54 protein-coding genes (2 of these 54 running past the window's edge) are annotated in these 55022 nt (G+C 73.1%); 27 read left to right on the top strand and 27 right to left on the bottom strand.

Annotated elements, in window-relative coordinates; translation table 11 throughout:
• A protein-coding gene (locus tag ACZ7DY_RS15575; protein WP_471135094.1) for an LLM class flavin-dependent oxidoreductase crosses the window boundary here: on the bottom strand, window positions 1-7 show its 5' portion. Its footprint begins 1130 nt before the window's first position; only the first 7 of its 1137 coding nucleotides appear in the window; its start codon is at window positions 5-7; its stop codon lies off the left edge, out of view.
• A 406-nt stretch (window positions 8-413) separates the two neighbouring features.
• On the opposite strand from ACZ7DY_RS15575, the gene ACZ7DY_RS15570 reads away from it, so the two are divergent.
• Entirely contained in the window at window positions 414-1328 is a 915-nt protein-coding gene (locus ACZ7DY_RS15570; protein ID WP_471135092.1) for a GAF and ANTAR domain-containing protein, read from the top strand.
• Between the two features lie 12 nt (window positions 1329-1340).
• On the opposite strand, the gene ACZ7DY_RS15565 is transcribed toward ACZ7DY_RS15570, so the two are convergent.
• The 3 genes from ACZ7DY_RS15565 to ACZ7DY_RS15555 all read right to left on the bottom strand — a co-directional run bounded on the left by ACZ7DY_RS15565 (window position 1341) and on the right by ACZ7DY_RS15555 (window position 5394).
• Window positions 1341-2573, bottom strand: coding sequence for a GDSL-type esterase/lipase family protein (locus ACZ7DY_RS15565; protein WP_471135090.1), 1233 nt, complete (start codon window positions 2571-2573; stop codon window positions 1341-1343).
• 44 nt (window positions 2574-2617) lie between these two features.
• The gene (locus tag ACZ7DY_RS15560; protein ID WP_471135088.1) at window positions 2618-3193 is read right to left on the bottom strand and encodes a TetR/AcrR family transcriptional regulator; all 576 of its coding nucleotides are present in this window, start codon (window positions 3191-3193) and stop codon (window positions 2618-2620) included.
• A 488-nt stretch (window positions 3194-3681) separates the two neighbouring features.
• Window positions 3682-5394 (bottom strand): dihydroxyacetone kinase family protein, encoded by a 1713-nt coding sequence (locus tag ACZ7DY_RS15555; protein ID WP_471135086.1) that lies wholly within the window; start codon window positions 5392-5394, stop codon window positions 3682-3684.
• 375 nt (window positions 5395-5769) lie between these two features.
• Between ACZ7DY_RS15555 and ACZ7DY_RS15550 the strand changes: the two genes are divergently transcribed.
• Window positions 5770-6645, top strand: a complete 876-nt coding sequence (locus ACZ7DY_RS15550) for a helix-turn-helix domain-containing protein (protein ID WP_471135083.1) — start codon at window positions 5770-5772, stop codon at window positions 6643-6645.
• Window positions 6646-6690: 45 nt separating this feature from the next.
• Here the strand turns inward: ACZ7DY_RS15550 and ACZ7DY_RS15545 are convergent, their stop codons facing one another.
• The 4 genes from ACZ7DY_RS15545 to ACZ7DY_RS15530 form a co-directional block, all read right to left on the bottom strand.
• Window positions 6691-7125 carry a hypothetical protein gene (locus ACZ7DY_RS15545; RefSeq protein WP_471135081.1) on the bottom strand — a complete coding sequence of 145 codons (435 nt, stop codon included), beginning with the start codon at window positions 7123-7125 and terminating at the stop codon, window positions 6691-6693.
• Between the two features lie 55 nt (window positions 7126-7180).
• Window positions 7181-8221, bottom strand: coding sequence for an alpha/beta fold hydrolase (locus ACZ7DY_RS15540; RefSeq protein WP_471135078.1), 1041 nt, complete (start codon window positions 8219-8221; stop codon window positions 7181-7183).
• A gap of 145 nt (window positions 8222-8366) precedes the next feature.
• On the bottom strand, window positions 8367-9161 hold the full coding sequence (locus tag ACZ7DY_RS15535) for an SDR family NAD(P)-dependent oxidoreductase (RefSeq protein ID WP_471135075.1): 795 nt from the start codon (window positions 9159-9161) through the stop codon (window positions 8367-8369).
• Between the two features lie 102 nt (window positions 9162-9263).
• The gene (locus ACZ7DY_RS15530) at window positions 9264-9638 is read right to left on the bottom strand and encodes a DUF488 domain-containing protein (RefSeq protein ID WP_471135073.1); all 375 of its coding nucleotides are present in this window, start codon (window positions 9636-9638) and stop codon (window positions 9264-9266) included.
• A gap of 160 nt (window positions 9639-9798) precedes the next feature.
• Here ACZ7DY_RS15530 and ACZ7DY_RS15525 point away from each other — a divergent pair, with 160 nt between their 5' ends.
• The 3 genes from ACZ7DY_RS15525 to ACZ7DY_RS15515 all read left to right on the top strand — a co-directional run bounded on the left by ACZ7DY_RS15525 (window position 9799) and on the right by ACZ7DY_RS15515 (window position 13211).
• The gene (locus ACZ7DY_RS15525; protein WP_471135070.1) at window positions 9799-11352 is read left to right on the top strand and encodes a phosphatase PAP2 family protein; all 1554 of its coding nucleotides are present in this window, start codon (window positions 9799-9801) and stop codon (window positions 11350-11352) included.
• A 200-nt stretch (window positions 11353-11552) separates the two neighbouring features.
• Window positions 11553-12248, top strand: coding sequence for a PadR family transcriptional regulator (locus ACZ7DY_RS15520; RefSeq protein WP_471135067.1), 696 nt, complete (start codon window positions 11553-11555; stop codon window positions 12246-12248).
• A 279-nt stretch (window positions 12249-12527) separates the two neighbouring features.
• Window positions 12528-13211: a glycerophosphodiester phosphodiesterase gene (locus ACZ7DY_RS15515; protein WP_471135064.1), complete on the top strand. Its 684-nt coding sequence runs from the start codon at window positions 12528-12530 to the stop codon at window positions 13209-13211.
• A gap of 21 nt (window positions 13212-13232) precedes the next feature.
• On the opposite strand, the gene ACZ7DY_RS15510 is transcribed toward ACZ7DY_RS15515, so the two are convergent.
• Window positions 13233-13784 (bottom strand): GNAT family N-acetyltransferase, encoded by a 552-nt coding sequence (locus ACZ7DY_RS15510; protein ID WP_471135062.1) that lies wholly within the window; start codon window positions 13782-13784, stop codon window positions 13233-13235.
• An 81-nt stretch (window positions 13785-13865) separates the two neighbouring features.
• Between ACZ7DY_RS15510 and ACZ7DY_RS15505 the strand changes: the two genes are divergently transcribed.
• On the top strand, window positions 13866-14258 hold the full coding sequence (locus ACZ7DY_RS15505) for a VOC family protein (RefSeq protein ID WP_471135059.1): 393 nt from the start codon (window positions 13866-13868) through the stop codon (window positions 14256-14258).
• Window positions 14259-14261: 3 nt separating this feature from the next.
• Here the strand turns inward: ACZ7DY_RS15505 and ACZ7DY_RS15500 are convergent, their stop codons facing one another.
• On the bottom strand, window positions 14262-15806 hold the full coding sequence (locus ACZ7DY_RS15500; RefSeq protein ID WP_471135057.1) for a carboxylesterase/lipase family protein: 1545 nt from the start codon (window positions 15804-15806) through the stop codon (window positions 14262-14264).
• Between the two features lie 289 nt (window positions 15807-16095).
• Here ACZ7DY_RS15500 and ACZ7DY_RS15495 point away from each other — a divergent pair, with 289 nt between their 5' ends.
• Complete coding sequence (locus ACZ7DY_RS15495; RefSeq protein ID WP_471135054.1) at window positions 16096-17442, top strand: NAD(P)/FAD-dependent oxidoreductase; 1347 nt, start codon at window positions 16096-16098, stop codon at window positions 17440-17442.
• Between the two features lie 190 nt (window positions 17443-17632).
• Here the strand turns inward: ACZ7DY_RS15495 and ACZ7DY_RS15490 are convergent, their stop codons facing one another.
• A complete protein-coding gene (locus tag ACZ7DY_RS15490; RefSeq protein WP_471135051.1) occupies window positions 17633-18391 on the bottom strand; it encodes a GntR family transcriptional regulator in 759 nt (252 codons plus the stop codon).
• Between the two features lie 289 nt (window positions 18392-18680).
• Here ACZ7DY_RS15490 and ACZ7DY_RS15485 point away from each other — a divergent pair, with 289 nt between their 5' ends.
• Together ACZ7DY_RS15485 and ACZ7DY_RS15480 are read left to right on the top strand one after the other, a co-directional pair.
• Window positions 18681-19955, top strand: coding sequence for a PTS transporter subunit EIIC (locus ACZ7DY_RS15485; RefSeq protein WP_471135049.1), 1275 nt, complete (start codon window positions 18681-18683; stop codon window positions 19953-19955).
• Window positions 19956-19975: 20 nt separating this feature from the next.
• Window positions 19976-21031, top strand: coding sequence for a hypothetical protein (locus ACZ7DY_RS15480; RefSeq protein WP_471135047.1), 1056 nt, complete (start codon window positions 19976-19978; stop codon window positions 21029-21031).
• A gap of 21 nt (window positions 21032-21052) precedes the next feature.
• Here the strand turns inward: ACZ7DY_RS15480 and ACZ7DY_RS15475 are convergent, their stop codons facing one another.
• Window positions 21053-21589, bottom strand: a complete 537-nt coding sequence (locus ACZ7DY_RS15475; protein ID WP_471135045.1) for a MarR family winged helix-turn-helix transcriptional regulator — start codon at window positions 21587-21589, stop codon at window positions 21053-21055.
• Window positions 21586-23340 (bottom strand): FUSC family protein, encoded by a 1755-nt coding sequence (locus tag ACZ7DY_RS15470; protein WP_471135043.1) that lies wholly within the window; start codon window positions 23338-23340, stop codon window positions 21586-21588. Before ACZ7DY_RS15470 ends, ACZ7DY_RS15475 begins: the two co-directional genes overlap by 4 nt.
• A 223-nt stretch (window positions 23341-23563) precedes the next feature.
• Between ACZ7DY_RS15470 and ACZ7DY_RS15465 the strand changes: the two genes are divergently transcribed.
• Together ACZ7DY_RS15465 and ACZ7DY_RS15460 are read left to right on the top strand one after the other, a co-directional pair.
• On the top strand, window positions 23564-24118 hold the full coding sequence (locus ACZ7DY_RS15465) for a DUF5134 domain-containing protein (RefSeq protein ID WP_471135040.1): 555 nt from the start codon (window positions 23564-23566) through the stop codon (window positions 24116-24118).
• A 452-nt stretch (window positions 24119-24570) separates the two neighbouring features.
• Window positions 24571-25746: a cytochrome P450 gene (locus ACZ7DY_RS15460; RefSeq protein WP_471135038.1), complete on the top strand. Its 1176-nt coding sequence runs from the start codon at window positions 24571-24573 to the stop codon at window positions 25744-25746.
• Here the strand turns inward: ACZ7DY_RS15460 and ACZ7DY_RS15455 are convergent.
• Window positions 25736-27073 carry a salicylate synthase gene (locus ACZ7DY_RS15455; RefSeq protein ID WP_471135035.1) on the bottom strand — a complete coding sequence of 446 codons (1338 nt, stop codon included), beginning with the start codon at window positions 27071-27073 and terminating at the stop codon, window positions 25736-25738. The two genes, ACZ7DY_RS15460 and ACZ7DY_RS15455, sit on opposite strands and share 11 nt — an antisense overlap.
• Window positions 27074-27181: 108 nt before the next feature.
• Here ACZ7DY_RS15455 and ACZ7DY_RS15450 point away from each other — a divergent pair, with 108 nt between their 5' ends.
• Window positions 27182-27796 (top strand): DinB family protein, encoded by a 615-nt coding sequence (locus ACZ7DY_RS15450; RefSeq protein ID WP_471135033.1) that lies wholly within the window; start codon window positions 27182-27184, stop codon window positions 27794-27796.
• Here the strand turns inward: ACZ7DY_RS15450 and ACZ7DY_RS15445 are convergent.
• Complete coding sequence (locus tag ACZ7DY_RS15445) at window positions 27765-28406, bottom strand: HAD family hydrolase (protein WP_471135030.1); 642 nt, start codon at window positions 28404-28406, stop codon at window positions 27765-27767. The genes ACZ7DY_RS15450 and ACZ7DY_RS15445 overlap by 32 nt on opposite strands.
• Window positions 28407-28545: 139 nt before the next feature.
• Here ACZ7DY_RS15445 and ACZ7DY_RS15440 point away from each other — a divergent pair, with 139 nt between their 5' ends.
• The 3 genes from ACZ7DY_RS15440 (at window position 28546) to ACZ7DY_RS15430 (ending at window position 31023) form a co-directional block, all read left to right on the top strand.
• Entirely contained in the window at window positions 28546-29481 is a 936-nt protein-coding gene (locus ACZ7DY_RS15440; RefSeq protein WP_471135027.1) for a M56 family metallopeptidase, read from the top strand.
• A gap of 91 nt (window positions 29482-29572) precedes the next feature.
• Window positions 29573-30259, top strand: coding sequence for a phosphatase PAP2 family protein (locus tag ACZ7DY_RS15435; RefSeq protein ID WP_471135024.1), 687 nt, complete (start codon window positions 29573-29575; stop codon window positions 30257-30259).
• 68 nt (window positions 30260-30327) lie between these two features.
• Complete coding sequence (locus ACZ7DY_RS15430; RefSeq protein ID WP_471135022.1) at window positions 30328-31023, top strand: HAD family hydrolase; 696 nt, start codon at window positions 30328-30330, stop codon at window positions 31021-31023.
• A gap of 112 nt (window positions 31024-31135) precedes the next feature.
• Here the strand turns inward: ACZ7DY_RS15430 and ACZ7DY_RS15425 are convergent, their stop codons facing one another.
• Window positions 31136-31381 carry a DUF2630 family protein gene (locus ACZ7DY_RS15425; protein ID WP_471135020.1) on the bottom strand — a complete coding sequence of 82 codons (246 nt, stop codon included), beginning with the start codon at window positions 31379-31381 and terminating at the stop codon, window positions 31136-31138.
• A 236-nt stretch (window positions 31382-31617) separates the two neighbouring features.
• Here ACZ7DY_RS15425 and ACZ7DY_RS15420 point away from each other — a divergent pair, with 236 nt between their 5' ends.
• Window positions 31618-32331, top strand: coding sequence for a TetR/AcrR family transcriptional regulator (locus ACZ7DY_RS15420; RefSeq protein ID WP_471135018.1), 714 nt, complete (start codon window positions 31618-31620; stop codon window positions 32329-32331).
• On the opposite strand, the gene ACZ7DY_RS15415 is transcribed toward ACZ7DY_RS15420, so the two are convergent.
• Window positions 32319-33821 carry an LVIVD repeat-containing protein gene (locus ACZ7DY_RS15415; protein WP_471135015.1) on the bottom strand — a complete coding sequence of 501 codons (1503 nt, stop codon included), beginning with the start codon at window positions 33819-33821 and terminating at the stop codon, window positions 32319-32321. The genes ACZ7DY_RS15420 and ACZ7DY_RS15415 overlap by 13 nt on opposite strands.
• A 211-nt stretch (window positions 33822-34032) precedes the next feature.
• Here ACZ7DY_RS15415 and ACZ7DY_RS15410 point away from each other — a divergent pair, with 211 nt between their 5' ends.
• Entirely contained in the window at window positions 34033-34665 is a 633-nt protein-coding gene (locus tag ACZ7DY_RS15410) for a DUF305 domain-containing protein (protein WP_471136662.1), read from the top strand.
• Window positions 34666-34703: 38 nt separating this feature from the next.
• Here ACZ7DY_RS15410 and ACZ7DY_RS15405 read toward each other — a convergent pair whose 3' ends face one another.
• Window positions 34704-35183 carry a DUF6214 family protein gene (locus tag ACZ7DY_RS15405; RefSeq protein ID WP_471136660.1) on the bottom strand — a complete coding sequence of 160 codons (480 nt, stop codon included), beginning with the start codon at window positions 35181-35183 and terminating at the stop codon, window positions 34704-34706.
• 399 nt (window positions 35184-35582) lie between these two features.
• Here ACZ7DY_RS15405 and ACZ7DY_RS15400 point away from each other — a divergent pair, with 399 nt between their 5' ends.
• On the top strand, window positions 35583-36965 hold the full coding sequence (locus ACZ7DY_RS15400; RefSeq protein ID WP_471135012.1) for an FAD-dependent oxidoreductase: 1383 nt from the start codon (window positions 35583-35585) through the stop codon (window positions 36963-36965).
• Window positions 36966-37002: 37 nt separating this feature from the next.
• Here the strand turns inward: ACZ7DY_RS15400 and ACZ7DY_RS15395 are convergent, their stop codons facing one another.
• Window positions 37003-37377: an ArsR/SmtB family transcription factor gene (locus ACZ7DY_RS15395; RefSeq protein WP_471135009.1), complete on the bottom strand. Its 375-nt coding sequence runs from the start codon at window positions 37375-37377 to the stop codon at window positions 37003-37005.
• Window positions 37378-37526: 149 nt separating this feature from the next.
• Here ACZ7DY_RS15395 and ACZ7DY_RS15390 point away from each other — a divergent pair, with 149 nt between their 5' ends.
• The 3 genes from ACZ7DY_RS15390 to ACZ7DY_RS15380 all read left to right on the top strand — a co-directional run bounded on the left by ACZ7DY_RS15390 (window position 37527) and on the right by ACZ7DY_RS15380 (window position 39843).
• Window positions 37527-38606, top strand: coding sequence for an NADH:flavin oxidoreductase/NADH oxidase (locus ACZ7DY_RS15390; RefSeq protein WP_471135007.1), 1080 nt, complete (start codon window positions 37527-37529; stop codon window positions 38604-38606).
• A gap of 47 nt (window positions 38607-38653) precedes the next feature.
• Window positions 38654-39403: a dienelactone hydrolase family protein gene (locus ACZ7DY_RS15385; RefSeq protein WP_471136658.1), complete on the top strand. Its 750-nt coding sequence runs from the start codon at window positions 38654-38656 to the stop codon at window positions 39401-39403.
• A gap of 137 nt (window positions 39404-39540) precedes the next feature.
• The gene (locus ACZ7DY_RS15380; RefSeq protein WP_471135004.1) at window positions 39541-39843 is read left to right on the top strand and encodes a DUF3040 domain-containing protein; all 303 of its coding nucleotides are present in this window, start codon (window positions 39541-39543) and stop codon (window positions 39841-39843) included.
• Window positions 39844-39853: 10 nt separating this feature from the next.
• Here ACZ7DY_RS15380 and ACZ7DY_RS15375 read toward each other — a convergent pair whose 3' ends face one another.
• The 8 genes from ACZ7DY_RS15375 to ACZ7DY_RS15340 form a co-directional block, all read right to left on the bottom strand.
• Window positions 39854-40807 carry a transporter substrate-binding domain-containing protein gene (locus tag ACZ7DY_RS15375; protein ID WP_471135002.1) on the bottom strand — a complete coding sequence of 318 codons (954 nt, stop codon included), beginning with the start codon at window positions 40805-40807 and terminating at the stop codon, window positions 39854-39856.
• Between the two features lie 90 nt (window positions 40808-40897).
• The gene (locus ACZ7DY_RS15370; protein WP_471134999.1) at window positions 40898-41482 is read right to left on the bottom strand and encodes a hypothetical protein; all 585 of its coding nucleotides are present in this window, start codon (window positions 41480-41482) and stop codon (window positions 40898-40900) included.
• A 338-nt stretch (window positions 41483-41820) separates the two neighbouring features.
• A complete protein-coding gene (locus ACZ7DY_RS15365; protein ID WP_471134996.1) occupies window positions 41821-42204 on the bottom strand; it encodes a VOC family protein in 384 nt (127 codons plus the stop codon).
• Between the two features lie 79 nt (window positions 42205-42283).
• Complete coding sequence (locus ACZ7DY_RS15360) at window positions 42284-42643, bottom strand: DUF6479 family protein (protein ID WP_471134994.1); 360 nt, start codon at window positions 42641-42643, stop codon at window positions 42284-42286.
• An 87-nt stretch (window positions 42644-42730) separates the two neighbouring features.
• Window positions 42731-44041 carry a hypothetical protein gene (locus ACZ7DY_RS15355; protein WP_471134991.1) on the bottom strand — a complete coding sequence of 437 codons (1311 nt, stop codon included), beginning with the start codon at window positions 44039-44041 and terminating at the stop codon, window positions 42731-42733.
• A gap of 29 nt (window positions 44042-44070) precedes the next feature.
• Window positions 44071-44913, bottom strand: coding sequence for a transporter substrate-binding domain-containing protein (locus ACZ7DY_RS15350; RefSeq protein WP_471134989.1), 843 nt, complete (start codon window positions 44911-44913; stop codon window positions 44071-44073).
• Between the two features lie 65 nt (window positions 44914-44978).
• Window positions 44979-46553 (bottom strand): M81 family metallopeptidase, encoded by a 1575-nt coding sequence (locus tag ACZ7DY_RS15345; RefSeq protein ID WP_471134987.1) that lies wholly within the window; start codon window positions 46551-46553, stop codon window positions 44979-44981.
• Window positions 46550-47755 (bottom strand): ROK family protein, encoded by a 1206-nt coding sequence (locus ACZ7DY_RS15340; RefSeq protein ID WP_471134985.1) that lies wholly within the window; start codon window positions 47753-47755, stop codon window positions 46550-46552. The genes ACZ7DY_RS15345 and ACZ7DY_RS15340 overlap by 4 nt, the downstream gene beginning before the upstream one ends.
• A gap of 260 nt (window positions 47756-48015) precedes the next feature.
• Between ACZ7DY_RS15340 and ACZ7DY_RS15335 the strand changes: the two genes are divergently transcribed.
• The 6 genes from ACZ7DY_RS15335 to ACZ7DY_RS15310 all read left to right on the top strand — a co-directional run.
• Window positions 48016-49857, top strand: coding sequence for a peptide ABC transporter substrate-binding protein (locus ACZ7DY_RS15335; RefSeq protein WP_471134984.1), 1842 nt, complete (start codon window positions 48016-48018; stop codon window positions 49855-49857).
• Window positions 49854-50813, top strand: a complete 960-nt coding sequence (locus ACZ7DY_RS15330; protein ID WP_471134982.1) for an ABC transporter permease — start codon at window positions 49854-49856, stop codon at window positions 50811-50813. Before ACZ7DY_RS15335 ends, ACZ7DY_RS15330 begins: the two co-directional genes overlap by 4 nt.
• Window positions 50810-51715 carry an ABC transporter permease gene (locus ACZ7DY_RS15325; protein WP_471134980.1) on the top strand — a complete coding sequence of 302 codons (906 nt, stop codon included), beginning with the start codon at window positions 50810-50812 and terminating at the stop codon, window positions 51713-51715. The genes ACZ7DY_RS15330 and ACZ7DY_RS15325 overlap by 4 nt, the downstream gene beginning before the upstream one ends.
• Window positions 51716-51731: 16 nt before the next feature.
• On the top strand, window positions 51732-53834 hold the full coding sequence (locus tag ACZ7DY_RS15320; protein ID WP_471134975.1) for an ABC transporter ATP-binding protein: 2103 nt from the start codon (window positions 51732-51734) through the stop codon (window positions 53832-53834).
• The gene (gene mmuM, locus ACZ7DY_RS15315; RefSeq protein WP_471134973.1) at window positions 53831-54736 is read left to right on the top strand and encodes a homocysteine S-methyltransferase; all 906 of its coding nucleotides are present in this window, start codon (window positions 53831-53833) and stop codon (window positions 54734-54736) included. The genes ACZ7DY_RS15320 and mmuM overlap by 4 nt, the downstream gene beginning before the upstream one ends.
• Before the next feature lie 128 nt (window positions 54737-54864).
• On the top strand, window positions 54865-55022 hold the 5' end (the start) of the coding sequence (locus ACZ7DY_RS15310; RefSeq protein WP_471134970.1) for a WD40/YVTN/BNR-like repeat-containing protein. The gene runs 928 nt beyond the window's last position; 158 of the gene's 1086 nt are visible here — the first part of the coding sequence; its start codon is at window positions 54865-54867; the stop codon falls past the right edge of the window.

The following is a 55022-nucleotide window of genomic DNA, read 5'->3' as shown; positions in this document are numbered from 1 at the left end:
ACTTCACGTGCCCTCCAGGGTGATGTGCCCTCGGTGCCGGTGCGGCATGACCTGTGCGTGAACCTGTGCTCCTGCCGGTGTTTCGATTCGCCATATGACTAGTCGTCATATGCAGAACTCGCAAGGGATGCGGCACGGGTATTCCCGGTCGTCGGATCCCGGTCTGTGGGGAACGGCACATCGTCCGAGGTGACGGCGGTGCCCTTGTCCCGCGCGGGTACCGCCACGGCGGCCCGTCCGAGGGTGCGGGCCGGGCATGACATCGCGAGCCGGCCGGGTTAACGTCACGGACGTGTGAAGGAGCAGGCCCTTTCCGGTGGACGGATCGGGCACGGCGACCGCCGTCGCGCGGGGCCGCAGCTGCTCGTGGAACAACGAGGCGGCCGGAGCAGGGTGCCGCCGTGGGAGACAGCTTGACCATTTCGTCCGCACCCCAGCCCGAGAGAAAACCCTCCTCGCGGCAGGTGCCCGCCCCCAGGGACTCCGCCGGCCAGGAGCCACCCTCCCGCCGGGACGAGGTGGAGGAGCTGAGGGCGGCGGCCGAGCTGCTGCGGGACCAGGTGTCCGAACTGCGGGTCCAGTCGCGGGCGCGCGCCAGGGTCGCGCTGGCCGAGGGCATCCTCGTCGAGCGCTACCGGCTCACCGACCCGCAGGCCGCCTTCACGCTCCTGCGCCAGGCCTCGCAGCGGGCCAACATCAAGCTGCACCAGCTCGCCTCGGCGGTGGTCCGCACCCCGGGCCCGCCGCCGGGCTCCGAGGCCTGGCCGCTCCAGCGGATCGCGCAGCCGCTGCCCGACCTGGCGGCCCTCCACGCCGGTTCGCTCGACGCGAGGAACCAGGGCGAGGTCCTCGGTGCCGCGCTGCGCCACGTCATGACCGTCACCGGTACGGACATGGGGAACGTGCAGTTGGTCGAGGACGACGTCCTGCGCATGGCGAAGCACGCCGGGCTGCCCCGGCAGTTCACCGACTACTTCGCGTTCGTCGACGGGAACACCTCGTGCTCCCGGGCCGCCGCCTCGAGCCACCAGGTCACCGTCAAGGAGGTGGAGTCGTCGCCCGGTTTCGACGACGACACCCGGCGGGTGATCCTCTCCGCGGGCAGCCGCGCCTGTCACAGCATCCCGCTCGTCGACGACCAGAACACCGTCCGCGGAGTGATCTCGTCCCACCATGCCGACCCCCTGGCCGGTTTCACCCCCGCCCAGCTGCGGGCCCTGCACACCACGAGCCGCGCCATCGGCGGCTGGATCAAGTGGCACCGGCGCACCGTGCTCGTCGACGCGCTGCACGACCTGCACCGGCTCGCGCTGTCCTCCCGCAGGTAGTCCCCCGCCGCGTCACCCGCCGTGCGCGAAGGCGCCGCCCGCGGTGAAGACCCGCTCGGCGAAGCGCTCGCCCATGAGCCGGTGGGTGGCCGCGTCCGGGTGGAGCTGGTCGGGCAGCGGCAGTTCGGCGGCGTCCGCCGTGCCGTAGAGCTCGCGGCCGTCGAGGTAGTGCAGGTGCGGGTCGTCGGCCGCGCGCTCCGCCACGATCCGGGCCAGCTCGTCACGGATGACGTTGAGCGTCAGCTTTCCGGCGGCCTTCTCCGCCGGGTCGCCCATGGCCTTGAAGAGCAGCCGTCCCTCGCCGAGGTTGCTGAAGTCCGGTGCGCTGGGGCCCGGGGTGTCCTCGTGGATGGGGCAGAGGATCGGCGAGACGACGAGCAGCGGGGCGTCCGGGTGCCCCTCGCGGATGGTGTCGAGGAAGCCGTGCACCGCCGGGGTGAAGGCGCGCAGCCGCATCAGGTCGGAGTTGACCAGGTTGAGGCCGATCTTGACGCTGATCAGGTCCGCGGGGGTGTCCCGCAGGGCGCGGGCGGTGAACGGGTCGAGCAGGGCGCTGCCGGCCAGGCCCAGGTTGATCAGTTCCACGCCGCCGCGCGCCGCGGCGAGCGCGGGCCAGATCGTGGTGGGGCCCGCCGCGTCGGAGCCGTGGCTGATCGAACTGCCGTGGTGCAGCCAGACCTTGCGGCCCGGGTCCCGTGCGGGCTCGACGGGGGCGTCGGTGCGCAGGGTGAGCAGTTCGGTGGTCTCGTTGTGCGGCAGCCAGAGCTCGAGGTCCTTCATGCCGTCGGGCAGCTCGGCGAAGCGCACCGCGCAGGGCTCGCCCGCGGTGTGTGCGAAGGTCCCGGTGGACAGGTCGATGGTCAGGACGTTGCCGCCGTCGGCGGTTTCCCGGCCGGCCAGGCGGCCGTCGACGAGCAGTTCGTAGACGCCGTCCGGGCGGGGCGGGGCGCCCGTGTAGACGCGCTTGGTGGGCAGCGTCTCGAGTTCGACGGTGGTGGCGCGGGTACGGAAGGCCAGGCGTACGCCGGAGGGCTGGGACTCGGCCATGGCCAGCTGCCCGTCGGTGTTCTGCGCGCGGGCCCGGGCGGGGAGCCGGTGGGGCAGTACGCCGCGCTCGGTGCGCTCGACGTCCAGGGCGCCGCGCAGGAGTCCGGCGGTGACGGGCGTGGTGAACCCGTGCTGCCCGGCGCCGGGGGCCGGCTCGGGTGCCGTGTCGGTGGCCGCGTTCGATGCGTTGTCGTTCATTGCTTCAGCCTGTCGTTCGAAGTGGGGTGGGCCGGCGGGGGTCCTCAAGGGGTCGGGGCCGGCCAGTTGCGCAGGAGGGCGTCGAGGGCGTCGATGACGCGCGTCCAGGTCTCCTGTGAGTCGGGCGCGCTGTGGCTGAACCCGCCGCCGAGCTCCAGACTCACGTAGCCGTGGAAGACGCTGCCGAGGAGGCGGACCGCGTGGGTCTGGTCCGGTTCGGTCAGGTCGTATCCGCGCAGGATCGCGCGCGTCATCTCCGCGTGCCTGCCGCCGGCGCTGGCCGCGGCGGCCTCCGGGGTGAGCCGCAGCTGGGCGGCGGCGTAGCGGCCGGGGTGCTCGCGGGCGTAGTCGCGGTAGACGTTCGCCAGGGCGGCCAGGGCGTCCTTGCCCGCGCGGCCGGCCAGCGCGTCGGCGCCCCGGTCGGCGAGTTCCGCGAGCGCGAGCAGGGCGATGCCGGTCTTGAGGTCCTGCGAGTTCTTGACGTGCGAGTACAGGCTCGCGACCTTGACGTCGAAGCGCCGGGCGAGCGCCGAGACGGTCACCTGGTCGAAGCCTGCCTCGTCGGCGAGCTCGGCCCCCGCCCGGATCAGACGTTCCGTGGTCAGTCCCACGCGCACCATGGTGTTCCCCTCAGCGGATTCGGTGTCCTCCTACACTGAGTATGCATTTGCCTAAAGGGTTTAGGCAAATTGGTTCGTAGGTTAGGTGGAAGCCGAGGCCGCTCTGGCGACGAGGAACAGGCCGCTCGGGGGGCGCAGCCCGCCCGCGTCGGGCAGCAGGTGCCGGTCGGGAGCCGGTCGGCCTCGGCCGGGGCGGTTACGAGGCGGACGCGCCGCGCGTCGTTGAGCGGGGTGAGGAGGGCGCCGGCGAGTTCGTCGCTGGTGGTGTCGGGCAGGGGGCGCTCGGCACGGTCCGTCGCGGTCAGCCGGACCGTAGGGACCCGGCGGTCGCCGGGGTGCGGTTCGACGGGGGCGAGGCCGTCGGTCCCCGGCGGCCGCGCCTCGTCGAGGGGCCGGTCGCGGCCGGGACAGCGGTCGTGGAGCACGCCCGCGCGTTCCGTGGCGGTGCGGTTGAAGCGCCGGACCGGCCCCCCTCTGGCTTCGGCTGGTCAGGGCACCGTGATGTGGCCGGGGGCGGGGAGACGCGGGGCGGTGGCGGGCTCGTGGATGTCGGCCAGGGCCATGAAGAGCAGGGCCACGGCCAGCGCGCCGGGGTCCGGGACGCCGAGCGCGTGGTCCCCGACGTAGCTGGCCCGCCCGCGCCGGGGGCGCAGCGATGCGGTGGCCAGGGCGCCCCGGATGGCCGCCTGCGCGGCCTCGGTGAACGGCGCCTCGGCGGCGGCGTCCTGGGCGGCGGCCAGCGACTCGGCGGCGGGCGCGAGGGCGTCGACCAGCGTGCAGTCGCCGGGGACCGCGCCGCCCACGCGGTGGATGGCGTCGTGCCCGGCCGCGGCGGCCCGGGCGAGCGCGGCGACCGTCGGGGCGCCGCCGTCGGCCGTGGTCGCGGTGGCCAGGTGCTGGAAGAGGAGCCCGAAGAGCGGGCCGCTGGTGCCGCCGACGTCGTTGAGGAAGGCGTCGGCGAGCGCGGCGGTGCCGTCCATCCCGCTCTCGTCCGCCAGCTTCACCGCACGCCGTACGCCGCCGGCGAGGTTGTCGCCGAAGTCACCGTCGCCGACGAGCTGGTCGAGCTTGGTGAGGTTGTCGCGGACCTGCGTGACGGTGAGGGCGTACCGGTCGAGCAGGGCGCGGTCGCCGGCAGTTCGCGTTGCGCGCGTCGGGGTGTCGGTGGTCTCCGTGCGGGCCGGCGCGGGGGTGCCGGGGGCGAGTGAGGGGCGCGGCAGGACGAGCGGGGTGCGGGTGGGCGCGGTCCACAGATCCGCCCAGCCCTCTTCGAGCCGGGTGAGGGTGAGGGAGAAGCCGGCCATGTCCAGGGCCGCCGTGAAGGTGCCGGGGACGACCAGGACGGGCCGCAGGCCGCGCGCGGTGAGTTCGTCGCTCAGCAGCACCGCGATGGCGTTCAGCTCCAACTCGGTGGTGGCGCCGAGGCCGTTGACGAGGGCGAGCACCTCGTCGGGCCCCTCGGGCAGCGCGTCGAGCAGGTCGTCGGTCATGCGCCGGACGAGGTCGCCGATGGCGGGCCGCGCGATGGTGCGGGTGCCGCGTTCGCCGTGGATGCCGACGCCGTAGTCGAGGGTCCCGCGGTCCAGCGTGAAGGCGGGGTCCACCGTGGTGGGCGAGGTCTGGGCGCGGGCGGCGACCGCGATGCTGCGGGACCGGGCGACGATCCGCCGGCCCAGGTCGGCGAGCTCCTCCAGGGTGGCGCCCCGGTCGGCGGCGGCGCCGAGGAGCTTCTCGACGACGACGGTGGCGGCGGTGCCCCGGCGGCCGGTCGCGCTGTCCGCGCTGTCGGTGGCCAGGTCGTCGTCGACGAGGACCGTGGCGACGGGGATGCCGTCGTGGCGCAGGCGCTCCGCGGCGATCTGGAAGTTGATGACGTCGCCGGTGTAGTTCTTGACGATGTGCAGGACGCCGTCGCTCTTGGCGGCCGCCGCGCTCGCCTCGTAGATCTGGCGGTTGTGCGGGGAGGCGAAGATCTCGCCGGGGCAGACGGCGTCCAGGCCACCCCGGCCGAGGAGCCCGGTGTGCAGCGGCTCGTGCCCGGAGCCGCCGCCCGAGACCAGGGCGACGGTGCGGGCCGGATCGGCGTCACGCGCCCGCAGGTAGAGGGGGCTGCTGTTCACCTCGATCAGGCCGGAATGGGCCAGGGCCAGTCCCCGGGCGGCGGTCAGCACGGCGTCGGTCTCCGGCAGGAAGTGGCTCATCGTGATCTCCGTGGGTGGGCGCGGATCTGTGGGTGTGCGGATCTCGGGTGTTCGGATCTGCGGGTGTTCGGATCTGCGGGTGTGTGGATCTTTGGTTGTGCGGATCCGGGACGGGCGGGGCGGCCTCGGAGGCGCGCGGGGCGGACGACGGGCCGCCGACCGGTACCGAGCCGTTCCGGCGGTGCCGGGTGGTGGGGCGCTCACCCTCTCCGTACGTCTCGTCCCAAGGTCGGCACGCACACCTACCGGCACTCCTCCGTTCCGGTCCGCGCCTCGCGTGTGCGAGGCTGACACCGTGCCCCGGCCCGGCCGTGATCCGCGGCGGGCGCGCGGCACCCTCCGTACGACAGCCCCATCTTTGCGAGGTCTTTACCGTTGCCGGACGCACGACGCGAGGATCTGGGGCGGATGGTGCGCGCCTGGCGGATGGCGCGGGACCCCGGCAAGTTGCCCGGGCCCGTACCGTTCCGCGGCCACCGCAGCTACCTCACCCAGCTCGACATGGCCCTGCTGCTCGGCGTCTCCGAGCGCTGGTACCGCGCCCTGGAGCGGGGCGAGGACCGCGGCTACGCCCGCGAGATGATCGACGGTGTCGTACGGATCCTCGGCCTCTCCCCACGGCAGGCGACCGCCCTCTACCGCGGCACCGGCCACCAGCCGCCGAGACGCCCGGCCGGTGCCGCGCGGCCCGACGCGGCCATGCTCGACCTGCTGCACCAGCAGCGCCGGGTCAGCTGGCTCTGCGACCAGGCCTGGGACGTGGTCGCCGTCAACGCGGTGGCGGCCCGCCACTGCCCCTGGCTGGCCCGCCCGGACGCCAACGTCATGACCTGGGCGTTCTCCCCCGAGGCGCGGTATCAGCTGCGCGAGTGGGAGACCCGGTGGGCCGCTCCGCTGCTCGGCCGGCTGCGGCTGGCCTGGCAGCGGTGGCCGCGGAACGAGCGGCTGGACGAGGTGGTGCGGACCGTGCGCCGCGCCCCGGGCGTCGCCGAGCTCTGGGACCGCACGGCGGACCCGGACTCCGGGCTCTGGGGCCGTACGGCCGGGGGCCGGGGAGACGGCCCGCACGTCGGCCATGCCGACGACACCGATGACACCGACGGCGCCGGATCCGTGCCGCGTCCGATGTACTTCCCGCTGGTGGCGCCCGAACCCGTCGACGTGCGGGTCACGGAGTACGGCCGCTTCGGCGACACGTCGCTGCGCTGGCTGATCCTCACCCCGGCCGACCCCGCAGTCGTCTTTCCCTGAGGCGCCGCCGGGGGCCCCGGCGAGGGCCACTCAGTCCCGTGGCGCTCAGTCCCGGGCCGCGCGGGCCTGGTACCTGGCGCGCACCACCAGCAGTACGACGCCGAGGACGGCGCCCGCCCCCGCGTAGCCGATGACCATCTCCTGCTCGGCGGGCGACTCGCTGATGTGGGCGTCGCCCCGCCGGGACACCCAGACCCGGTCGCCGGTGATGTCGCTGGTGCCCTCCCCCTCCTCGTCCCAGACGCCGTCCTCGGGGACGCCCCGGATGGGGCCGCGCACGGTGCGGCCACCCGGGTCCCGCCACGCGAAGTCGTCGAGCTCGTCCCCGTCGGTGACCGTCGCCCAGTACCCGGACACGTAGGTGTGCGTGGCGAGGACGGCGTGGCGCAGCGGCAGGGCGAAGGCGACCAGGGCCACCGCCCACAGGACGATCGCGACCACCCGCCCGGCCGGGCGCCGGGCCCCCCGGGCACGCCGCACCTCGCCCACCCCTCGCCCCCCGCGTCTGCCGTCAAGCGATCAGGCCATCAAGCCGTCACCCTACGACGGATGGCCGGGCAGCCGGACCGTCGGATCCCTGCACGGTCGGCAGGTCGGCGAGCCAGTCGGTCAGGAGCCGGTTGACCTCGGCGGGGCGTTCCTGCTGGACCCAGTGGCCGCAGCCGTCGAGGATGTGCGAGGAGCGCAGGCCCGGGAGGGTGTGGGGGAACGCCTCGATCGCGGCGGCGAGCCAGGTGGTGGAGGCGTCCAGGGCGCCCCCGACGAACAGCGACGGCTGGGTGACCGGGGCGCCCGTGTACCCGGGCGTCAGGTCCTCCCAGTCCCGGTCCATGCTGCGGTAGCGGTTGAGGGCGCCGGTCAGGCCCGTCCGCTCGAACTCCCCCGCGTAGACGTCGAGGTCGTCCTCGCCGAGCCAGCCGGGCAGCCGGCCCTCGGGGAAGCGGTCGCGCAGCCGCCCGCCGCGGCTGACGAAGTGCGGGTCGGGTGCGTCCGGTCCCGGCATGGTGTCCGCGGAGAGCGCGGCGTAGAAGCCGGCGAGCCAGCCCCGGACGTCCGGCTCGATCTCGGCCTCGGCGCGGCCGGGCTCCTGGAAGTACGAGACGTAGAACTCCTCGTCGCCGCCCATCCCCGCGAACACCTCGCCGGGCCGCGGGCCGCCGGGCGGTGTGTACGGGACGCTCAGCAGGGCGACCGCACGGAAGACGTCCGGCCTGAGCAGCGAGGAGTGCGCGGCGATCGTCGCGCCCCAGTCGTGGCCCACGATCACCGCGCTCTCCTCGCCGAGCGCGCGCACCACGGCGGCGTTGTCCTCGACGAGTTCGAGCATCCGGTACGCGGCGCTCTCGCCTGGCGCCGACGAGCGGCCGTAGCCGCGCACGTCGATGGCGACCGCGCGGTAGCCGGCCGCCGCCAGGGCGGGCAGCTGGTGGCGCCAGGAGTACCAGGACTCGGGGAACCCGTGGACCAGCAGGACGAGGGGACCGGAGCCCTGCTCCACCAGGTGGATCCGGCCGGCGGGCGAGGCGACGATGCGGTGTGTGCGGTCCGCGGCGGACGAGGTCTGGGGCTGGGACATGGACCCTCCTGGGGCTCCGGCGACGGCTCGGACCACGATCATGCGGCGCGCGTGCGCGGTGCGGCGACGTTCGTTGCCGAACCGGCAAATCGCGCCCCGGCGCCGATCGTTGGAGGTGGCTACGAGAGGTGGCTATGGGAAGCGGCTACGGAACGATCGAGTCCACGTATCCCCCGTCGACCCGCACGGCGCCGCCGGTCGTCGCGGACGCCAGCGGTGAACTGAGGTAGACGACCATGTTCGCGATCTCCTCCGGCTCGATGAGCCGCTGGATCAGCGACTGGGGGCGGTGCTCGGTCATGAACGTCCGCTGCGCCTGCTCCCAGGGCACGGCACGGTCGACGAGTTGGTGGACGAAGTCCTCCACGCCGCCGGTGTGCGTCGGTCCCGCGAGCACGGAGTTGACGGTGACGCCGGAGCCCGCCGCCTCCTTCGCGAATCCCCGGGAGACCGCGAGCAGCGCGGTCTTCGACATGCCGTAGTGGATCATCTCGGCGGGCGTGACGAGCGCCGAGTCGCTGGCGATGTTCTGGATCCGCCCCCAGGAGCGCTCCTTCATGCCGGGCAGGTAATGGCGGATCATCCGTACCGCCGTCAGGACGTTGACCTCGAAGTAGCGGCGCCATTCGGCGTCGCTGATGTCGAGGGCGGGCTCGGCTCCGAAGACGCCGAGGTTGTTGACGAGGACGTCCGCGCGCGGCACGGCGTCGAAGACCTGCCCGGCGCCCTCTTCGGTCGAGATGTCCCCCGGCGCCGCGAGGAGCTCGGCACCGCCGCACTCGCCCCTGAGCCGGTCCACGGCGGCATCCACGGAGTCCCGTGACCGCCCGTTGACCGCGACGCGGGCGCCGGCCCGCGCCAGGCCGACGGCGATCGCCGCGCCGATTCCCTGGGTCGATCCGGTGACGAGCGCGGTCTTGCCGGAAAGGTCGATCAGCACGGTGCTTACCTCCTGGGGTGCGGGTTCTCGGGGCGCGAAGGTTTGGCTGTAGTACGGCGGGCGAGTCCATTGCGGGCCGTGTGGTGTGTTGTGGCCCGCGGCTCAGCGTCGGCGCTTCAGGGCCTCGACGAGCACGCGGACGTGCCCGTGCGGGAGGTCCTTCGTCGCGGTGAGCAGGGTCAGGCGGCCTTCGCGGGCGAGGCTCCGCAGGCGGTCGAGTTCCGCCGACCGGTCGGGGTCCGCGAGCTCGTGGCGGTACCGCTCGGCGAACTCCTCGTAGCGCTCGGGGTCGTGGTCGTACCAGCGGCGCAGCTCGTTCGACGGGGCCAGTTCCTTGTCCCAGGTGTCCAGCCGCGCCCGCTCCTTGGACACGCCGCGCGGCCAGAGCCTGTCGATCAGGACGCGGGTGCCGTCGTCCGGCGACGCCTCGTCGTAGACGCGTTTGACCTGTACGTCGAGGGAACGGCTCGGCGTCATCGTGTCCTCCGTCCGGTCGGGTCCACCCCCAGGCTGCGGGTGGTGCCGCGCCCCTGCCAACCGCCGTTCCCCGGCGCCGGACTCACGCCGGGTCCGCGGGTGTCCCCCGTTCGGACGTGCAGCGCGGGCCTTCGCCGTGCCGTCCTGATCGAGTGAGCCCATGACGGGACGCATCGGCAGCATCGACCGGCGGTGGTTCGAACGGGTGGCGTCGGCGCGGCTGCCCGGCGCGGAGCAGGTGCTGCCGCCGCTGACTTCGGCGGCCGACCACGGGCGGCTCTGGTTCGGTTCGGCGGCGGCGCTCGCGGCCCTGGGCGGTCCCGCGGCCCGGCGTGCCGCGCGGCGCGGGATCGGCGCTCTCGCGCTGGCCTCGCTGACGACGAACGTCGTGGCCAAGTACGCCGTGCGCCGCCGCAGGCCCGTGCTGCACGCGGTCCCCGCCGTGCGGCATCTGGGAAAGGCTCCGTGGACGTCGTCGTTCCCGTCCGGGCACTCCGCCTCCGCGGCGGCGTTCGCCGTGGGCGTGGGCCTGGAGACGCCCCGGTACGGCGCGCTGCTCGCGCCGGTCGCCGCGGCCGTGGCCTTCTCCCGCGTGTACGTGGGGGTCCACTACCCCGGTGACGTGCTCGCCGGCTGTGCGCTGGGCGCGGCCGCGGCGGCGGTCACCTGTTACTGGTGGCCGCCGCGACCCTCGCCCGCCCGGCACCGGCGGACCCGGGTGGCGGCGCCCGCGCTGCCGGACGGGGAGGGGCTGGTCGTGGTCCTCAACTCCGGTGCCGGCAAGGGCGTGCCGGGGCGGCTGCCCGCCCGCGAGCACCTGGGGCTGCTGCTGCCGAAGGCCGAGGTCCTGGCGGTCGGCCCGGGGGACGACCTCGACGAGATCCTGGACAAGGCCGTGGCGCGCGCCACCGGTGCGGGCGGCGTGCTCGGGGTCTGCGGCGGTGACGGCACGGTGAACGCGGCCGCGCGCCGGGCGGCGGCGGCCGGTCTGCCGCTGGCGGTCTTCCCCGGCGGCACCCTCAACCACTTCGCCCTGGACGCCGGCACGCCCACCTTCGAGGACACCGCCCACGCCGTACTGCGCGGCGAGGCCGTCCGCGTCGACCTGGCCCGGGTGCGCGACGGCGACGGCGCGGAGGTCGCCGGCTTCGTCAACACGTTCAGCATCGGGCTCTATCCGGAGCTGGTACGCAAGCGCGAGAAGCTGGAGGGCCGCCTCGGCAAGTGGCCCGCGGCGGCCGTCTCGTTCGTGGAGGTGCTGCGGACCGCGACCCCGCTGCGGATCCGCCTCGACGGCCACGACCGAGTCCTGTGGCTGCTCTTCGCGGGCAACGGACAGTACGTGCCGGACGGCCTCGCGCCCACGCACCGGCCCCGCATGGACGACGGTCTGCTCGACGTCCGCACGGTCGACGCGGAGGCGCCGCTGGCCCGTACCCGGGTCGCCCTCTCGGCCCTCGGCGGGGCGCTGCGCCGCTCCCGCGTCTTCCGCGCCGAGCGCGTCGAACGGCTCGGGCTCAGCGGTCTCGCGGACGTGGAGTCCCTCGCGTACGACGGTGAGACCGCGCCGGCGCCGGACGCCCTGGTCCTCGACAAGCGGCCCGCGGCGCTGACGGTCTACAGTCCGGCGGCCCAGCTGGACGAGATCGCGCAGCGGGCCCGCACGATGACCCTGGCAGCAAACCGCCACCCACGCCCCGGCTCTACGACCTGATCCGGCGGGGCGGCCCTCGCCTTGGCCCTCCGCCATGGCCATGCGACCTGCTCTCTCTCCCCCCCGGGCTCCTCTCCGACGGCCTGCGCGCCTGCCCGCCGCCGCTCCGGCCGCTCCGGCCGCGACGCCGCCTCGCCGCCCTAGACCCCGCCCCGCCCGGACCTTGCGCCAGGCCTAACCCGTTCACTTCAATGCCGCCTATGGCAGCCCGTCGTACGACCTCGCGCACCTCGTCGCCGCAGCAGGGCGGTTCCTCCGCGGACGAGTTGCCGCCGACCGCCTGGGCGGTGCTCGGGCTGCTCTCGTTCCCCGGGGAGCGGACCGGGTACGAGCTCAAGAAGTGGGCCGACGCCTCGCTCCGCTTCTTCTACTGGTCGCCCGCCATCAGCCAGATCTACGCCGAACTGCGCCGCCTGGAAGCGGCCGGCTATGCCACCTCGCGGCGTTCCGGCCCCGAAGAGCCCCGCGCGAAGCGGTCGTACGCCATCACCGAGGCGGGCCGGAGCGCGCTCGCGACGTGGGCCGGCGGCGGCCGGGACGCCGGGCCGCCCGTCCTGAAGCACCCGCTGCTGCTGCGGGTCTGGCTCGGCCACCTCACGGCACCGGACCACCTGCGGGCCCTCGTCGCCGAGCACATCGCGCGGACGGAGGGCGAGTTGAAGGAGGTGCGGGAGGCCCTCGCGCGGGCGGACGGCGCCGAGGCCTGGTCCCACCCGCAGGTCGCGCTGCGCTGGAGCGAGCGGCGTCTGGTCTCCGAGGTGGCGCAGGCCGAGGCGATGCTCGGGGACCTCGACGCGCTGGAGGCGGCCGGGGCGCGGGCGCCGGCCCACCCCCCCGGCCCGCGCGAGGCCCGCGCCCCCCGTCAACCCCCGGGGGACGCGCCCACCCCCGGGTGAAGCGGCTCGCACCGGCGGCTCTCCTGCCGGTAGGACGGGCGGGGTCACCGTCCCCCGTCCCAGAAAGCAGCGCACCCGTGAGCACCCGCGCCGTCCTTGTCGCCGCCCTGATCACCGGAGTGCTTCTCGGCATCGCCGGAACCAGGGCGGACAGCTCCACTCACCCCCGACCGGGCGGTTCCCTCACCGTGTCGGGCCATTAGGCTGCGACATTGCCGCGCGGTTCTTCCGTCCTCGCCGCGCGGTCGCCGAGCCTCCGTCGACGGAAGCGAGTGGATCTTGAACTTCCTCACCATCGGTCATCGCGGGGTCATGGGCGTCGAGCCCGAGAACACCCTCCGCTCCTTCATCGCCGCCCAAGCCGCGGGCCTCGACCTCATCGAGCTGGATCTGCATCTGAGCAAGGACGGCGCCCTGGTCGTCATGCACGACGCCGACGTGGCCCGTACGACCGACGGCAAGGGGCCGATCGCCGAGAAGACCCTCGCCGAACTGCGGGAGCTCGACGCGGGCCGCGGTGAGCGCGTCCCCACCTTCGAAGAGGTCCTGGACGCCGTGAAGGCCCCGCTGCAGGCCGAGATCAAGGACGTCGCGGCCGCGCGCGCCCTCGCCGAGGTCATGCTCAGCCGCGACCTGGTCGCCCGCGTGGAGGTGATCTCCTTCCACGACGAGGCGATCGCCGAGATCTCCCGCCTGGTCCCCGGGGTCCGCACCGCGCTGGTCGCCAGCCGCTACGGCACGGACGTCGTGGAGCGCGCCACGGCCGTCGGCGCGACCACCCTCGTCCTCAACATCCGGCGGCTCACCCTGGAGATCGTCGAGCGCGCCAGGAAGGCCGACCTGCGGATCATCGGCTGGGTCGTGAACACGCAGGACGACCTGCGCCTGGTGCGGGCGCTGCAGCTGGACGGGGCGACCACCGACTACCCCGAGATCAAGCGGACGGGCCGCTTCACGGCGTAGGCGGCACTGCGCGGCCCGGGCTCAGCCGAGCTCCTTGACGAGCAGCTCGAACTGCAGGTCGTCGCGTTGCGGGATGCCGAAGCGCTCGTCGCCGTACGGGAAAGGCGTCATCTTTCCCGTACGGCGGTATCCGCGCCGCTCGTACCAGGCGATGAGGTCCTCGCGGGCGTTGATCACCGTCATGTGCATCTCGCGCACGCCCCACGTCTCGCGGGCGAGCCGCTCGGCCTCGGCGATGATCACCTTGCCGAGTCCCGCGCCCTGGAGGGCCGGGCTCACCGCGAACATCCCGAAGTAGGCGTGGTCGCCGCGGTGTTCGAGCTGACAGCAGGCGACGATCCGGCCGTCCCTCTCGACGGTGAGGAGCCGGCTCGCGGGCGACTCGATGACCGCGGCGACACCCTTCGGGTCGGTGCGCTGCCCTTCCAGGAGATCAGCCTCGGTGGTCCACCCGGCCCGGCTCGCGTCCCCGCGGTACGCCGACTCGACCAGCGCGACGAGCGCGTCGACGTCGGCCGCGGCGGCGTCCCGGTAGGTGAGCTCGCCGGAAGTGGGGCGCGGGGCGGTGTCCATGGAGCTGACTCTCCGATTCTTGGCGCGGACGGTGACTTCGCCGAGCCTAACCCGCCGCCGGGACCGCTAAGGTGCGGCCGCATGGTGCATGTACTGAGCGGCAGGACCCTGTTGCGCCCGACCGACCCGGAGCGCTCCCGCGCCTTCTACGGCGAGGCGCTCGGCCTCGCCGTCTACCGCGAGTTCGGCACAGGGCCGGAACGCGGCACCGTCTACTTCCTCGGCGGCGGCTTCCTCGAGCTCTCCGGGCGCTCCGAGGCGCCGCCCTCACCGGGGATGCAGCTGTGGCTCCAGGTCGCGGACGTCCGCGCGGCCCACGAGGAGATGCTGGCGAACGGCGTCGAGGTGCTGCGGCCGCCGGTGCGGGAACCGTGGGGCCTCGTGGAGATGTGGATCGCGGATCCGGACGGCGTCAGGATCGTTCTCGTCGAGGTCCCGCACGACCACCCGATCCGCTACCGTCCCGGCATCTGACGCCTAACCGCCGGCCGGCGCCAGCACCCCGAAGGTGTGGTCCCGCCAGATCAGGCGGGACGGCTCCTGCGGGTAGGCGGTGACGGTGGACGGGACGTCGAAGACGCGTGCCAGGCGCCGATCGGTGTCGTACGGGGGCCAGCCGGGGTCGCCGTGGGCGGCGAACGACGTCCACGCGGCGCGCATGAGCGCGGAGAGTTCCTCCGCCTCGGCCACCGCCGCGGGTGCCGAACCGATCAGGGCGGCGGGCTGACCGCGGTCCACGGTGCCGAAGACGAGGGGGACGTCGAGGCCGTGGCAGGCGCCGAGCGCGCCCTCCATGCCCGGGGCGGGCCAGCTCAGCTCGTAGACGTGGGCGCGGCCGCCCGCGGCGGTCTGGGCCTCGGCGAGGTGGAGGGTCGGCATGCGGAACAGCCAGTCGGACAGGACCAGTTCATGCAGCTCGTCCGGGCCGGCGGCCGGGAAGGCGGCGCGGTAGCGGCGCGGGCCGTCCGGGGGCGGGGCGAAGACGCGCAGGGCGATCGTGGCCTGTTCCTCGTCGATCTGGCCGAGCCGCCCGTCCAGGGCGGTGAGCAGCCGCTGTTCGTGGCGGGTGTGGCCGACGAGGAGTTCGACGTGCCGGCCCGCGCCGTCGGCCAGTGCCTGCCAGGGCGTGGTGGCCAGGGCCTCGCCGTCGACGACCGGCGAGAAGATGACCGAGCGGTGCGCGGGCGCTCCCCACCGGTCGGCCCAGCGGGCCGCCCCGGCACCGACCGCGTCCCCCGCCGCGGCCAGCCGGTGCGGCCCGATGTCGCGGAGGGCGGCCGCCGTGGGCCGTACGCCCATTTCCGCCGCGCACGCGGCGGCGATGTCGGCGGCGAGCTCCGGCGCGAAGAACGTGCCCTGTGCGCTCTGCGCGACGGCCCGGCGGAAGAGCCCGGCCGCGCCGTCCATGGCCAGCAGCGCGGCGACGGATCCGCCGCCCGCCGACTGGCCGAAGAGTGTGACGCGCCCCGGGTCGCCGCCGAAGGCGCGGATGCCGTCCCGCACCCACTGAAGGGCGGCGATCTGGTCGAGGAGTCCGCGGTTGGCGGGCGCGCCCTCCAACTGGCCGAACCCCTCGAGTCCGACGCGGTAGTTGAACGTCACCACGACGACCCGGCCGTCCCGCGCCAGGCGGCCGCCGTCGTACTCGGGAAGGCCGGACATGCCGATGGTGTAGGCGCCGCCCTGGATCCACACCATCACCGGCAGCCCGGCGTCCGGCACGGGCTCCGGGGACCAGACGTTGACCGTCAGCCAGTCGTCGCCCGCCGTCTCCCGGGCCAGCGCGTCCATGCCGAAGTGGCCGCCCTGAGGGGGCGGGGGCCCGTAGGCGGTGGCCTCCCGCACCCCGGTCCACCCCCGTACCGGCCGCGGGGCGGCGAAGCGCAGCGCGCCGACCGGGGGCTCGGCGAACGGGATGCCGCGGAAGACCGCGACCCCCGCCTCGTGGCGGCCGCGCACCACCCCCGCGGGCGTGCGGACCTCGGGGCGGGGACCGGGGTCCTGGGACTCGGCAGCGGCCATCACAACTCCCCCACTCGGCAGGCGGAACGCGGACCCGTGGACCCGCGCGGGCCCGGACACCACGGAGCATCCCGCCGCGCCCGCGGCCCGCGCCAGCCATTTACGGGCGGGCGCGCGGGGCGGCGGACCCGCCTCCCACCGGCTCGCCGCTGTGAACCACGTCACACGAGCAATCCATCCGGGATGCAGGGGTACAAGGCCACGGGTACGGTCCGCAGAAGATCATCCACAGCCCCGAAAGACCTGACGGCCCTGAAGTCGATCTCCCAGAGCTCAGGAGAGACATCCCATGGCAGCTCCCCGGATCCTCATCGTCGGCGGCGGTTTCGCCGGCATGGAGTGCGCGCACAAGCTGGAGAAGAAGCTATCGCCCCATGAGGCGGAGCTGCGGCTGATCAGCCCACAGGATCATCAGCTCTACCTGCCCCTGCTGCCCCATGTCGCCTCCGGGGTGCTCACCCCGCAGTCGGTGGCGGTGCCGCTGCGCCGGATGCTGCGGCGCACCTCGATCGTGCCGGGCGGCGCCGTGGGCATCGATCCCAAGGCCAAGGCCGTGGTCGTACGGAAGATCAACGGCGAGGAGGTCGTGGAGCGCTACGACTACCTGGTCCTGACGCCGGGCAGCGTCACGCGGCAGTTCGACATCCCCGGCGTCGCCGAACACGCGGTGGGCGTCAAGACGCTTGCCGAGGCCGCCTGGATCCGCGACCACGTCATCTCCCAGCTGGACCTGGCCGCGGCGACGTCCAGCCGCGAGGAGCGGGAGCAGCGGCTGCAGTTCGTGGTGGTCGGTGGCGGTTACGCGGGCGTGGAGACGGCCGCGTACCTCCAGCGCCTGACCTGCGCCGCCGTCAAGCGCTACCCGGGTCTCGACGTGTCGCAGATCAAGTGGCACGTGGTGGACGTCGCCCCGAAGCTGATGCCCGAACTGGGCGAGCGGCTCGGCGAGAAGGCGATGGAGATCATGCAGCGCCGCGGCGTGAACGTCTCGCTCGGGGTCTCCGTCGCCAAGGCGACCGAGGACACGGTCACGCTCACCGACGACCGGGTCCTGCCCTGCCGCACGCTGATCTGGACCGCGGGCGTCGCGCCGAGTCCGCTGATCGCGACGCTGAACGCCGAGACGAACAAGGGGCGGCTGGTCGTCAGGCCCGATCTGACGGTCCCCGGTCTCGACGGCGTCTTCGCGCTGGGCGACGCGGCGGCCGTGCCGGACGTGGTCAAGGGCGGCGACGCGATCTGCCCGCCGACCGCGCAGCACGCCATGCGCCAGGGCTGGGCGGCGGCGAGGAACGTCCTGGCGGCGCTGCGCGGCTTCCCGCTCACCGACTACCGGCACAAGGACATGGGACTCGTCGTCGACCTCGGCGGCATCCAGGCGGTGTCGAAGCCGATGGGCGTGCAGCTGACGGGGCTGCCCGCGCAGGTGGTGGCGCGCGGCTACCACCTGGGGGCGCTGCGCACGGTCACCGCCCGTTTCCGCACGGCGGCCAACTGGGGCCTCAACGCGCTCGCGGGCGACGACTACGTGCGCACCGGGTTCCAGGCCCAACGTCCCGCCACGCTCGCGGACTTCGAGAAGACCGACGCGTACCTGTCGCAGGAGCAGATCGAGAAGCACGTCGCTGCGGCGTGAGGAGGAGCGGGCGCTCGCCCGCCCACTCAGGAGGACGACGAGGGCCCGGGCGGGTGACGCCCGGGCCCTCGGCCGTGACCGCGCGGGTCCATCGCCCCGCGCCCGGGTGACGTACGCCGGGCCCGTACGGGGCGCGGCGGGCGGACCATGGATCTGCGCGGAGACGGTACGGCCCTGACGGGGGGGGCCGTCAGCTCGGCTGGAAGGTGGTGCGCAGGCGGTAGCGCTCGCCGCTGTACTCGACGGTGGAGAGCAGCAGGGGCCGCTGTTCGCGCGTGTAGATGGTCTGATCCAGGGCGAGTACGGGTGAGCCGACCGGAATGTGGAGATGCCCGGCGAGTTCGGGCCCCGCGGTGCGGGCCTCGATGGTCGCCTCGGAGCGGTCCAACTCGACGCCGCGGGCGCGCAGTTCCTCGAAGAGAGAGGCGTAGGTGAAGTCGGCCTCCTCGATGCCGGGGACGAGGCGCGCGGCGACGAGGGTGCGGTCGACGGCGACCCGGACGTCGTCGAGGAGGCGGACCCGGTCGAGCCGCAGCAGGGCGGTGCCCGCGGGCACGTCGAGCCGGTCGGCGTCGTCCAGGGAGGCCACGACGGTCTCGTGGCGCAGCACGAGGGAGCCGGGCGTCATGTGCTTGCGGCGGGCGGTGGCGGTGAACGACTCCAGGTCGTTGGGCCACTCCCGGGCGGGGGCGGGCTCGGCGACGAACCAGCCGCGCCCGTGCGAGGCGGTGAGCAGCCCCTGGTCGACGAGGTGCAGCAGGGCTTTGCGCAGGGTGACGCGGGAGATGTCGAAGCGGACGCACAGGTCGCGTTCGGACGGCAGCCGTGCCCCGGCGCCGAGTCCGCGCCCGGTGATCTCCTCGCGGATCAGGTCGGCCGCCTGCGCCCACAGGGGCGCGACCCCGCTGGCACGCCGGGGCGCGCGGTCCGAGGGGGCGTGCTCCGGCATGCGGGAACCTCCAGGTCGGCGAGGGGCAACGATACCACTCCGGACCACTGACGGACCTCCCGCCCGGACCGTACACCCCTGCACATCAAGGACCTACGACCTGCCAGCCCTCCCCCCAAGACCCGAATCCCGGCCCGAGATGAATACCACTGTTGACCAGTTGCAGACCACTGCTTACCTTGTGAGGGCAGCGAGCGGGCACCTCCCGCGCTGACCCCCGGTGTTCTCGCCCCCACGGCCTTCGGTCGTGCGACGGCACCGGCCCCCCGGGCCCCATGGAGGAAGACGGATGAGTACGGCCACCGCGAAGAAGCGAGCCGGCAGCGGCGTCATGGCAGTCCTGCAGCGCATCGGCCGCAGCCTGATGCTGCCCGTGGCCGTGCTGCCCGCCGCCGCTCTCCTGCTGCGCCTGGGCAAGGACGACCTGCTGAGCCGCCCGGAGTTCCCCGAGATCATCCGGAAGTCCGGCATGATCCTCTCCTCCGGCGGCCAGGCCGTCTTCGACAATCTGCCGCTGCTCTTCGCGATAGGCGTGGCCATCGGCTTCGCCAAGAAGGCGGACGGCTCGACCGCCCTCTCCGCCGCGGTCGGCTACCTGGTCTTCAAGAGCGTCCTGGCCGGCCCCGCCTTCCCCAAGGGCGTCGACGGCCAGCCGCTGGACGCCAAGGTCCTGGGCGGCATCGTGATGGGCCTGGTCTGCGCCCTCCTCTACCAGCGCTTCAGCCGCACCAAGCTCCCCGACTGGCTGGGCTTCTTCGGGGGACGCCGCCTTGTGCCGATCCTCAGTGCCTTCGCGGGCGTCGTCATGGGCACGGCCTTCGGTTTCATCTGGCCGGCCGTCGGCGGCTGGTTCTTCCACTTCGGCGAGTGGCTGGTGGGCACCGGCGCCTGGGGCGCGGGCCTCTTCGGCGTGGTCGTGCGCGCCCTCATCCCGGTCGGGATGCACCACTTCTTCTCGTTCTTCCCCTGGTTCGAGGCCGGCAGCTACACCAATCCGCAGACGGGCGCCGAGGTCCACGGCGACATCGCCCGCTTCCTCGCCGGGGACCCGAGCGCCGGACAGTTCATGACCGGCGGCTTCCCGATCTACATGTTCGCGCTGCCCGCGGCCGCCCTCGCCATCGCGCATACCGCGCGTCCGGAGAACCGCAAGGCCGTCAAGGGCATGATGCTCTCCGTCGCGCTGACCTCCTTCGTCACCGGCGTGACCGAGCCGATCGAGTTCAGCTTCATGTTCGTGGCGCCGGTCCTCTACGCGATCCACACGGTGCTGTTCGGCATCTCGATGGCCGTCTGCTACGCCCTCGGCATCCGGGACGGCTTCGGCTTCTCCTCCGGCGCGATCGACTACGTCGTCAACTTCGGCATCGCCACGAAGCCCTGGCTGCTCATCCCGATCGGGCTGGTCTTCGCCGCGCTCTACTACGCGATCTTCCGGTTCGCCATCGTGCGGTTCGACCTGCCCACGCCGGGCCGCGAGCCGGTCGACGACGCGGCCGACGAGCCCACCGTCACCGACGACGCCCCCGCCGCCACCGGCTCCGTCACGCCTCCCACCACCTGACGCCCCCGAAAGGAACCCGCATGTCCGGATCCCGCATCACCTTCCAGGCCGGCCAGGACGGCCAGCCCGAGGCACTGGAGCGCATCGCCGCCCACGTCCGCGCCCAGCTCGCCGCCGCGGAGCTCGACACGCTGCGCGGTGTGCGGCGCCCTCTGTTCGCCGGGATCGGCGCCTCGTACGCGGCGCTCGCCGTCCCCGTCCACGTGCTGCGCTCCCACGGCGTCGCGGCCCAGCGCGTCCAGTCCGACGAGGTGGAGGCCGGACTGACGGGCTTCGACACGGACCTGCTGCTCGGGATCTCGCAGGGCGGCCGCAGCTCGGAGACGCTCGCGGCCTTCGGGGCGGCTGGCGACACACCGACCCTGGCCCTGCTGAACGTCACCCCGTCCCCGCTCGGCGACCTCGCGGACCGCACCGTCGACCTGGGCAATGAGCCCGACTCGTACGCCTCCACGGTGGGTTTCACCGGCACGGTCGTCGCCCTCGACCTGCTCGCCGGGGCCATCGCGGGCCGCGGCGACGACCCCTGGCACGGCATCGCCGCCCAGCTGCGGACGGTGCGCGAACGCGCCGCCGCGGCCATCGCGCCGATCGGCCCCCGGGCCGGGCGCTGCGTCGCCGCCGACTGTGTCGCGGCCGGCGCCTCGCGCGCGGCGGCGGAGGAGGCGGCGCTGCTGCTGCGCGAGGTGCCGCGGATGCCCGCCGCGGCCTCGGCCACCCGCACCTATCTCCACGGCGAGATGGAGTCGGCGGGCGACACCCTGCACGTCATCCTCGGCGACGGCCGCGAGATCGATCTGGCCCGCACCCTCTCCGCGGCCGGGCACCTCACGCTCCTGGTCACCACCGAGGACATCGCCGCCACCGGCGACCTCGCGGTGGTCCGCCTCCCGGAGACCGCCGCCGCCCCGCGCGTCGTCCTCGAAACAGTGGTCGCCCAGGAGCTGGTCCGCACGCTGAGCGCCGAGCGCGACGTGCCGATCGAGTCGTTCGTCTTCGCCAACGACGACACCAAGGAAGGCGGCGTGGACCCGGGCGACTTCGCCATCGGCTCCCCGGAGCTGACCCACGCCTGACATGGCCGCTTGGCCGGCTCCTCAGCCCCGCGGCACCCCGGGGCGGCCCTCCAGCTGTGCGAGCAACTCCCCGAGGAGGGCGCTCAGTCGGCCCTGGCCCGCGCCGTCGAGGACGGAGAGCACGACCGTCTCGTAGGCGAGCTGCTCCGGCAGGATCGCGTCGACGAGCTCGCGGCCCGCGTCGGTGAGCCCCACGTGTGCGACCCGCCGGTCGCGGGCGTCGGCGCGCCGCTCGACCAGCGCCCGCTCCGTGAGAACCTTGAGCCGTTTGGTGACGGCCGCCCCGGAGGAGAAGGTCTCCCGGGCCAGCTCGCCGGGGGTCAGTTCGTGCCCGGTGCGGCGCAACGCGCCGAGCAGGTCGAATTCGGCGCGGGTCAGGCCCGCCCGGCGCAGCGGGGCGTCCTCGGCCTGCTGGAGGAGGGCCGCGCAGCGGTTGATGCGGCCGATCACCTCCATGGGCCCGGTGTCGATGTCGGGTCGCACCGCCTGCCACTGCCGTACCACCGCGGCCACGGTGTCCTTGGCGGGGCCGGCCACCGGGCCGTTCTCCGTCGTCATGCTCGTGCGCCCTCCCAGGCGTCGGCGGCGCTCGCGCAGGGCCGCGTCACCTGACTGTTCTCACCGCTTCGGCCGTTCGGCCTGCGGACCGTCGCCGCGAGCGTACGGTGTCCGGCGCGTTCGGCGGCGAGCACCCGCTGCTCGGGCAGGGCGCGCTGCCACCACTCCCCGGCCGCGGCGTCGGCGGCGGCGCGCAGTTCCACGAGGGCGGCGGTGAGCCTGCGCCCGGCGGATCCGGCCTCGCCCGACCCCACGAGGGCGGCCTCGGCCTGCTCCCGCGCGCGGTCGGTGGCCTCGATGGCGCGCTCGATGTGGTCGGCGGCGCGCCGGTTGGTGACGAGGACCGCGGCCGCGACGCCGAGGACGGCACCGACGAGGGTGTCCACGACCCGGTCGAGGATCAGTTCGCCGGGCTGCTGGAGCCGGGCGAACTCGGTGACGAGCAGCGCCATCGGCGTCACGCAGACGGTGCCGAGCCAGTAGTTGCGGGTGATCAGCGCCTCCGCCCCGAAGGCGAGGGCCAGACAGCTCACGATCAGCTCGGCGTGGCCGAGGTGCGCGAACGGCGCGATGGCGGCGAAGGCGAGCACCCCGACGAGGTTGCCGACCACGCGCTGCACGCCGCGGTTCCACGTGAGCGTGACGTTGGCCTGGTAGAGGGAGGCCGCGGTGACCAGGGCCCAGTAGGGGCGGCCGATGCCGAGCGCGAGCGACCCGTATCCGGCGAGGGCGCAGCCGACGGCGGTGCGCAGCGCGATGGGCAGCAGCGGGGAGCCGGGCGCGAGCCGCCGCCGCAACGGCACCTTCGGCCCGGCGAGTTCGGCCGCCACGCCGAGGAGCTCGTCCTCCTCGCCCGGGTGGGCGCGGCCGGGACGCGGTACGGCGCCCGTGCCGCGCAGCCCGGCCGCCCAGACGTGCAGTGCGGCGGTGTCCGCGGTGGCGGGGGTCGCCAGCGCCTCCTCCGCGCGCACGACGAGACGGGCCAGGGCGCGCCGGGCGGCGGTGGTCCGGGCGCCGGTGGCGAGCAGCGACTGCCAGGCGGCGTGCACGGCTCCGGCCGCGGCGGCCCTGGCCCGTTCGGTGCCCGCTCCGGTGGCGTCGGCGCGCGCCGCGTCCGCGTAGGCGGCGGTGGCGCGCAGCGCGCGGGCGGTGGCCCGGCGCTCCGGCCCGTGCGGGCGCACCAGGGCGGGCGCCATGCCGACCAGCCAGGCGACGGCACCGCCCGCGAGGGTCAGCGCGAGGTGGCCGGGGACCTGACCCAGGGTCTGCGGCGCGAAGAGGGTGGCGGAGCTGATGAAGGTGAAGATCAGGTGGCCGGGTGGCCCGACGCGGGTGGCGTCGCAGAGCGTCTTCTGCGCGGCGGCGAGCAGCGCGCCGACCGCGACGAGCACCGCCGCGGAGTCCGTCAGCGAGGCGGTGACCAGGGCGACGGCGATGCTCGCGGTCATCCCCGCGACGACCAGCGCGAGGGTCCGCGCGCGGGCGGCGTAGGGGAGGTTGTGGGCGTACAGGGCGCAGAACGATCCGGCCATCGTGTACATCACCAGGTCGAGCCGGCCGAGGGCGAGCAGCGTCAGGTTTGGGATCGCAGTGGCGACGACCACGCTGCTCGCGGGCTTGAACCAGATGTCCGAGGGCTTGCCGGGCCGCAGCACGCCGGCGAGCGGGAGCCGCCGGACCCGGGCGGTGCGGGTGGGCTGGTGCGGGGGCGGGGTCGGGGCGGGCGGCTGGGGTGGGGGCGTGCTGCTCATACCAAAAGGTTAGCAAGTGTTTTACCTGAAAACGATCTGGCTCCGTAGTGACCGGTCGCTGTAGGGCAGTCTCCGCAGTCTCCGGTCGATGTCCGGGTGGTGCCCTGGATCGCCCTGCGCCTCGCCCGCTCCCCCGTGCTCCCCGTGCACCCCCGTGCGCTCGCGTACGGCCTCCCTGGCCCGGGCATCGACCCGACGACACCGTCGACAGGGGGAGGGTGCGGTGCACGGACCGGCACAGGCCGCCTGGATGCTCGTCGCGCTGTGCGCGGCGACCGGGGCCTACTGTCTGCTGCGTATGCGCAGCCGGATCGAGGAACAGCGCCGCACGGCCGGCGGCGAGGCACTCATGGGGTTCGGGATGGCGGTGATGGCCGTGCCCGCGGCCGTGATCGCCCCGCCGCGCTGGGCCTGGCTCGTCTACGCCGCCGTGTTCGGCGCGGCTGCGCTGCACACCGGGTGGGCGGCCCGCACCGACCGCCACCACCTCCACCACCTGGTCGGCGCGTTCGCCATGGTCTACATGTCGGTGGCGATGGCCACGACACCCGGAGCGCACGCGGGCCACGGAGGCGCCGGCAGCCCCGCGCTCACGGGGGCGCTCCTGCTGTACTTCGCCGGATACGTCCTGTGGTCGGGAGCGCGGCTCGTCCCGGCGGCGGTCTCGGCGCCTGCGGGCGGCCCCGCGGTGCTGGGGTGGGCGGACCGCTCCGAGGTGGCACTGGCGTGCCGGCTCTCGATGGGCATCGGGATGGTGGCGATGCTGCTGACGCTGTAGACGACGAGGCGGCGCGCGGAGGGGGACCGGCTACCCCGGCCCCGGGAGTCCATCTGCGCGACGGGAGAACGCCCGACCCGACGGCCGGCCCCGCGGTGACCGGCCGTCGCCCCGTTGCCTTGGCATCAGGCCATGGCCGCCGCCCCGGGACCGACCCGGCGCGAGACGCGCGGCCGTCGCGAGCGCCGACGGCCGGAACCGGCGCCGGGCCCACCGTCCGCCGACCGACCGCAGGGCAACCGCGGTCCTGACGTCCGGGGCGGCCCGGGCAGCCTGGGCGGGCCTCTCGCACGCCGATCCCTCCGGCGCCGATCTCGGCCTCGCCCAGTTCCGACCGCCCGTGGCGCACCGCATCCATCTGCGGGAGGCCGACCCGTACCGGGCGCATCTCGTCGGCGAGTGACTCGTCATGTCCTACTCAGTCGGCCCGTGGCGCTTCACAATGGGTGTCCATGCCGCCCTGTGACGTGGATCCGTTCTCGGTCGAGTTCTTGCGTGATCCCTATCCGGGGCATGCGGTGTTGCGGGCGGCCGGACCCGTCGTCCGGCTGGAACGGCGCCCGTTCTGGGTGTGTGCCCGGTATGCGGAGGTCCTGGCGGCGCTCCGCGACTGGGAGACGTTCGGTTCGTCGGCGGGCATCGGCGCGGCCGACTTCGCGCGCGAGAGCCCCTGGCGGCTGCCCGCGCCCCTCATGGAGACCGACCCGCCCGAGCATTCCCGGGCACGCGGAATCGTGGCGCGGGAGCTCTCCCGCGCCGCTCTGGCGCCGCTCGCGGAGTGGGCTGCGACGGCCGCCGAGGAGGCCGTGACCCGTTTCGTGGGCGGCAAGGCGTTCGACGCGGTCACCGAACTGGCCGTCCCGCTCTCGCTGCGGGCGGTCAGCGACGTGTTCGGCGTCCCCGCCGAGCGCGGCAGGCGTGTCGCCGCGGACGCCCGCTTCGTATGGAACGACGAGGTCCCGCGCGTGGATCTGCTGGGTTCTTCGCTGCCGTCGTCCGGGCCCACCAGGGAATGGATCATGGAGCATTGCGGCGGAGCGGCCCTGCTGCCGGGCAGTGTCGGCGCCCGGGTCCACGAGCACGCCGCCGCCGAGGGCCACACGCCCGAGGAGGCGGCGTCATTGGTACGGGTGTTGCTCTCCGCCGGAGTGGAGACCCGGGCCCACGCCCTGGGCAACGCCATCTGGTGCCTGGCCACGCACCCGGAGCAGTACGCGCGGTTGCGCGCCGAACCGGGCCTCGCCCGGGGGGCCTTCGAGGAGGCCCTGCGGTTCGAGTCCCCCGCACCGTTCTTCTTCCGCACGACCACGCGCGACGTGGAGGTGGGCGGTGTGCCGGTGCCCGGGCGGAGCAAGGTCATGCTGCTGATGGGAGCGGCCAACCGGGACCCCCGCCGCTGGCCGGACCCGGACCGCTTCGACATCACCCGCCGCACATGTGGTCACCTCGGGTTCGGCCACGGGATCCATGCCTGCGTCGGCATGGCCATGGCGCGGATGGAGGGTGAGGCCGCCCTCCGGGCGCTGGCCCGGCACGTGTCGGCGATCGAGCCGGCCGGGGCGCCGGAACGGCTGCTGCACAGCACCCTGCGCGGTTTCCGTACGCTGCCGGTGCGGTTCATTCCGTGACGCAACGGAGGGAGGGCCGGGCCTCCTTGACCACGAGGCCGGCCGACACGCTGCGCAGCTTCTGGCACGTCTCCTCCCACTCCAGCTCCGGCGTGGATCCGGCACCGATGCCCGCGCCGGCCCGGAGCCAGGTCCGGCCGTCCTGCTGGTACAGGGCGCGGATCACCAGGGCCGCGTCGAGACGTCCCGCCGAGTCGGCGGCGAGCACGGCCCCGCCGTACAGCCCGCGGGGACTCTCCTCGTAGGCGCGGAGGACGGCGTACGCGTCCGGCCGCGGCCTGCCGATCAAGGTGGGGAACAGCGCGGCGAAGGCGTCCCACGGGCCCTGCCCGCGCGCCAGGGATCCGGTGATGGTCGAACCGATGTGCTGGACGCTCCCGCGCGGTCGGATTGCCATGAAGTCCGTCAGGGCGACGGATTCCCCGGCGCAGACGGACCGCATGTCGCTCAGGGCGTTGCGCACCGCGATGGCGTGCTCGAACACCTCCTTGGGATCGCCAAGGAGTTCGGTGGCGAGCCGTGCGGTGCGCTCCGGGTCGTCGTGCAGGAAGGGGCGGGTACCGGCCAGCGGCTCGGTGCTCACCCGCCCGTCCGCGGAGACCTCGGCGACGATCTCGGGGCTGAAGCCGGCCGCCGCGAGTCCGCCGATGCGGAGCAGGAAGGAGCGGGCGGGGGTGTTGTTCCGGCGTCCCAGCACGAACGATCCGTACAGATCGACGTCCGCGTCGATCGGGAGCTCGCGCGAGAGGACGACCTTCTCCAGTCCCCGGTGCCGGATCTCCCGCAGCACGGCCTCCACTCGATCGCGAAAGCCGATGCCGGCTCCGGTTCCGGCCTCCGTCGTGACATCGACGGGCACGGTACGGAGGGGGCGGTCCGGCACGGGAGCGGAGACGACCTCGGCCACGGCCCGCACTTCGGCCCGGTCCACTCCGCGCACCACTGCCCGGCCGTCGCGGATCCGTACCTCCACGCGCGGCACGAACAGGCGCATCAACTCCGCGTCGCCGTCGGCCGGTTCGCCGTACGACAGGTCGAACATGGCGATGCCGTACGCCCGCCAGTCCGGGAGCCGCACCCTGTCCAGCAACCGGGGCACCTCTCGCAACGACCGGGTATCGCGGCCCAGGACATGCTCCCCGCGGTCGTCCCGGAACACCGACCGGTGGGCGGAGACGACCACTTCGGCGACGCGTCCGGCGGCGAAGCTCCACAACGGCGGGTTCTCGTATACGAGATGGTCGTCCGCGCCCACCGACTCGGCGAGCCGCGCCATGACGGGACACGGATCCCCGGCGACCGGAACCTGCATGCTCACGTAGGCCATGACCCGCTCCCCTCGGGGCCCTCGGATCCGGGGCCCTGGAGTCGTCGACGCGGGAAACTACCCGGCCCCCGCACCGGCCAACCGCCACCCGTGGCAGGCTCGGGGCCCATGACCGATGACTGCGCGAAGAATCACCTGCACAACGACCTGCGAGGGCTTCGCGAAGTGATGCTCTGGAAGCTGGACGGGCTCGGCGAGTACGACGTCCGCCGGCCGATGACCCCGACGGGGACGAACCTTCTCGGCCTGGTCAAGCACCTGTCGCTCTGGGAGTCCCGGTACTTCGGCGAGGTCTTCGGCCGGCCGTTCCCCGAACCCCTCCCCCGGTGGGACGACGAGCGGCAGAGGGGCACGGAGATGTGGGCGGCCGAGCACGAGACGCGCACCGGGATCGTCGAACGCTTCCGGCGTGTGGGCGAGCACTCGGACGCCACCATCGCCGCCCTCGACCTCGACGCCCCCGGGCACGTGCCCTGGTGGCCGCGGCCCGATGTGACGCTGTTCGGCGTCATGGTCCACGTGCTCACCGAGACCAGCCGTCACGCCGGGCACGCCGACATTCTGCGCGAACAGCTCGACGGGTCGACGGGAACGAGCGCCGAGTACGCGACGTCGCCGCGCGAAGCTGCCCTTCTCGAAGCGCGGCGCGCGGAGATCGAGCGGGCCGCCCAAGGGGGGCGCGGCGGTGGGTTCAGCGGGCGACCAGGGCCGGGAGTGCCGTGAGGCTGTCGATCCGCCAGTCGGTCGCCTCGATGACGGCCGGGTCGTCCGCCCAGTAGTGCCCCCACGGGCCGCGGCGGATGTGCGCGACCCGCAGCCCCGCCCGTTTGGCGGCGAACACGTCGTGGGCGGGGTGGTCGCCGACGTGGAGCGTCTCGTGCGGGCCGGTCTGGGCGACGTCGAGCACCTTGGCGAAGAAGGTGGGGTCCGGCTTGGCCGCGTCCCGGTCGTCCGGGGTCACCAGGTGGTCGGCCGGCAGGTCGAGGGCGCGCAGGAGCTCGGTGGCGCGCGACGTCTGGTCTCCGGCGATGATCACGCGGATGCCGAGCTTCTGGAGTCCGCCGAGGGCGGGCCGTACGTCCGCGTAGAGGTCGGTCTCGGCCAGATGCTCGCCCCGGCCCGCGGTCTCGCGCGCGTGGCGGGCGGAGGCGATGTCCATGTCCGGGCTGATGAGCCGCAACGCGTCGGCGCCGTCGCCGCCCTGCGCCACGACCGCGCCGACGAGCGCGGAGAGGGTGTGGCGCGGCACCTGGAGCCAGTCCGCCCACGCTGCCCAGTAGCGGTCGTCTTTGGTGAGGGTCTCCCCCACGTCGAACACGATGGTCTCGATCACCGTCAGCACATTACGGCGTCCCGGCGCCCGGGCCGCGGTCGTCACCCGTACGGGAAATACACCCGTGTCGGCCGTGGCGTGCGTCACTTGGAGTGGCAGCCCATACCCTCCGTAGCCCCACCCTCATAGGCTGGGCGCCATGATGGTCCCCGTCGCACTGTTGCTGCTGGGCGCCCTGACCGCTGTCCTGGCCCCCCGGATGCTCGCGCGGGCCGACTGGCCGGAGCGCGAACCCGTGGTGGCGTTGTGGACCTGGCAGTGCGTGGTGGCGGGTGTCCTGCTCTGCTGCGCGCTCTCGATGACGCTGAGCGCCGCCGCCGCGTGGCAGGCCGTGCGCGGCCACCTCTTCGCTCCTGCGCCGCATTCGGTCGTCGAGGCGTACGCCCTCCAGACGCCCGGCCCGTGGGCCGCGGCCACCGCTGTGGCGCTGGCCTGCGGCGGTGTGTGGACGGCGGTCATGCTGGCCCGCGAGATCGTGCGGGCGCGGATCCGGCGGTCGGGGCGGCGGGCCGAACTGCTCGTCCGCTCCCCGCTGTTGCCCGGCGAGGAGCCCGGCGCCAACCGTCTCGTCCTCCTGGAGGGCGACCGCCCCGACGCCTGGTGGCTGCCCGGCCAGGCGCCCCAACTGGTCATCACCACGGCCGCGTTGCAGCGCCTGAAGGGCCGTCAGCTCGACGCGGTCCTCGCGCACGAGCAGGGTCACGCCCAGGCCAGACACGACTGGCTGCTGCACTGCTCGGGCGCGCTGGCCATCGGCTTTCCGCAGGTACGGGTGTTCGCCGCGTTCCGCGACGAGATGCACCGGCTGGTGGAGCTGGCCGCCGACGATGTGGCCTCGCGCCGCTTCGGCCGCCTGACGATCGCCCTCGCCCTGATCGAACTCAACGAGGACCGCGGTGTGTTCGGCCCCTGCCCGGCCCAGCAGGCGCACGTCCCCCAGCGGGTGCACCGGCTGCTCTCGGCCCGCCCCCGCCTCACCGCGGGCCGCCGGCTCCGCCTGACCGCGACGGCGGCGCTCGTGCCGGTCATCCCCGTCCTCGTCACCTTCGTGCCGGGCCTGCGCGCGCTCGGCTAGACCCGGCCGGTGCGCCACCGTCCGGCCCGGGTTCGCGCCACGCCCGGCCACGAGATGGCCGCACCCCCGCTCCGTCGGCGAGGATCACTGTATGTACTCCGCGCCCACCGACTCCCCGACCCGACCGCCCCGCTCCCGGGCCGCGCTCACCGCGGCGGCCCTCTGCGTGCCCTCGCTCGTCCTGCTCCTCCTGGTCGGAGCGGAATGGCATCCGCTGCTCTCGCTCGACGGCGACATCGCGCGCACCACGCACCGCTGGGCGGTGGAAGACCCCACCCTCACCCGGGTCATCCGGATCCTCAGCGACTGGGCGTGGGACCCCTGGACGATGCGCGCGCTCTGCGCGGTGGTGGTGATCGGGCTGGCGACGCGCGGCGCGTGGTGGCTCGCGCTCTGGCTCACCGGCGCCTGTGTGGTCGGCTCGGTGGTGCAGCAGGGCCTCAAGGCGGCGCTCGACCGGCCCCGTCCGTCGTGGCCCGACCCGGTGGCCACCGCGCACTTCGCGGCGTTCCCCTCGGGGCACGCGATGACGGCGACGATCGTCTGCGGTCTGCTGCTGTGGCTGCTGCGCACGTACGGGGCCGGCCCTCTCCTGTGGCGCACCTGCCTGGTCCTCGCCGTGGTCTCGGTGGCCGGGGTCGGGCTGACCCGGATCTGGCTGGGGGTGCACTGGCCGTCGGACGTGCTGGGCGGTTGGCTGCTCGGCGCCCTGACGGTGGCGTCGGCCGTCGCGACGTACACGTACGGCCCCGGCAGGCGCGCCACGGACGACACCTGACCGGCCGTCGGCCGGGGGTGGGACAGCCTGCCCACAGATGGGGAGGGACAGGACATGGGGATCAGAACATGACGATCAAGGGCGTGCTCTTCGACTTCTCCGGGACGCTGTTCCGGATCGAGCCGGCCGAGGTCTGGCTGCGGGCCGTCCTCGCCGAACTCGACGTGCCGCTGCCAGAAGCGGAGTCGGCGCGGGTCGCCGCGGCGCTGGAGCGGGCGGGCGCGCTGCCCGGCGGCCCGCACCCCGCCACGGTGCCGGGGCACCTCGCTGCGGCGTGGGCCGTCCGCGACCGGAGCGCCGAGCGGCACCGGGCCGCGTTCACCGGCCTGGCGCGGCAGGTGCAGCTGCCCGACCCGCGCCTGTACGAGGCGTTGTACGCACGCCACATGGCCCCGCGGGCCTGGCAGCCGTACGCCGACGCCGCCGAGGTGCTCGCCGGGCTGCGCGAGCGGGGCATCGGCGTCGCGGTGGTCAGCAACATCGGCTGGGACCTGCGGCCCGTCTTCCGCGCCCACGGCCTCGACCGGTACGTCGACGCCTACGTCCTCTCGTACGAACACGGCATCCAGAAACCCGACCCGCGGCTCTTCGCGTCGGCCTGCGACGCGCTGGGGGTCGACCCGCGGGACGCCCTGATGGTCGGCGACGACCGCCGGGCCGACGCGGGGGCGGCCGGTCTGGGATGCGGGGTGCACTTCGTCGACCATCTGCCGGTCGACCGGCGCCCGTCCGCCCTGCGCCGCGTCCTCGACCTCGTCGGGTGAGGGGGGCGGCGACCGTGAGGGAGCAGCGCTTCGGCCCGGCGGGCACAGGGGAGCCGGTGGAGCCGGTGGAGTCAGCGGGTCCGGTGGGGCTGCCGGTACGAGGACGTACCCGTCATGACTGGTACCCCTCGACCTGGCCGGCCGGCCTCACCTGCGCGCCGTCGGGGTCCTCGCCGAACTCCGTGCGGGCGCGGCGCTGCCGCAACAGGTCCCAGCACTGGTCGAGCTCGCGCTCCAGGGCGGCGAGCCGTTCGCGCTCCGTGGGCGGGTCGATCTCGCCGGCGGCGAGGGAGTCACGCAGTTTCTTCTCGTCCTCGACCATGGCGGTGATGCGGGACAGGATCTCCTGCTGGTCCATGTCGGTACGCCTCCTCGGCCCCCAGGCCCACTGTAAGGAGACCGGGCCGGATCGGCGAGGAGAGAGCGGGCAGGGGGGATCCGCGACCTGCGTGGACGCGCCTGTGGGCAGGCAACACTCCCCCGCGGTGCTGCCTGCCCCAGGCCTCTTCGACCCGCGCGGCATCTCACTGGAGACGCCGCCCCGGGACGTACTGAGTATATTGGCTCGGAGCCAGTCAACGCAGGAGTTACAGAATGTCCCCGCGTAGCCCATCGGTCAATGAAGAATTGCGCAGACGTTCCCGGGAGCGTCTGCTGCAGGCGACCGTGGAACTGGTCGGCGAGCGCGGCTACGAGGCCACCACGCTCGGCCACATCGCGGACCGCGCCGGCGCCGCCCGCGGTCTCGTCTCGTATTACTTCCCCGGCAAGCGCCAGTTGCTGCAGTCCGCCGTGCACCGGCTCATGCACCGCACGCTGGAGGCGGGGCTCGAGCGGGAGCCGCGCACCGACGACGGCCGGGAGCGGATGGCGCGGGCCATCGACGCGATCCTGAGCCTGGCGGTCGACGAGCCGTTGCTCATGCGCACGCACATGGCGGGCATCCTGCAGGCGGAGGGCTTCGTGCAATGCCCCGAGCAGCGGCGTCTCGCGGAGCTGCTGCGCGACACCATGGTGCGGTACGGCTCCCCGGACGTCGACCGGGACTATCCGCTGCTGCGGGCGCTGCTCATGGGCGCGGTGTTCGCCCTGCTCATCCCGGGGGCGCCGATGCCGCTGGTGACGCTGCGGGCCGAACTGTTCCAGCGGTACGGGCTCGGCTGGGAGCTCGGCGTCCCGCCGGACGGCACACCGCCCGACGGGACCGTGGTGAACGGCCACGGGACCCCGCTGGGCGGCGGCCCCGGTACCCCTCTGAGCGGGCCGGTGCGCCCGCTTTCCCCGGTGCGGCCGGGTCAGTCGAAGTAGTCGGGCTGCGTCTGGACGTTGAGTTCGCGCAGGCGGACCCGGTGTGCGGGGTCGGTCCGCTTGTCGTTGATCTTCAGGACGTCGAGGCCCTTGGCGATGTCGTTCGAGTAGATGCGGCCGTTGTAGTAGTACGCCGACCACGCGCCCGCCGTGGTGATCCTGTCGGTGGTGACCGGGCCCCGCTCGAAGTAGCCGATCTCCTCGGGGTGTTCGGAGTCGGTGAAGTCCCAGACGGAGACACCGCCCTGGTACCAGGCCTGCACCATCAGGTCCTTGCCCTTGACGGGGATCAACGAGCCGTTGTGCGCCACGCAGTTCTCGGTGTCGGCCTGGTGGCGCGGGATCTTGAAGTAGCTCTTGAAGACCAGTTTGCGCTTGTCGCCCTTGCCCTTGATCCCGTAGATGCCGTTGGCGCCGCGATGGGGTCCTGTGGCCTCGTTGCAGGTGGCGGCGGAGCCGCTGCCGAGCTCGTCGGTGAACACCACCTTGTCGGCCTTCTGGTTGAACGTCGCCGAGTGCCAGAACGAGAAGTTGGTGTTGTCCTGGACCTGGTCGATGATCCTCGGGTGCTCCGGGTCCTTGACGGAGAAGAGGATGCCGTCGCCCATGCAGGCGCCCGCCGCGAGATCCTCGGAGGGCAGCACCGTGATGTCGTGGCAGCCGGTGGTCTTGGAGACGCCCGGGTTGGTGGGGCCGCCCGGGTTCCCGCCGCCGTCGGGTCCCTCACCGGGGAAGAGGACGGGGAAGTTCACGACCGCGGCCTTCTGCGGGGCCTTGCGCGGCACCTTGATGATGGAGATGCCGTCGTGCGGCGGCTTGCAGTCGGGGTACGCCGCGTTCGGGGAGTACGAGGAGACGTACACGTAGACGTTCCTGCGCTCCGGCACCAGCGTGTGGGTGTGGGAGCCGCAGGCGGTCTCCACGGCCGAGACGTATCTGGGGTTCGACTTGTCGCTGATGTCGAAGACCTTCATCCCCTCCCACGACGACTTCTCCGTGGCGGGCTGCGTGGTGCTGGCGCAGGAGTCGTCGCTGCGCGACGAGTCGGTGGACAGGAAGAGCAGGTTCCCGGAGACGGAGATGTCGTTCTGCGCGCCCGGGCACAGCACCTGCGCGACCGTCCTCGGGGCCTTCGGGTCGCTGATGTCGTAGATGCGGAAGCCGTCGTAGTTGCCCGCGAAGGCGTACTTGCCCTGGAAGGCGATGTCGGTGTTGAGGCCGGGCAGCGCGTCCTTGGGGATGTTGGCCAGGTGCTCGATGTTGGGCGAGTGGACGATCTCGTCGGGCGCGGGTATCTCCCCGCGCCCGATGGCCTTCCTCGTCTCGTCGACGTCGCTCTTGGAGACGCTCTTCGGTGCGGCGGGAGAGTCGCCGGGGTCGGGGACCGCTCCCGCGGGGGCGGCGGTGAGCAGCGCGGCCAGCAGTCCGGCCGCCGCCGCGCCGACTGCCAGACGTCTGCGCCGAGTTCGGGGATTGTTCGACAGGGTCACTGCGTCCTCCCTTGTCACCGTTCGCAGTTGAACGGTTCACGGAACACCCGCAGTATCGTGCTCATCATGCACAGATCAACAGAGGGCCCCGGACTCGTACCGAGAGTTTCCGGTCGTCACCGCGCCATCGCGTGACGGTACGGCCCCGACTCGCCCGCGCGTCACAGGAGGTCATGTGCTCCACTCCCGTACGTCCGCAGTCAGCGCGTTCATGGTGGCAGCCGTTCTCGTCCTCGGGGGGTGTGACTCCGGCACGGACGGCGGCGGCAAGGCGGGTGCCGGGGGCCGGGCGTCGTCCGGCCCCTCGGTGATCGCGCCGGGCAGGCCGGGCGAGGCGGCGGAGACGCTGTCCGCACGGGACGCGGCGGAGCAGAGAGCCGAGGACGACTCCCCCAACGCGGCCGACTTCACCTATACGCAGATGATGATCGTCCACCACGGCCAGGCGCTGCGGATGACCGAACTGGCCCCCGCACGGGCCGGATCGAGCCGCGTCAAGCGGCTCGCGTCGCGCATCGGCGCCGCGCAGCGGCCCGAGATCGGCGCCATGAAGGGGTGGTTGAAGAGCCACGGCGGCCCGCGCGATCACGCGGGGCCCGGCGGACACGATCACCGGGCGATGCCCGGCATGGCGAGCGAGGCCCAGCTGAGGCAGTTGCGCGCCGCGCGGGGGAAGGCGTTCGACGAGCTTTTCCTGAAGCTGATGATCACGCACCACAGCGGGGCGGTGACGATGGCCGCGGACGTGCTCGCCAAGGGCAACAACATCCAGGTCGAGGAGATGGCGAACGACGTCGTGGCACAGCAGTCGAGCGAGATCGGCCGGATGCGGGAGATGGACTGACGGGAGCCCGGTCCCGGGGATTCCGGGCCGGTCCCGTCCTACCGGGGGCCGAGGCGCTCCGGGGCGCGGCCGCGACGGTTGTGCCTGGGTGCCAGGAGACCCGCGTCGCGCGCCCCGGCGATCAGTCTGAGCGCCTTGCGGCGGCTGTGCCCGGTCGCGCACATGACGGCCAGCACCGGGTCGCGGGCCTCGCTCTGCGCGGCGCGGTAGGCGTCGGCCACGATCCGGCGTCCGGCGCCACCGCGCCGCCAGGAGGGCCGCGCCCGGTGAGGGGTGGGCGACGTGGGGGCTGTGGGGTGTCCGGACGGCTCCGGCGGTACGTCCGGAGGGGGGCGCGGGAGGTCGTCCGCCAACGGACGTTCGATCCAGTCGACGAGCGCCGCGAAGTCGTCCGGGGAGAGCGGCGGCCGCGCGTGCAGGTCCTCCACGGCGATCCGGCCGTGCGACACCACGGCGAGCACGTCGACGTCGGCCCCGTCGCCGAAGGTCAGCCGGACGCGGAACGAGGAGGGGCGCAGGCCCTCCCGCGTGCCCTCCCCCGGGCCGACGTCGCGGTGCGCCGCCGTCGAGCCGTGCCCCGGCACCTGCGACCAGACCGCCCCGGCCGGTGTTCCCGGTGCGGCAGGCCACTCCGGTGCGCCCGGCCACCCCGGTACGGAGACATCCGGACGATAGTGATCAGAAACATCAGCAAATGATCTGTTCCGCACAGGCGCACGCTATCCACGCCGCCGTGCCCGTCCGCTCGCGGCACGCACGGAGACATCGGGCAGCCGGGGTCAGGGCCACCCTGACAGCGCAGCCACCCCACGGCGCCCGGCCCCGCGGCACCCCGCCCTCGCGACACCCCTGACATGCGCGCCCCCTGGTGCGATCCTGAGACCGTCCCGAGGTCGCCTCGTGGAAGGAGCACCACCGTGCTGCAGGTCGCCGTCGTCGGTTCGGGTCCCAGCGGGGTGTACGCCGCACAGTCACTCGTCCAGCAGGACCGGGTCCCGGATGTGCGGGTCGACGTGCTCGACCGGCTCCCCTGTCCGTACGGCCTGGTCCGCTACGGGGTCGCGCCGGACCACGAGAAGATCAAGTCCCTCCAGAACAACCTGCGCACGGTCCTCGAACACGAGCGCGTCCGCTTCCTCGGCTCCGTCGAGATCGGTCCCGGCGGGCTGCCCCCGGCCCGGCTCCTCGACCTCTACCACGCGGTGGTCTACTGCGTCGGCGCCGCCGCCGACCGGAAGCTCGGGGTGCCGGGCGAGGAACTGCCGGGCAGCCATTCGGCGACGGAGTTCGTCTCCTGGTACAGCGCCCATCCGGACGCGCTGACGGAGGCGGACGCGCGGGGCGCGTTCATCGGGGGCGTGGAGTCCGCCGTCGTCATCGGCGTCGGCAACGTCGCGGTGGACGTCGCCCGCATGCTGGTCCGGGGCGCGAGCGACCTGCTCCCGACGGACATGCCGGACGCGGCGCTCGGCGTGCTCGCGGACAGCCGGGTGCGCGAGGTGTCCATGGTGGGCCGGCGCGGCCCCTCGCAGGCGCGGTTCACCACCAAGGAGCTGCGCGAGCTCGGCGCCCTCCCGGACACCGAAGTCGTGGTGGATCCGGCGGAGTTGGCGCTGGACCCCGCGTATGCCGACCCGTCGGGGCTGTCCGCCGCGAGCCGCCGCAACATCGAGGTGCTGCGCGGCTGGGCCGACCGTCCGGTGCGGGGACTGGCCCGGCAGATCAAGCTGCGCTTCTTCCTGCGGCCCGTCGCGTTGACGGCGGGCGCGCGGGGCCGCGTCGCCGTGGCCCGGTTCGAGCGCACGCTGCCGGACGGCCGGGGCGGGGTGACAGGGTCGGGGCAGTACGAGGACATCCCGGCCCAGCTGGTGCTCCGCTCGGTGGGCTACCGCGGGGTGCCGATGGAGGGGCTGCCGTTCGACGCGGAGCGGGGCACGGTGCCGCACGCGGCGGGGCGGGTGCTGCGGGACGGGGTGCCGTCCCCCGGCGAGTACGTGGCCGGCTGGATCAAGCGCGGCCCGACCGGCGTCATCGGCACCAACCGCCCCTGCTCCAAGGAGACGGTGCTGTCCCTGCTGGACGACGCCCCCGCCCTGGAACGGAGGAAGGAACTCACGCAGGACCCCTTGACCGGGCTGCGGGCGGCGGGTCTGCGGCCGGTGGAGTGGACGGGCTGGCAGGCGATCGAGCGCGCGGAGGCGGAGCTGGGCCGCTCGCTGGGGCGGGGCGTGGTGAAGATCCCGGACTGGGAGGGGCTGCGGGCGGCGGCGGCCGCGCGGGAGGCGTCCGGATCCGGATAGGGCCGGACGGCCGGGTCTGCCGGTCTTCGGCCCCGTGTCAGGCCTGGTCGGCGAGGCGGGCGGCCTGGCGGGCGGCCGCGGCGAGGACGCTGTCGAGGAGGCCGGGGAAGAGCGCGTCCAGGTCCTCGCGGCGGAGCACGTTCAGCTTGGCGGTGCCCCGGTAGATCTGCCGGATGACGCCGCTCTCGCGGAGCACCCGGAAGTGGTGCGTGCACGTGGACTTGGTGACGGGCAGGTCGAAGTACGAGCAGGAGAGCCCGTCGGCGCCCTCCTCCCGGGCCAGTTCCCGCACCACCCGCATCCGCATCGGGTCGGCGAAGGCGTGCAGCACGCCTTCGAGCCGGATGTCGTCGGGTCCGGGATGGGCGAGCGTCCTGCTGCTCGCGCTGCCGGTCGTGGCTGCGGTGGTCATGGCGGCTCCACTTCGTCCTGTGCGCCCGAGTCGTTCTCCGGATCGTTCACCGGGCTTCATTGTACGAGACCCTTCGTAGTTTGACAGACGCCGTACTACGAGGTTTATCGTACGAGCAGGACACCCGCCGTGAACGAATGGAGCCCGCCGTGAGCGCGCTGTTCGAGCCGTACACCCTGCGATCGCTGACGATCCCGAACCGTATCTGGATGCCCCCGATGTGCCAGTACTCGGCGGCGCCGGAGGGGGCCGAGGCGGGCGTGCCGCAGGACTGGCACTTCGCGCACTACGCGGCGCGCGCCACCGGCGGCACGGGCCTGATCATCGTCGAGGCCACCGCCGTCAGCGCCGAGGGCCGCATCAGCCCGTACGACCTGGGCATCTGGAACGACACCCAGGTCAGCGCGTTCCGGCGCATCACGGACTTCCTGAAGGGCCAGGGCACGGTGCCGGCGATCCAGCTCGCCCACGCCGGGCGCAAGGCGTCGACCGAGCGCCCCTGGAAGGGCGGCGCGCCGGTGGGCGCGGACGAGCACGGCTGGCAGCCCGTCGCCCCGAGCCCGGTCCCCTTCGACGAGGGGCACCCCGTGCCCACCGAGCTCACCGTCGACGAGATCCGCGCGATCGTGGGGCAGTTCGTCGACGCCGCGCGCCGCGCGCTGGACGCCGGTTTCGAGATCGCCGAGCTCCACGGCGCCCACGGCTACCTGATCGGCGAGTTCCTCTCCCCGCACAGCAACAAGCGCACCGACGCGTACGGCGGGTCGTACGAGAACCGCACGCGCTTCGCCCTCGAAGTGGTCGACGCGGTACGGGCCGTGTGGCCCGAGGACAAGCCGCTGTTCTTCCGCATCTCCGCGACGGACTGGCTGGATGAGGCCGGCTGGACGCCGGACGACACGGTCCGTTTCGCCGCCGAGCTCAAGGAGCACGGCATCGACCTGCTCGACGTCTCCACCGGCGGCAACGCCGCAGGCGTCCGCATCCCCGTCGGCCCCGGCTACCAGGTCCCGTTCGCGGCCCGGGTGAAGGCGGAGACGGAGCTGCCGGTCGCCGCGGTCGGCCTGATCACTGAGGTGGAGCAGGCCGAGAAGATCCTGGCCAACGGCGAGGCCGACGCGGTACTCCTGGGACGCGAACTCCTGCGCGACCCCTCGTGGGCGCGGCGCGCGGGACGTGAGCTCGGCGGCGACGTCCACGTGCCGGACCAGTACCACCGTTCCGTCTGAGGAGCGCCGAGCGGCGAGCACGGACAGCCAAGGAAGGAAGAATCACCATCCCCGCCAAGACCCTGCACATACCCACCCCGGACGGCCGGGCCGATGCCTTCGCCGCCTTCCCCGACAGCGGTGAGCGCCACCCCGGGGTGCTGCTGTACCCGGACGCCTTCGGCCTTCGGCCCGAACTGCGCCGGAAGGCCCGCGAACTGGCCGGGCACGGGTACTACGTGCTCGTGCCCAACCTCTACTACCGCGAGGGTCCGGCCCCCGTGATCGAACTCCCCGAGCACATCGGGGAAGAGGACCGGCCCCGGGTCTTCGCCGAGGCGATGCCGCTGGTCGAGGCGCACACCACCGAGCGCGTCCTGCGGGACGCCGAGGCCTACCTCGACTTCCTCACCGGGCAGCCCGAGGTCGGCGAGGGGCCGGTCGGCGCGGTCGGCTACTGCCTGGGCGCCGCGCTGGCGATGCGCACCGCGACGGCCCACCCCGGGCGGGTCGCCGCCCTCGCCGGATTCCACCCCGGGTTCATCGTCACCGACGGCTCCGACAGTCCGCACCACGGCCTCGCCGACCTCACCGCGGAGGTCCATCTCGGCCTCGCCGAGCACGACCTGTCGCCTGAGGACCTCGGCCGGCTCAACCGGGCCCTGGACGCCGCGGGCGTCGACTACACCACCGAGGTCTACCCCGGCGCCGTGCACGGCTTCACCATGTCCGACACGGACGCCTTCAGCCCCACCGCGCTGCAACGCCACTGGGACCGTCTCCTGCCCCTCCTCGACCGCACCCTGGCCAAGCGCTGAGGGGCGTGACGTCACCCGCCGGCCCGGGCCCCGGCCGTACCGCGCCCCCATCCGGTTAGGCGCGGGCGGCCGGGGCACACGGGGGACGGATCCCGTCCGGCACGGGCGGGATCCCCACTGGCGCGGGAGGGACGGCGATGTCGACGGGACGGCTTCCGGAGCACGAGCAGCGCATCCTCGACGCGTTGGAGGCGACCCTCCGCGACGACCGCTCCCTCCAGGCGCGCTGGCGCCTCCTGCGCCTCAAACGGCGCGTAAGGACCGTGCTGACGTACACGCCCCGACCGCTCACGGTGGCGTTCCTCGCGACCCTGTGCGGCGCCCTCCTCGTGATCGGGATCCGCACCTCCGCCCCCGCCGTGATCTGGGCCTTCGTCTGCCTGTGGTCCCTCACCCTGATCGGGTCCGTGCGGCTGCTGTGCCGCTGGACGGATCCGTGATCCCCACGCCTCAGCCGCGCCCGCACGACGTCTCGGCGAGCGCCTCGAACTCGTCGTCGGTGGGCTTGTACTGCTGCTCGTAACCGGCCACCCGCTCCGTGATGCTCGGGAAGTGCGCCCGGAAGGCGAGCACCCACTGGGTGTCGAGGAAGCGCTTGAGCGCGCCGTTCAGCTTGCGGCAGTCCGCCTCGTGGCCCTCGCGCAGGCCGATCCCGTAGAACTGCAGCTTCTTGACGGTGATGTTCCGCACGACCTTGACCTTGTCGTCGTACCGCGGGTCCTGGGCGAAGCCCTCAAGGATGATCTTGTCGGTCCAGACGGCGTCGAAGTTTCCCCGGACGAGTTCCCTGACGCAGGTCTTGTAGCTGTTGCGGAACTCGGCCGACACGTTGGGGCCGAGCGCGGCGCGCACCGTCTTCTTCGCCTCGTCGTCCTCCTCGCTCTCGGGATCTCCGGTCGATCCGCGCACGCTGCAGACCCGCTTGCCGTCGACGTCCGCCAGCCTCTGGATCCGCTTCTCGTCCTCACGGACGAGCACCCCCTGATACGTCTTGAGATAGGGGGCGGTGAAGTCGACCTTCTTGTCGCGGGGCGCGGTGATGGAGTACGTGGCCACCACCAGGTCCATGCTGCCCTCCCGCAGCACCTTCTCGCGGTTGCGCGACTGGACGTCCCAGTCCGCCGCCTTGAAGTGGAGGTCGTTGCCGAGGAACTGCACCAACTGCGCCTCGAATCCGGCGAAGTCGTCCTCTTCCTCGCTGCGCGTGCTGAAGCCGGGCTGCCCCTTCTTCACCGCGATGTTGAGGGTCCGCTTGTCGAACAGGGAGGGCAGGCTGTTCCCGCCGGAGCGGTCGGTTCGTGAGGGCGAGGAGTCGCCGGACCCGCCACCGGACCCGCCGCCGCTGCAGGCGGCCAGCAGCATGAGGACGAGCAGGCCCACGAGGGCGAGGTGCGGACGGGGCACTCTGCGGGACGACGGCGCTGTACGAGGCGACGGCGCCGTACGGGGCGACGGCACTCTGCCGGACTTGGGCACTCGAACACTCTCCTTGGGCTACCGGCGGAACTCCGCCTTCTCCAGCGTGAGCTCGACCCGGCAGTCCGCGGTGCCGACGAGCCGGATACCGACGGACACCTCGGGGCCGGGGTCGTCGAGCGTGAGGGTCGTGCTGAACGACTCGGCCAGGTCGACGGGCGCCCCGGCCTCGACGTCCTCCCCCTGGAACCTCAGCTTGCCCAGGCGCAGGCACGGGGATGCGCCGGCCACACTGTCCTGCGCCGTGAACGACACCTTCAACTCGCCGTTGCCGCCCGGGCTTTTCTTCACGAGAAGCCGTGCCGTCTCTCCCCGGCCGAGCCTGCCGCCCATCAGGCTGGTGTCGCCGGTGACGTCGTCGGGCCGGGCCGTGAGAACCCACCAGACGATGCCCCCGACGACGGCCGCGGCGACGAACGCCGCGAGAAAGGCCAGCAGATGCTGGGTGACTTCCTGCCGCTCGTCCCGACGCGCGTAGAGCGTCATGGCGGAGACGTACGCGATGAAGCCGCCGCCCGCGACCGTCAGCGCGGTCGTCGAGTCGCCGAGGACGGCGATGCCGATGAGGATCGTCATCAGGACGAGGTGCACGGTGAACAGCACCGCGAAGTAGCGCCTGCTGTGGGTGTCGGGGTCGGCGGAGGCAGCGGGGGCGCGGGGGCCTGCGGCGGGGCCAGTGGCGGGACCGGCTTCGGACCCGCCGGGCCGGTCAGGCCCGTCAGGCCCGTCAGGTCCTTCGGAGCTTTCGGGGACGGGCTTCGACCGCGCCGCCATGTGCCACCCCTCCCCCGCGCGAGCGTGTATGCGGACGGCAAGGATGCCACAGAGAGTGATGTGTTGGGCATCAACTTGCGCGTCTGCGGCGGCGCTTGGCGCGTCCCGCACCGGCGGCGGCCCCGGCGAGACCGTTCACCCCGCCGCGGTCACCGGAGGTGCCGGTCTCACTCGGGGATGGCCGCCAGGGTGAAGGAGTGGCCCGCGGGATCGGAGTAGGTGCGGGTGTCACGGGGCCCGCTGTTGTCCTTCGTGTCCACGGGGCGCGCGCCGAGGCCGATCGCCTCGCGCTCCGCCTCGTCCATGTCGTGGCGTGGCACCATGATCCTCAGGTGAGCCTGCTGCGAGTCCTCGGGGCGGGGCCAGCTCGGCGGTATGTAGTCGCGCTCCCTGTGCACGGCCAGGCAGACACCATTGTCATTCGTGACCTCGACATAGTCGGGGTCCTTGCTCAGCTGGACCTCGGCGCCGAGGAGTCCGGCGTAGAACTCGGCGAGCCGCTCCGGCTCCGAGCAGTCCAGTACGAGCACGGTGTGCTTTTTGACAGTCATACGGACCGGATCCCCCGCACCGGACCGCCCAAACGGCGCGCGGTTTCCGGCCACTTGCTCCTGGCGCGGCCCGCGGGCCTCACTTGCCGCCGCTCCCGAAGGAGCCGCTGCGCCCCGGGATCCAGCGCCTGCGCCGCTGGTCGTCGCTCGGGCGGGACGAGGCGTTGCCCGCGCCCTTGACCTGGTGCGGCGTCAACCGGCCGCCGTCCTTGGGTATTTCGTCGGGTTCGCGGTGCTCGGACTGGGGTCCGACGGGGCCGTCGGACGGCAGCCTCGGCTGCTCGTGCGGCTTCGGCGGCCGCTGCTCCCTGCCCCGGACCCGGATCCCGAACCACACGGCCCAGACCAGCAGGGCCGCGATCCCGAGACCGACCAGGAACGGCGCGAGTCCGCCCCCGGGGGTACTGGCGGCCAGATGTCCCTCGCTGAGATCAGTCATGGACGCCGGGTACCCGCTCAACCGACCTGAACGCCCCTGCGCGGTACGGGGTCCCGCTGGACTCCGGCCCGCCCCCTCCCGGACTCCTCAGGCCCACACGTCACGGCCCACATCCCGCGTGACGAGGTCCGACAGGGCCGCGACCCCCAAGTCCCCGGGCCGGGCGCGTGACCCGGCGTACCGGGCCGCGACGTCGCCGTGGCCCGCGGCGGCCAACTCTCGTACCACCGCGACGGCCTCGGTCTCCGTGTCGCGAAGCAGGGCGTCGATCAGCGCCACGGCCCCCGCGCGTTCCGTGCCGTCGTCGGCCCGCAGGTCGCACAGGCGGACCGGGGCCGTCGCTGCGGGACCCACCCTGCTCCGGTGCGCCCCGGCAAGCGCCGCGAGTACGAAGCGTTCCGCGTCGGCCGCCCCGGCCCACCCCGTCAGGAGGCGCGGCACGGTGTCGGCCACGGCGTGCCGGACAGTGCGCTCCGCCTCGGTCTCGGCGGAGACGCGCCCCAGCGCCACGTTCCGGTCGGCCAGCGCCACATCGTCCCGCGCGCCCGAGGTGGAGTGCCGCAGCAGGTCGAGCAGGACCGCCACCCTCGCCCGCACCGGCACCGTTGGTTCCGCCGCGACCGCCGCGAGGAACGGCACCGCGGCCGCCGTCCCGGCCGTGCAGGTCCCCTGATGGGCCACGGCGTCGCCGAGTTCGGCGAGGAAGTCGCCCTCGGTCTCGTACGGTTCCCCGAACGCGAAGTCCTCGTCCAGGAGCCACGCCACCGCCTCGGGAGGCTCCGGGCGGGAGGAGTCTTCGGGGGCGTGCGCGTCTCCCCGGTCCCCGCCTCCGTACATCCGTTCCGCCACGGCCACCACCGAGGCACAGACGCGGGCCGGGTCGGGCGGCTCGGGGAAGGTCCATGGCGTGCGCGCCCCCTGCCGCTCCGGTGGCGTGGGGCGCGGCTCCGCCACGGTCAGGACCGCCCCGGCGTTCTCGTGGAGCAGCCCCGCCCGGTCGAACAGCGTCGTCAACGTCTCCTCGTGCCCTTCCGCGCACCCGTCGCCGAACCCGCCGTGCGAGCGGGCGATGCCGGCGACCAGCCGTGCCTGTTCGTTCAGGTAGGGCCTCAGGAGGGGCAGCCGAGCCGCGAACCCGGCGGACGGCCCCGGGCCCGCTTCCGGGTCCTGTCCCGCACCCGTCTCCGTTCCCCTCGCCCCGTCGTCCTCGATGACGTGCACTGCGAGAGAGAACACCTGCCACCAGCCCGCCAGCTCCTCTCCCCCGGCGGACTTGCCGTACCAGGCCGCGAGTTCGAAAGGCACGACGCGGTACTCGCGGGCGGCGACGAGCCGGTGGCCGTGCCGGGCGAGGTCATCCGCCGCGCCCCTCGCCGCCGCCTTCGTCGGTACCGTCAAGGTGTGCTGCACACCCCAGCCGTCTCGGCTCACTTCATCCACTCCGCCTCGTACTTCGCGTAGGTGCCGTCGTGCGTGGCGAGGTGCACGAACTGGTCGACATACGCCTTGAACCGGTCGTCGCCGCGCGGCATCGCGTACGCCTTCTCCGAGAAGGTGAACGGCTTGTCGGGGTGGAGGGAGCAGAGTTCGGGGTGGAGCTTCGTCTGGTAGAGCGTCTCGCTCGCGTCCGTCATCATCACGTCCGCCCGGCCCTCGACGATCTCCCGGAAGATCGTGGTGTTCTCCGGGTGCACCTTGATGGTGGCCCGCTTGATGTTCGCGCGGGCGAACTGCTCGTTCGTCCCGCCCGGGTTGACGACGACGGTCGTGCCGGGCCTGTCGATGTCCGTCAGCGCGCCCGCGCCGAACTTCCCCTTGTCCGCGCAGCGCACGATGGGCGTCTTGCCGTCCTCGCGCGTCGGCTCGCTGAAGTAGACCTGCCGGGCGCGCGGCAGCGTGATGGAGACGCCGCCGACCCCGACGTCGCAGCGCCCGGCCGCGACGTCCTTGGTCAGCGCGGCCCACGTGGTGGCCACGAACGCCGGCCTGGCGTCGAGGCTCTTCGCCAGATCCCGCGCCATGTCGACGTCGACGCCGCTGTAGGTGCCGGTGGCGGGGTCCACCTTCGTGAACGGGGCGTAGTCGCCGGTCGTGCAGACCTTCAGTACGCCCTTCTTCGGGATCGAGTCCAGGAGGGTCCCACGGGGGCCGTGTGAACCGTGGGATCCGGGGTGCCGGTCCGGTCGCCCGGCCGCTTCGGGCGCGGCGGGCGCGGCGGCGGTGACGGCCAGCAGACAGACCAGGGCGGACAGGGCGGCGGCTCGCTTCACGGGGACTCCTCTACGCTGCGGACGACCGATGGTGCACGGCTGATGGTGGACGGCGGATGCCCGTCTCACGGAGCGAGCGGCGCGAGCACGGCCGGGGTCAGGTCGGGGCCCACGCCCTCGTCGTACGCGTCCTCGTCGAACGGGTACAGCGGACGCTCCACCCGGTGGTGGCCGAGGCGCGGCAGGTCCTGGTCGACGCCGCCCGGCGTGAGGGCGAGCAGCCAGTCGGCCGCCATGTCGTGGAGTTCGGGCTCCAGATAGCCGATCTTCACGACGACGAGGTCGTACGTGCGGGGGTCGATGCCGAGACCGCCGTCGGCGGGGCCCATGAAGTCGGCCAGGGTGTGGAACGGCTTGCGGCGTTCGACGAGGATGACGGTGAGGCCGCCGGTGCGCACGGCGGCCATGTCGACGCCGCGGTCGTAGGCGCCGCCCTCCGCGCGGTCCTTCTGGTCGGTGGCGCGCTGCAACGCCACCACGGTGCCGCTGAGTTCGTACGGGCCGCCGTGGTGCGTGTCGACCTTGCCTCCGACGCTCAGCGTCACCTGCGCGCCCACGCCCGCCGCGAAGCACTGTGCGACGGCGGCCGGGTCGGTGATGCCGGGGTGGACGGCGGTGACCTTCCCCGTGCGGATCGCGTCGTTCTCCAGGAGCTCGCCCAGCATGTACGCCAGGTCGCCGGCGCCGCCCGCGGTCGGGTTGTCGCCCGAGTCGCTGATCAGGAAGGGGCGCTGGGGTGAGGCCACCGCCCGGGCGACGCACTCCTCGGCGGTGCCGGTCGGGCCGACGAAGACGAAGTCGCGGCGCGCGTCCCAGTAGCGGCGGGCGAGCTTGTGGGCCTCGGCGGCGGCGAGTTCGGCGTCGTCGCCGGTGACGACGACGGCGGCCTTGCAGCGCGGCTCGTCGGCCCAGGCGTAGCCGACCCACAGCGCGGCGTCGAGGATGCCGGGCAGCCCCTCGATTTCGGCGAGGGAGGCGTAGAGGGACTTGGCGGGCTCCAGTCGGGTGCTGGTCTTCTCGCCGGGCAGGAGGACGGGGATCTGGACCCAGGCGCGGTGCGGTCTGGTGCCGGTGAGGAGGCAGTGCACGAGGTTGCGGGCGGCACGTTCGCGGGTCTCCCAGGCGTCCTCGTGCGGGGCGAGGCGGTGGGCGGTGAGCAGGTCGACCGGTTCGGCGAAGCGGCGCGAGACGTTGCCGTGCAGGTCCATGGCGGCGGAGATCATCGGGCGGCCGGTGCCGTCCGGGGTGCCGACGGAGTCGAGTGCCGCGCGGACCGCCTCGGTCAGATCCGCCTCGGCGTCGGTGAGGCCGATGACGCTCATCGCGCCGTGGATGTCGAGGACGAGGCCGTCGAGGGGGCCCGCTTCTCTGATGCGGGTGACGAGTTCGTCCTTCAGGATCAGGTACGACTCCGCTTCCACGGGTCCGCCGGGCAGCGAGGTGGCGTGCAGCAGGGGCACCCATGCGACGGTTCCGGCGAGGTCGGAGCCGGCCTGCGTCCACGCGTAGCGGTCCAGGAGTTCCCGGCCGCGTGTCTGGCGGAAGTCGTCCGCGGTGGAGCGGTGCGGGCAGAACGTGGAGGACTCGATGCCGATGCCGCCGATGCCGATGCGCAGGCGGCGGCCTGCGGAGTGGGTCATGCGGGTGCGCTCTCTTCCTGGTGTGCGGGGGCGTGGGGTGCCGGGGCCGCCGGGGAGGTGGGCAGGTGGTGGCGGAGTGCGGTGAGGCCCGCGCCGAGGAGGCCCGCGTCGACGCCGGTCACGGTCGTGGTGATCTCCAGGTCGGCCGTGGCGAGGGGCAGGCAGCGCTCGTAGAGGACGCCGCGCACGGCGGCGACCAGGGGTTCGGCGGTGGCGAGGACCCCGCCGAGTGCCACGGCCTGCGGGTTGAAGAAGTTGACGACGACGGAGAGGACGGTGCCGATGTGCCGTCCGGCGGTACGGACGAGGGTGGTGGCCTGCGGGTCGCCGTCGGCGACGAGCCGCAGCAGGTCGGCGGTGTCGGCCACCTGGACGCCCTGGGCGGCGAGTTCGCGGATGAGGGCGGCGCCGCTGGCGACGGTCTCCAGGCAGCCGATGTTGCCGCAGCTGCACGGGCGGTCGCCCGCCGCGTCGACACGCACGTGGCTGATGTCGCCGGCGCTGCCGTTGGCGCCGTCGTGCGGGCGGCCCGCGGAGATGACTCCGCTGCCGATGCCGCGTCCGGCCTTGACGACGACGAGGTGCTCCAGTTCGGGGCGGGCGACGCGGTGTTCGCCGACGGCCATCATCGTGGCGTCGTTGTCGACGGTGACGGGGATGCCGAGCCGCTCGGCCAGGACGTCGCGCAGCGGGTAGCGGTGCCAGCCCGGCATCCGGGAGGGGCTGAGGACGCGGCCGGTGCCCGGCTGCACGGGGCCGGGGAAGGCGACACCGAACGCCCTTACGTCACCGCCCCGTTCGCGCTGGCGGGCGACGAGGCCCTCGGCCTGTTCGCAGAGCCAGTCGACGGCGGACTCGGGGCCCGCGGTGATGTCGTGCGGCAGGTCGACGGCGTCCGTGACGGTGCCGCCGAGTCCGACCGCGCCGAGCCGCGCGTGGTGGCTGCCGAGGTCGGCGGCGAGGGCGACGCCGCCGTGCGCGGCGACGCGGAGCAGCCGCGGTCGCCGGCCACCGCGCGAGGCGCCCTCGCCGGACTCGGAGAGCAGTCCGGCGTCGACGAGTTCCTGCACGCGCAACGAGACCGTCGAGGGGGCGAGGCCCAGTTCGCGGACGAGGTCGGCCCGTGAGGTGGCCGCCCCCGAGGAGACCAGGTGCACGATGTGCTGCGCCGAGCCCGGCTCGCCGAGTGGTGTTCCGGTCATGGCGCCCCCAGTGGTGTCCCTGTTGCTCCGGCACGAGGTGCCGCGATGCGCGTCGCTTCGACGGGTTCGTTCGACGTGTTCCTTCGATGACGACACGAACACTAGGCCTCCTCGAACCAAGTTGACCAGCCTTCGCCGCTTTTTCTGCTTCTCGCCGAATGAAGCTATTGACTTGTTTTTCGCGTGCGGCCTAGCGTTCGGGCGCCGCCCCGTCGTTCTCCGGCACGGGCCGGCCACGTACCCCTTGGAGGCCCATCGCCATGCGCTCATTCAGGTCCGCGGCGGCCGCGGTGCTCGTCCTCGCGGCGGTCCTCACCGGCTGTACCCGCGAGGGCGGCCGCATCGACATGGGTCCCACCGGCGGCACTCCGGTCGAGGGCGGTACGGCGACGATGGCACTGCCGCCGGCCGCGACACCCAACTGGATCTTCCCGGTCGGCGCGCCCGGCTACGGCGCCTCCTACAACTACGGCATCCAGTCGCTGCTGTTCATGCCGGTGTACGACGCCGTGCAGGACAAGGCGAAGGGCGAGCTGACGACGCACGGGCCGAGCACGCTGGGCCTGGAGCCGAGGTACGGCGACGGCAACAGGACGGTGACCGTGCCCCTGCGCAAGGGCGTCGAGTGGTCCGACGGGAAGCCGGTCACCGCCCGCGACCTGGAGTTCTGGTTCCACCTGGTCAAGGCCAACAAGGCGGAGTGGGGCAACTATTCGGTCGGCACGATGCCCGACAACGTCAAGCGGTTCGAGACGCTCGACGACCACACGGTGCGGCTGCACCTGACCCGCGCGTACAACCCTGACTGGTTCACGGCCAACCAGCTGACCCTCTTGCGGGCGCTCCCCCAGCACGCCTGGGACGCGAGGACGGACGGCGGGAGGGTCGGCGACTGGGACCGCACGCCCGCCGGCGCCAAGGCGGTCTTCGCGCGCCTGACGAAGCACGCCAAGAGTCTCGGCTCGTACGGCTCCGACCCGCTCTGGAAGACGGTCAACGGGCCCTGGAGGCTGGCGGGTTGGCGGGACACCGGTCAGGTCACCATCGTGCCGAACGAGAAGTTCACCGGCCCGGCGTCCGAGCGCCCGCATCTGGACAAGGTGGTCTTCAAACCGTTCACGACCGCCGACTCCGAGTACAACGTGCTGCGCTCCGGCGGCGTCGACTACGGCTACATTCCGCCCTCGGTGATGGCGCAGAAGGAGAAGTTCGAGGGCAAGGGGTACCGGGTCGACCCGTGGGAGGGCTGGGCGGCGACGTACATCGTCTACAACTTCAACTCCACCCACGGCGGCCCGCTGATGGACCAGCTCTACATCCGCCGGGCCATGCAGCACCTCGTCGACCAGCGGGCGATGAGCGACGTCATCTGGCAGGGCAGCGCCACGCCGACGCTCGGACCCGTACCGGTGACGCCGAAGAGCCAGTACCTCTCCGGGAAGATGGAGAAGAACCGCTACCCGTTCTCCGTTGCCAAGGCCAAGTCACTGCTGCGGCAGCATGGTTGGCGCACGAAGGACGGCACGGCCCGCTGCGCGCGTCCCGGCACGGGCGAGAACCGGTGCGGCAAGGGCATCGGGAAGAACGCCCCGCTCGAACTGACCCTGCTCTCCCAGTCGGGCTCGACCGAGACGACGAACATGATGCAGGAACTCAAGTCGTCGCTCTCCAAGGCCGGCATCGAACTGGCCATCCGCCAGCAGCCGCTGAACTCGGTCCTCGGCAACTCCGTGCCCTGCAAGGCGAAGGACCCGGGCTGCGCGTGGGACATGTCGTTCTTCGGGACGGCCGGCAGCTGGTACTACCCGCTCAACCCCAGCGGGGAGCAGCTCTTCTCGACGGGCGCCTCCGCCAACTTCGGCAACTACAGCGACGAGAGGGCCGACCGCCTCATCCGGGCCGTGCAGTACTCGCCCGACATGAAGGCCGTCCACGCGTACGGCGAGTACCTCGCGGAGCAGCTCCCCGTGATGTGGATGCCGAACCCGGCGTACCAGGTCTCGGTCATCCGCAACGACCTGCGTGGCGTCTCGCAGAACCCGACCGTCACCTTCGCTCCCCAGCACTGGTACTACGTCAAGAAGAAGGGAGCCGAGAAGTGAGCGGCTTCACCGGCTTTCTGGTCAAGCGCCTCCTCCAGGCGATCGTCGTCCTCTTCCTGGTGTCGGTCATCGTCTTCGTGCTCCTGCACCTGCTGCCCGGCGGCCCGGCGCGCGCGATCCTCGGCCCCAAGGGCACGCCGCAGCAGATCGAGCACTTCAACCACCAGCAGGGGTACGACCGTTCGCTGCCCATGCAGTACGCGATGTATCTGAAGCGGCTGCTCACCGGTGACCTGGGCGAGTCCTTCAAGCTCAACTCGCCCGTCTTCGACCTGCTGAAGCAGCGCCTGCCGAAGACCCTGCTCCTCACGGTGGTCTCCACCGTGCTCGCGGTGGTCATCGCGGTGCCGCTGGGGCTTCTGCAGGCCGTGCGGCGCGGCAAGGCCTCCGACTACGCGCTGACCGGGCTCGCGTTCCTGCTCTACGCGACACCGGTGTTCTTCCTCGGACTCATCATGATCATCCTGTTCGCGCAGGTGATGCCGGTCTTCCCCGCCGAGGCCCCCCAGGGGGAGACGATCGGTGAACTCCTGGGCGACTTCACCGGGCTCGTCCTCCCGGTGGTCACCATGGCCTTCGGCATCATCGCGATGTTCAGCCGCTACATGCGCTCGGCGGTGCTCGACAACCTCACCGAGGAATACGTCCGCACGGCGATGGCCAAGGGCCAGTCGAGCCGCCGCATCATGGTCCGACACGTGCTGCGCAACGCGCTGATCCCCCTCGCCACGCTCCTCGGCCTCTATCTGCCGACCCTCTTCAGCGGTGCCCTGGTCGTCGAGTCGATGTTCAACTACCCCGGCATGGGGCTGCTGTTCTGGAACGCGGCGCAGGGCTCCGACTTCCCCGTACTGCTCGGCGTGACCCTCGTCGTCGGTGTCGCCACCGTCGTCGGCTCGCTGCTCACCGACGTCCTGTACGCCGTCCTCGACCCCCGGATACGGAGCGTGGCATGAGTACCACGGTCGCCCCTGTCACCGCGCCAGGCCACGAGGACGCCGCCCGGGCCACGCCTTCACTGGCCCGCCGCACGCTCCAGGTCTTCACCGGCAACAAACTGGCCCTGACGGGCGTGGTGGTGCTGCTCCTGCTGCTGGCGTTCAGCTACCTCGGTCCGCTCCTGTACTCCACCGAGCAGGTGCACACCGACCTCTCGCAGGCGAACCTCCCGCCGGGCGACTCCGGCCACCTGCTCGGCACCACCGACCTCGGCTACGACATGACCGGCCGGCTGATGGTGGCGGGGCAGACCTCACTCGAGATCGGCCTGGCGGCAGGGCTGCTTGCGACGCTCTTCGGAACGGTCTACGGCGCGGTCTCCGGATACTTCGGCGGCTGGGTCGACGCCGCGATGATGCGGATCACGGACGCGGCGCTGGCGATCCCGGCGATGTTCCTGCTCGTCGTGGTGGCCGCGATCATCACCCCGAGCAAGGGCGTCCTGATCATGATCATCGCCGCGGTGGCGTGGCTCTCCCCCGCCCGCCTGGTGCGCGGCGAGGCGCTCTCCCTGCGCGACCGCGAGTACGTCCAGGCCATGCGGATGATGGGCGGCGGCGGTGCGCGCGCCGTCTTCAAGCACATCGTGCCCAACGCCATCGGCACGGTCATCGTCAACTGCACCTTCCAGATCGCCGACGCGATCCTCTACGTCAGCTACCTGGCCTTCCTCGGCCTGAGCATCCCGCCGCCGTCGGCCGACTGGGGGTCGATGCTGTCGGCCGGCATCACCTACACCCAGAACGGCTACTGGTGGCTGATCTTCCCGCCGGGCATCGCGATCGTGCTGGTCGTCGCCGCGTTCAACTTCATCGGCGACGGGCTGCGGGACGCCTTCGAAGTGCGGCTGCGGAAGTAAGAGGAGAGACGAGAAGATGACCGATCCCCAGCCCACGGACGGCCCCGGGCAGCCTGCGGCGCCCCGCCTTACCCCGACCGCGCCCCTGCTCTCCATCGAGGACCTGCACGTCGACATCTCGGCGCGCGGGCGCACCGTCCACGCCCTCGACGGCGTCTCCCTCTCCCTGGCCCCTGGCGAGGCCCTCGGTGTCGTCGGCGAGTCCGGCTGCGGCAAGACCATGACCGCGCTCAGCGTCCTCGGACTGCTGCCCGCGGGCGGCGAGATCACCGCGGGCCGTGTCCTCTTCGACGGCCGGGACCTCGCCGCCGCCCCCGCCCCCGTCCTCCAGGACGTCCGCGGCAACACCATCGGCATGGTCTTCCAGGACCCGCTGACCTCCCTCAATCCGACGATGACGATCGGTGCCCAGGTGGCGGAGCCGCTGCTCCTGCACCGTCCCGGCATCGGCAGGAAGGAGGCCTGGGCGCGCGCCCAGGAGATGCTGCGCCTGGTCGGTCTCGCGCAGCCCGCCGAGCGCATGAAGGCCTACCCGCACCAGCTGTCCGGCGGCATGCGCCAGCGCGTGGCGATCGCCATGGCGCTGGTCTGCGAACCGAAGCTGCTGATCGCCGACGAGCCGACCACCGCCCTCGACGTGACGACGCAGCACCAGATCCTGGAGCTCGTCGACGACCTGCGGTCCCGGCTGGGCATGGCGTTGATCCTGGTCACCCACGACCTGGGCGTCATCGCCAACCGCGTCGACCGCGTCGCGGTGATGTACGCGGGCAAGGTAGCCGAAGAGGCGGACGTACGCGGCCTCTTCGCGCGCCCGCGCCACCGCTACACCGAGGCGCTGTTCGCCGCGCTGCCCGAGCGGGCGGCCGACAGCGGCACCGAGCTGCACACCATTCCGGGCCTTCCGCCGAACCTCGCGCAGCACCCCACCGGCTGCCGTTTCGCGCCGCGCTGCACCTTCGCCACCGACCGGTGCCGCACCGAGGAACCGCCGCTCACGGACGACGGGACGCAGCCCGCCGGGCACCGGTTCGCGTGCTTCCACCCGGTGCCGGTGGCGGCCGCGGCGGAGGAGGACGTGGTGGTACCCGCGCCCGTGCCCGCACGCGACGAGCCGGGTGGCGCCCTCCTCGAACTCGACGGCCTGGTCAAGGAGTTCCCGCTCAAGGGCGGGGTGTTCTCGCGCGGCCGGGGCACGGTCAGCGCGGTCGGCGGGGTGTCGCTGACGATCCGCAGGGGCGAGACGTTCGGCATGGTCGGCGAGTCCGGCTGCGGCAAGACGACGCTCGGGCGGATCGTCGCGGGCCTGGAGGAGCCCACCGCGGGCACGGTGCGCTTCGACGGCGCCGACCCGGCACGCATGTCACGGTCCGAGCGGCGCGCGCACCGGCGCCGCGTCCAGCTGATGTTCCAGGACTCCACCGCCGCGATGGACCCGCGCATGCGGGTCGGCGAGGTCCTGCGCGAGCCCCTCGTCATCCAGGGTGTCGGCGGCCGAGCCGAGCAGGAGGAACTGGTCGCCGGTCTCCTCGACGCCGTCGGTCTGCCGCGCGGCGCCGTGCACCGCTACCCGCACGAGTTCTCCGGCGGGCAGCGTCAACGCCTGGGCCTGGCGCGGGCGTTGACGCTCTCGCCCGACCTGGTGGTGGCCGACGAGCCGGTGTCCGCGCTCGACGTGTCCGTGCAGGCGCAGATCCTCAACCTCATGCGCGAACTGCAGCGCGAGCGCGGCCTGACGTACCTGTTCATCTCGCACGACCTGGCCGTCGTACGCCACCTGGCGGACACCGTCGGCGTGATGTACCTGGGCAAGCTCGTGGAGTCGGGGCCTGCCGCGCGCGTGTACGCGCACCCCCTGCACCCCTATACGCGCGGGCTCCTCGACACGGTCAACCTCCCCGACCCCGACGCCGCGACCGGAGCCGGACGCAGCCCGCTGGAGGGCGAGACGCCGTCCGCGGCCCGGCCCCCGTCGGGCTGCCGCTTCCGGACCCGCTGCCCCTTCGCCCAGGAGGTGTGCGCCACCACCGAACCCCGGGTGACCACACCGAACGGCGCGGGACACGAGGTGGCCTGCCACTTCCCGCTCGCCGCGCCTCGGCTAGCGTCGACGGTGTGAGACTCGCCGATGCCCTCGCCCTGCGTCCGCTCGTGCTCGACGGCGGCCTCTCCAACCAGCTGGAGGCCGCCGGGCACGACCTGAGCGACGCCCTGTGGTCCGCCCGGCTCCTCGCCGACGAGCCGGCGACGGTCGAGGCCGCCCACCGCGCGTACTACGAGGCGGGCGCCGAGGTGGCGATCACCGCGAGCTACCAGGCGACGTACGAGGGGTTCGCGCGGCACGGCATCGACGCGGCACGCACCCGCGAACTGCTGCACCTGAGCGTGGCGGCGGCCCGCCGCGCCGGCGTCGGCCTCGGGCGTGAGGTGTGGGTGGCCGCCTCGGCCGGCCCCTACGGGGCGATGCTCGCCGACGGCTCGGAGTACCGGGGGCGGTACGGCCTCTCCGTGGACGCGCTGGCACGCTTCCACCGGCCGAGGCTGGAAACCCTCGCCGAGGCCGGGCCCGACGTCCTCGCCCTGGAGACGGTCCCCGACACCGACGAGGCCCGGGCGCTGCTGCGAGCGGTCCGCGGGCTCGGGGTGCCCGCCTGGCTCTCGTACGGCGTCGCGGACGGACGCACGCGTGCCGGGCAGCCGCTGCGAGAGGCCTTCGCGCTCGCGGCCGACGCCGACGAGGTGATCGCGGTGGGCGTGAACTGCTGCGACCCGCGGGAGGCCGGGCCCGCGGCGACGCTCGCGGCACGGATCACAGGCAAGCCGGTGGTCGTCTATCCGAACAGCGGCGAGACCTGGGACGCCGCCGCCCGGTCCTGGCGCGGCCCCGCCACCTTCACGGCCGGGCAGGTGGACGAGTGGCGCGCGGCGGGGGCGCGGCTGATCGGCGGGTGCTGCCGGGTGGGGCCAAAAGCGATCGCAGAGGTGGCGGCGCGGCTGTCGCCGGGCCGGCCGGCGCCGTGAGCGCACGGCCCGCGCCGCGCCTGAGACACGGGCTCTGACCTGCACGGACGCGTCTCCGGGGGTGACTGTCAGTGCCGGGGTGCAGACTGGCCGGTACCTGAGACAACGACGTCCCGGAGGTGGCCGGCATGGCCGACATCATCCTGACCGTAGGCACGCGCAAGGGCCTTTTCATCGGACGCAGGCGAGGTGGCGCCTGGGAGTTCGACGACAGCCCGTACTTCAACGCGCAGGCGGTGTACTCCGTCGCCATCGACACCCGCGGACCCACCCCGCGCCTTCTGGT

Source organism: Streptomyces sp. NPDC037013 (assembly GCF_055607265.1).
Note: the sequence above shows the minus strand (reverse complement) of the source record. Positions and strands in the feature narration are given on the sequence as shown.

Bases quoted from the DNA above. Each gene is read 5' to 3' on its own strand.
- ACZ7DY_RS15320 (WP_471134975.1), top strand. From the start codon at position 51,732: ATGACCGATCCCCAGCCCACGGACGGCCCCGGGCAGCCTGCGGCGCCC.
- ACZ7DY_RS15480 (WP_471135047.1), top strand. From the start codon at position 19,976: ATGTCCGGATCCCGCATCACCTTCCAGGCCGGCCAGGACGGCCAGCCC.
- ACZ7DY_RS15510 (WP_471135062.1), bottom strand. From the start codon at position 13,784: ATGGACACCGCCCCGCGCCCCACTTCCGGCGAGCTCACCTACCGGGAC.
- ACZ7DY_RS15525 (WP_471135070.1), top strand. From the start codon at position 9,799: ATGACGGGACGCATCGGCAGCATCGACCGGCGGTGGTTCGAACGGGTG.
- ACZ7DY_RS15365 (WP_471134996.1), bottom strand. From the start codon at position 42,204: ATGACTGTCAAAAAGCACACCGTGCTCGTACTGGACTGCTCGGAGCCG.
- ACZ7DY_RS15470 (WP_471135043.1), bottom strand. From the start codon at position 23,340: ATGAGCAGCACGCCCCCACCCCAGCCGCCCGCCCCGACCCCGCCCCCG.
- ACZ7DY_RS15495 (WP_471135054.1), top strand. From the start codon at position 16,096: ATGGCAGCTCCCCGGATCCTCATCGTCGGCGGCGGTTTCGCCGGCATG.
- ACZ7DY_RS15410 (WP_471136662.1), top strand. From the start codon at position 34,033: ATGGTGGCAGCCGTTCTCGTCCTCGGGGGGTGTGACTCCGGCACGGAC.
- ACZ7DY_RS15345 (WP_471134987.1), bottom strand. From the start codon at position 46,553: ATGACCCACTCCGCAGGCCGCCGCCTGCGCATCGGCATCGGCGGCATC.
- ACZ7DY_RS15455 (WP_471135035.1), bottom strand. From the start codon at position 27,073: ATGGCCTACGTGAGCATGCAGGTTCCGGTCGCCGGGGATCCGTGTCCC.
- ACZ7DY_RS15335 (WP_471134984.1), top strand. From the start codon at position 48,016: ATGCGCTCATTCAGGTCCGCGGCGGCCGCGGTGCTCGTCCTCGCGGCG.
- ACZ7DY_RS15475 (WP_471135045.1), bottom strand. From the start codon at position 21,589: ATGACGACGGAGAACGGCCCGGTGGCCGGCCCCGCCAAGGACACCGTG.
- ACZ7DY_RS15425 (WP_471135020.1), bottom strand. From the start codon at position 31,381: ATGGACCAGCAGGAGATCCTGTCCCGCATCACCGCCATGGTCGAGGAC.
- ACZ7DY_RS15460 (WP_471135038.1), top strand. From the start codon at position 24,571: ATGCCGCCCTGTGACGTGGATCCGTTCTCGGTCGAGTTCTTGCGTGAT.
- ACZ7DY_RS15530 (WP_471135073.1), bottom strand. From the start codon at position 9,638: ATGACGCCGAGCCGTTCCCTCGACGTACAGGTCAAACGCGTCTACGAC.
- ACZ7DY_RS15500 (WP_471135057.1), bottom strand. From the start codon at position 15,806: ATGGCCGCTGCCGAGTCCCAGGACCCCGGTCCCCGCCCCGAGGTCCGC.
- ACZ7DY_RS15395 (WP_471135009.1), bottom strand. From the start codon at position 37,377: ATGACCACCGCAGCCACGACCGGCAGCGCGAGCAGCAGGACGCTCGCC.
- ACZ7DY_RS15565 (WP_471135090.1), bottom strand. From the start codon at position 2,573: ATGAACGACAACGCATCGAACGCGGCCACCGACACGGCACCCGAGCCG.
- ACZ7DY_RS15560 (WP_471135088.1), bottom strand. From the start codon at position 3,193: ATGGTGCGCGTGGGACTGACCACGGAACGTCTGATCCGGGCGGGGGCC.
- ACZ7DY_RS15540 (WP_471135078.1), bottom strand. From the start codon at position 8,221: ATGTCCCAGCCCCAGACCTCGTCCGCCGCGGACCGCACACACCGCATC.
- ACZ7DY_RS15485 (WP_471135049.1), top strand. From the start codon at position 18,681: ATGAGTACGGCCACCGCGAAGAAGCGAGCCGGCAGCGGCGTCATGGCA.
- ACZ7DY_RS15380 (WP_471135004.1), top strand. From the start codon at position 39,541: ATGTCGACGGGACGGCTTCCGGAGCACGAGCAGCGCATCCTCGACGCG.
- ACZ7DY_RS15490 (WP_471135051.1), bottom strand. From the start codon at position 18,391: ATGCCGGAGCACGCCCCCTCGGACCGCGCGCCCCGGCGTGCCAGCGGG.
- ACZ7DY_RS15520 (WP_471135067.1), top strand. From the start codon at position 11,553: ATGGCAGCCCGTCGTACGACCTCGCGCACCTCGTCGCCGCAGCAGGGC.
- ACZ7DY_RS15340 (WP_471134985.1), bottom strand. From the start codon at position 47,755: ATGACCGGAACACCACTCGGCGAGCCGGGCTCGGCGCAGCACATCGTG.
- ACZ7DY_RS15430 (WP_471135022.1), top strand. From the start codon at position 30,328: ATGACGATCAAGGGCGTGCTCTTCGACTTCTCCGGGACGCTGTTCCGG.
- ACZ7DY_RS15440 (WP_471135027.1), top strand. From the start codon at position 28,546: ATGATGGTCCCCGTCGCACTGTTGCTGCTGGGCGCCCTGACCGCTGTC.
- ACZ7DY_RS15435 (WP_471135024.1), top strand. From the start codon at position 29,573: ATGTACTCCGCGCCCACCGACTCCCCGACCCGACCGCCCCGCTCCCGG.
- ACZ7DY_RS15360 (WP_471134994.1), bottom strand. From the start codon at position 42,643: ATGACTGATCTCAGCGAGGGACATCTGGCCGCCAGTACCCCCGGGGGC.
- ACZ7DY_RS15505 (WP_471135059.1), top strand. From the start codon at position 13,866: ATGGTGCATGTACTGAGCGGCAGGACCCTGTTGCGCCCGACCGACCCG.
- ACZ7DY_RS15450 (WP_471135033.1), top strand. From the start codon at position 27,182: ATGACCGATGACTGCGCGAAGAATCACCTGCACAACGACCTGCGAGGG.
- ACZ7DY_RS15420 (WP_471135018.1), top strand. From the start codon at position 31,618: ATGTCCCCGCGTAGCCCATCGGTCAATGAAGAATTGCGCAGACGTTCC.
- ACZ7DY_RS15555 (WP_471135086.1), bottom strand. From the start codon at position 5,394: ATGAGCCACTTCCTGCCGGAGACCGACGCCGTGCTGACCGCCGCCCGG.
- ACZ7DY_RS15325 (WP_471134980.1), top strand. From the start codon at position 50,810: ATGAGTACCACGGTCGCCCCTGTCACCGCGCCAGGCCACGAGGACGCC.